The organism is Citrobacter sp. CK191 (assembly GCF_030333435.1).
In the GTDB taxonomy this organism is placed as follows: domain Bacteria; phylum Pseudomonadota; class Gammaproteobacteria; order Enterobacterales; family Enterobacteriaceae; genus Citrobacter_B; species Citrobacter_B koseri.
Map to the genome: position 1 here is coordinate 168,495 of NZ_JAOWFX010000028.1, position 56,903 is coordinate 225,397.

Consider the following 56,903-nt stretch of genomic DNA (forward strand, 5'->3'; position numbering starts at 1 on the left):
AGTGGGGCGGATGGACGTCCGCCAGAATCGGGGCCGGCATCGACCGTATTGCCCGTGATTTTAACGTCGCCATTACCAGTCAGTGGCCGGGCAGCCAGGATGGTATGCCGCAGATCAAAAATGGCGATCTGGTTGAGGTTTTTATTGGCGATGACAAAGTGATTACGGGCTGGGTTGAAGCACTGCCTTTGCGCTATGACGCCAGCAGCATCAGCCGCGGTATCGTCGGACGCAGCAAGACGGCGGATCTCATCGATTGCAGCGCAGCACCTGCGCAGCAAAGCGGGAAGAACCTGTTTCGCATTGCCAGCGCGCTGGCTCAGCCATTTGGTATCGAGGTTGTCGATGCCGGAGTACCGGCGGCAGCTGTTATCGATGCCCAGCCTGAGCACGGCGAAACCGTTGTGGACTGCCTCAATCGCCTGTTAGGGCAGGCGCAGACGCTGGCTTATGACGACGAGGAAGGGCGCCTGGTACTGGGGAAACCTGGCGGCATGAAGGCTGTTACCGCGCTGGTGCTCGGAGAAAATATCCTTTCCTGCGACACAGAACGCAGCGTGCGTGACCGTTTTTCAGATTACCTTGTCACAGGCCAACGCCCGGGCACGGATGATGATTTTGGTGAGGCGACTATCGCCGCCATCCGGCAAAGTACTACGGATGCTGGCGTAACCCGCTACCGTCCTCATACCCTTCAGCAATCCGGCACGGCCACAACTGACAGTTGCAAGTCGCGCTGTGAGTTCGAAGCGCGCCAGCGGGCTGCCAAAACTCAGGAAACAACCTACACCGTGCAGGGATGGCGGCAGGGGAACGGCGAGCTGTGGAAGCCAAATTTATCAGTGGTGGTCTACGACCCTTTGAACGGCTTCGATAATGAAACGCTGATTATCGCCGAGGTGATCTACAGCCAGGATGGCAACGGTACGACCGCTGAAATCAGGGTTGGGCCGGAAGATGCCTATCTTCCTGAGCCTACAAAACCAAAGGCGAAGAAAAAGAACAGTGGGGGGATCGATTTCTGATGAACAATTCCCTTCGGAACATCGTGGCGCGTGCTGTTATTACCGCGCTCGATACGGCGAAAAAATGCCAGGCGGCCGGGCTGAAACTCATTGCAGGCGAACCCAAGGAGGGCGTTGAGCATCTGGAGCCTTACGGTTTTACCTCTGCTGCGCAGGACGGCGCGGAAGCGGTGGTGCTGTTTCCCGGCGGTGACCGTTCCCACGGCGTTGCTGTTGTTGTCGCCGACAGACGCTACCGGCTGAAGGGGCTGAAACGCGGAGAAGTCGCTATTTATGACGATCTGAACCAGTCGGTCACCCTGACCCGTAACGGGATTGTTGTGGATGGTGGCGGTAAGACGATTGTGTTCACAAACGCCCCCAAAGCCCGCTTTGAAATGCCGATCGAATCCACCGGCGACATCAAAGATAACTGCGACGGCAGCGGTAAAACCATGGCGCAGATGCGCCTGACGTATAACGGTCACACCCATAAAGAAAATGGCGACGGTGGTGGAACGACCGACAAGCCAAACCAACCCATGAGCTGACACCATGATCCTCTATGTTAATGGAATCCGGAAGGATGCCACGGATCCGCTCGACCTTTTGACGCGCGCCGTGGTGATTTCTCTCTTCTCCTGGCGCCGCGCTGAGCGGGACGATAAAACCCCGCAGCCATACGGCTGGTGGGGAGACACCTGGCCCACTGTCCAGAATGACCGTATCGGCTCCCGTCTGTATCTGCTGAAGCGACGGAAACTCACCAACAAAACCCCGCAGGATGCCCGCGAATATATGCAGCAGGCGCTGGCGTGGATGACTGAAGACGGCGTGGCAGCGCGCATTGATGTGATCTCAGAGCGTACAGGGATAGATACCCTGGCTGCTGGTGTGACGGTTTATCAGCGTGACGGGGCAATTCACAACATTACCTTTGACGATATATGGAGCGAACTGAATGGCTGACAGTCAATTTGCACGTCCCGAACTTCCGCAGTTGATCGCCACCATTCGCAGCGATTTACTGACGCGCTTTCAGCAGGATGTTGTTTTGCGGCGTATGGATGCTGAGGTTTACGCCAGGGTACAGGCGGCAGCCGTTCATACGCTTTATGGCTACCTTGATTATCTGGCCCGGAACATGCTGCCGGATTTATGCGATGAGGACTGGCTATACCGGCATGCGAGGATTAAGCGATGCCCGAGAAAAGACGCGGTGGCTGCAAGCGGTTTTGCTCGCTGGGATGGTCTTGGCGGTACACCGACGCTGCCTGCGGGTACACAGATCCAGCGCGATGACCAGGTGACGTTCACCACCACGCAGACCGTTACGGCTTCTGATGGGCTGTTACGTGTGCCGGTTGTTGCCGACGTTGCCGGTTCTGCCGGTAATACCGATGATGGCACCGCGTTACGCCTGGGGACGCCGGTTAGCGGTATTCCATCAACCGGGTATGCAGATACGCTGAACGGCGGTGATGATGTGGAGGAGCTGGAGACGTGGCGGGCACGAGTGATGGAACGCTACTACTGGACACCCCAGGGCGGTGCGGATCCTGATTACGTCATCTGGGCCAAAGAGATTGCGGTCATTACCCGTGCGTGGACGTTCCGCCATTACCAGGGGATCGGGACGGTCGGCGTGATGGTGGCGACCAGTGACCCGGCAAACCCGGCTCCTGGTGACGATATTGTTCAGGCCGTGCGTGAGCATATTCTGCCACGGGCGCCGGTGGCGGGCAGTGGCCTGTTTGTTTTCGCGGCCGCAGAAAAAGTTATTCCGGTGACCATTGCGCTGGCGAAAGACACCCCGGAGATTCGTACTGCCGTTACCGCAGAGCTTAATTCTCTGATGCTGCGCGACGGCCAGCCATCCGGGAAGGTTTACGTATCGCGCATTAGCGAAGCCATCAGCCTTGCGACTGACGAAGTGGCCCACCAGCTGCGCGCGCCGACGGTCGATGTTGTGCTGGGGCAGACTGAGCTGCCGGTACTCGGGGATATCACCTGGGAGACCTACACGGAGGCGACTGAATAGCCATGGCGCTGAATGATGAATACACCCGGCTTCTTTATCACCTGCTCCCTCCCGGCCCCGCATGGGAAGGAAAGAACCCGTTGATTGAAGGTCTGGCCCCGTCACTGACCCGCGTACACCAGCGCGCAGGCGCACTGATGAATGAAATTGACCCGGCAAAGACGACAGAACTGATTGATCGCTATGAGGGGCTGTACGGGCTGCCAGACTCCTGCGCCCCCGATGGCGTGCAGACGTTACGCCAGCGCCAGCAGCGTCTGGATGCTAAAGCAAACGTCGCTGGGGGGATTAACGAACAGTTTTACCGTAACCAGCTTAATGCTCTCGGTTATACCACAGCCACCATTGAACAGTTTCAGAACCTCGACAGCACGCCGGATCCTGAATGGGGCGAGTTCTGGCGTTACTACTGGCGCGTGAATATTCCGGCTGACGCGAATGTTAACTGGCAGACATGCAGCAGTACCTGTGATTCAGCGATCAGGACATGGGGCGATACCGTTGCGGAATGTGTGATCGACAAACTTGCTCCGTCGCACACCGTTGTTGTTTTTGCCTATCCGGAAGGAACAGAAGATGCATCGAATTGATACAGCCACGGCTCAGGTTGATAAATTTGGGCCGGGGAAAAATGGTTTTACGAACGGAGACCCGGCAACCGGCCGCCGCGCGACGGATCTTAACAGTGACATGTGGGATGCCGTACAGGAAGAGATTTGCAGTGTCGTGGAAGGTGCTGGTGAGACCCTTGAAAAAGGGAATCATACCCAGTTATTTGAGGCGATACAGTTGCTGGTAGGGAGTGGTGTGGGTAATGCCTTGTTAAAAGCGCAAAACCTTGCAGATCTCCAGGATAAAGCAAAGGCAAGAAGTAATCTTGCATTAGGGGAACTGGCGACGCTTGGGTTAAATGATGTTTACCCCGTTGGCGCGCCAATTCCGTGGCCGTCTGACTCAAATCCATCCGGATTATATGCTCTTATGCAGGGGCAGACGTTTGATAAAACGAAGTATCCAAAATTAGCTCTGGCCTATCCCTCGGGGATTATTCCTGATATGCGCGGGCAGACGATCAAAGGCAAACCTTCCAGTGGTCGTGCCGTGTTGTCCTTCGAGCAGGACGGCATTAAGTCGCACAACCACTCAGCTTCCGCAGCAAACACTGACCTTGGGACAAAGGCGACAACATCATTCGATTACGGTACAAAACAAACAGTATCATTCGATTATGGTACTAAATCGACAGTATCATTCGATCACGGTACTAAAACGACCAATAACACTGGAGCGCATAGCCATACCACTATTTCAGCGCCACCGAGCGGGAATACATGGGGAACAGGGGCAACGCCCGGTAATGTTCAAATGGCGGGCGATCATTGGAACTACAACTCACAAGGTATGAACACATCCTCAAATGGTGCGCATGCTCATACCGTCGGTATAGGAGCCCATGCCCATAACGTTGGCATTGGTGCTCATGCCCATAATGTGGTTTTAGGGGCACATACGCATAATATGGTGTTGGGGGCTCATAATCACACTATTACTGTTGCTGCGGCAGGTAATGTAGAAAACACCGTAAAAAACATTGCGCTTAACTATATCGTGAGACTTGCATGATTAAATTAATTCTTTCTGCCCCTGTTCCTGAAATCGCGGAGGCATTTGAGCGTCTTTTTTCTGATGATGAAAATGTAGAAATTATCAGTAAGCCGTTTGAAACAATTCCAGATTTTGATTGCATGGTCAGCGCGGCTAACTCTTTTGGCTTGATGGATGGTGGTGTCGATGCCGCCATTACCGCGTTTTTTGGCACGCAACTGATGACCAGAGTTCAGCAGCGTATCGTTAATGAATATTTGGGAGAGCAGCCCGTTGGCTCGGCTTTTGTCATTGAGAGCGGAGATTCTAAACACCCTTGGCTGGTACATGCTCCGACGATGCGTGTTCCTTTGATTATCAGTGGCACTGACGCTGTTTACCTTGCTACGCGGGCAGCACTGCTTGCTGTATATCACCACAACAAGACACATCCTGAACACAGTAAAATTCGGCGCGTTGTGTTCCCTGCTATGGGGGCGGGATGCGGGCAAGTATCAGCTGGCAGCGTAGCAGCACAAATGAAACTGGCGTGGCGCAGTATTGTAACTCCGCCCTCCAGCATTAACTGGCAGTATGCTCTAGGAAGGCAGCATGTTGTTCACTCATCCTGCGATGGAGTTTTATAATGACTTTTGAAATGACAGACTCAGACCGAATTATTACGATTTATAATCTTTCCGCTGACAGTGGTGAATTTATCGGGAAAGGTGATGGTTTTATTCCAGCGCATACAGGTTTACCCGCATGGAGCACAGATATTGCCCCTCCCGATACTCCTGCTGGTCATGTTGCTGTTTTTAATAATAACGATCAGAAATGGTCTGTGGTTGAAGATCATCGTGGTAAAACTGTCTATGACATCCAGACTGGACAGGCTATTTCTATCGAATCACTGGGATCATTGCCTGATAACGTAGTTTCAGTTGCACCGGATGGCTCATATGAAAAATGGGATGGCAAAAAATGGGTGAAGGATGAAGAAGCGGAAAAAGCCGCCAACATCACCGACGCTCAAAACACTAAAGCCAGCCTGATGCAGGAGGCAAATAACACAATTGCTGTGCTTCAGGATGCTGTCGATCTCGATATGGCGACCGATGACGATGTGAAGTTGCTGACCGCCTGGAAAAAATACCGTGTGCTACTTAGTCGGGTAAAACCGGAAGATGCGCCGGACATTAACTGGCCGGAACAACCAGCCTAACAAAGTGATTTGGGCTTAGGTATCTCTAAGCCCATTAGAAAGGAACGGACAAACACAGGTCGCCACCTTCTATACTATTTAGCGCCAGCGAGTAGCCTTAACTTGTATTTGAATTTATTTACAAGGCAAAATTCACGGATAAAAAACAATCTAATACGACGGCTTGTTTTTTGTGTTCTGAAATATGGCTTGAGTGCTTTCTTTATATCATGAATTTGCGTATTGTTAAAAAAACAATAGCCATAAATTCTTTTGCTGATTTTTCTTGCAAAATTGTATGTAGTGTATACAGATGGCGATATGATTTCAATCTCATCTTTAGTTTTACCATTAGCTAACTCTTTGAAAACGCTCAAAGCATATATTATATCATCTACATCCATACTTGCCGTGGAGGTGGTTATGCTTCCCTGCCTGATGCGATAGAGCACCAGTTCATCAGTTATACGGTGGATTTCCTTTGCTGAAAGGTATATTTTTGGTAATAGTGCAACATCTTCGTAGCGCCTTCCAGCAGGAAATTTAAATTCATTAAATAAATCCTTTTTGTAAACTCTGGCCCAGGCATACCATTGACTTCTTAGAAAAGTTTCACGTAAATCACTTATTGAGTTTATTTTAAAGTGTCCATCAGATGACGTTATTAATGGGACTTTCATTTTGTTATCATATTCATAAAGCACTTTTATATTAAACTCGATTAGATCAGTTTCGCCATTCTCTATCACTGGGCGGATTTTCTCCCAGAAGGACGGCGTCCAAAGGTCATCTCCATCCAGTAGTGCTATGTATTTTCCAGATGATGCCTCTATTCCATTATTTCTTGCGATGGATATCCCCTGATTTTTTTGAGATATCACTCTGACAGTTTGAGTCGCTTTTTTGATAAAAGATTCTATTTCTTTAAGCGAGTTATCTGTTGAACCATCATTAATTACAATGATTTCGACACTATCATCAACCTGGCTGCATACAGATTGCAAGCATTCATAAATATAATCCTGGCAGTTGTAGCAAGGAATTATGACGCTTAACAAGAAAGGGGCGCTCATTGAATATGTCCTTATTTTACTGAAATTTATTGTAAATAAAGCCTCTTGCGAGGCTTATCGTTTTTCTCGTCCTATCACTTTATCAGCAGCTACGCGGGACAGGAAGCCAGAACGGCTACCGTACTCAGGGTGTGCGGCGACAAACTGGTCGATACGTCGAATCAACAAAGAGGGAAGGGTGACATTGATTTTTTCCGCTTTCCCCATCAGTCGTGTAACATCAACATCCACCAGCGCCCATACTACATCTGCGTAATCAGGATCGTCCAGCCAGTTTTCCACACTGGTAGCTTCCGGTACAGCTTCACCATCTTCCACCAGTAATTCTATATGTGCGTCGATTGCTTCACGTACGCTCTCGATTGCATCCTGATAGTTATCGCCGCCAGAAAAACAGCCAGGAATATCAGGTACGCGAACGCCGAAGGATGAATCGCCTTTATCAATAGCAACGGGGTATAACATTAAAACCTCCAGTAGGTGGGGCCTAAAGCCCCGCCTGTTTTTTGATGCTTTTCAGTGTTGGTAGCGGTATGTCCTTTTGTGGATGTTTCACCGTTACCAGCCCTTTCTTCGTTGGGTGTTTGAACTGGTGATGACTGCCTTTTACTCTCACCAGATACCACCCATCGGCTTCTATCATTGCTATTGCATTCCTGCTATCCATCCTCCGGCTCTCTGTGTTGTCTTGATGGGGTTATAGTAACCCTTGGCTAATCTGGTGTCAATACCTTTTGGGGTTATAAGGGTTATCTTTTGCGGGTGATGCGGACAGAAAAAGGGCGAAGAATAGCGAATTGCCGCAGTTGCACTCTTGCAGACGACGCAACTGCGGATTGTACGCGCTTTGTCATTCCAACCAGAATAAATTCTCTGGCTCTCGCCAGCCTACCGGCATTTCGCTTATTGTAAACCCGTTCAATGACTCCGGAATATCACTGTAATTGTAAACAGCATCAGGTCGAGTAGAGCGATCATGGGGTTCTAAGTAAGAGTAAATATGAGATTTTTTTCGTTAGCTTAACTGAAAAAAGTGGTTTTTCATTAGATAGAATAGGGAGCTCTCCTTTATCTGATTTTTTCTTTAATCGACTAACGATCAGTCTGTTGAAAATTTTTAATTTATCTTTTCTGGTATGAGATAGTAACCAGGAGCCGGAAAAGTGATGTATGGAATAATTTGTTTTATTATCAACTCTCTCGCAAAAATAATTTGATGGGAAAATTATTTCCTTTTCTCTTAGGTGAATTGTGTTGTCAGATAAAAATGGTTGAGATATATTAAATTTTTTGACAAGGAACTCAGTGATTAGCAGTGTGTTTGGTGTTAGGTCAAATGTGTTTTTAATTATGAATTTTTTATTTTTATATGTATCCAGTAAATCTTTTATAATACCATTTCCCTTAGAAGCCCCCATTACTGCTGATGTAATAGGGAGAGTTTTGCCATTAAACACTTCATGGCAACTAAAAAAATCGAGTGATAGCAGGTTATCAAATTCTTTTGTTACCTCGACATCTGTATCCAGATAGATACCACCGTGATGGTATAAGGCGTAGAGTCTTATATAGTCGGACACAAAAGCCCATCTTTCATTTTTATACGCTTCAATCGCGTAAGTATTATTAATGGAGTCCAGGCATTCATTTCCCCATTCTATAATTTCATAATCTGGGAGGAATTTTTTCCATGTAGCGATGCACTCTAAAACAAATGGGGGTTTAGGTTTATTACCTACCCAAATATAGTGAATCTTTTTTGGTATCAAGGTCAGCCTCTTCATTGCCATCAAATAATAGTTATGAAAAATATTACCATTAACCGTGCTTTAGTGCAGGTATTTTCCCACCTGCTTGGGGTTGTTGACTCACCAGCACACATTGATAGGCGTAGTGATCATCTCTGAAATCATCAGCGAAAACCTTCTCCATTCACAAGCCACATATCAGACTCCTCGAACATCTCTTCCAGCATACGATTAAGTCGTTCTTTTTCAGTCTTTGTGCAGTCACTGTTTAATGCGTTAGCTTGCATTGGCTTAACTCTCACGTCGGCGTCGGGGAAGATCCGGTGTACGCGCTTTGTCAGCTCGTTAAGAATGATGTTTCTTGCGCCCGGTAGCCCCTCTACATTGCGTTTGTCGTAAACGAGTTCCACAAACATAAAATTCTCCTTTTGCTGGTTGGATATACAGTTAAATTTAAGCTGTATAAATAAACAGTGTCAATGCTTAGGAAAGCAATTTTTGGGGCACCTTTGGGGCAAAAATGGTGCGTTTGGGGCAGTTTTGGGGCAGAAAAGAACGTATAAAATTCGGTAAAGTTCATATAGTACCGAAATGAAATTTTTGTAAGTCACTGAAAAATCATGTGCTCTTGGACGATCTTTAGTGATTTTAAAAAATATACAATCACATCTTTTCAATGATAGCGTATCGGTCTGATAATGCGTTTGAGATCGAGTGCTTAGGTAAACAAGGAGATCGGCTATGCAGTTTTCGACAACCCCGACGCTGGAAGGGCAGAACATCGTGGAATATTGCGGTGTGGTAACGGGTGAAGCCATTTTGGGCGCCAATATTTTCCGTGACTTCTTCGCGGGTATTCGCGATATCGTCGGCGGACGTTCGGGTTCCTATGAAAAAGAGTTGCGTAAAGCGCGTGAAATCGCTTTTCAGGAACTGGGCGAACAGGCGAAAGCGCTGGGTGCGGATGCGGTTGTGGGCATCGACATTGACTATGAGACCGTAGGCAAAGACAGCAGTATGCTGATGGTGAGCGTCAGCGGTACGGCGGTAAAAACGCGCCGATGAGACGTCTGCTCTGGCTGGTCGCGTTCGCGCTTCTGTTAACCGGGTGCGCGGGCGAGAAAGGGATTATTGATAAAGACGGGTATCAGCTGGATACCCGTCATCAGGCACAGGCGGCGTACCCGCGCATCAAAATCCTGGTCATCCACTACACGGCGGATGACTTTGATACCTCTCTGGCGACGTTAACGGATAAAAACGTCAGCTCGCACTATTTAATTCCTGCTGTACCGCCGCTTCATCGTGGCAAGCCGCGTATCTGGCAACTGGTGCCAGAGCACGATCTGGCGTGGCACGCGGGCATCAGCTTCTGGCGCGGTGCAACGCGCATCAACGACACGTCCGTTGGTATCGAACTGGAAAATCGCGGCTGGCAAAAGTCGGCGGGAATGAAATACTTCGCCCCGTTTGAACCTGCGCAAATTCAGGCCCTGATCCCACTGGCGAAAGAGATCATTGCCCGCTACGACATTAAGCCGCAAAACGTGGTGGCGCATGCGGATATTGCCCCGCAGCGTAAAGACGATCCTGGCCCTCTGTTCCCCTGGCGCGATCTGGCGGCGCAGGGTATTGGCGCCTGGCCTGATGAACAGCGTGTGGCGTTTTATCTGGCGGGACGCGCGCCCAATACGCCAGTCGATCCCGCATCATTGCTCGACTTGCTTTCGCGTTATGGTTACGAGGTCAAACCGGAGATGACCGCGCGTGAACAGCAGCGGGTGATCATGGCGTTCCAGATGCATTTCCGCCCGGCGTTATGGAACGGGGTGGCGGATGCGCAAACGCAAGCGATTGCTAATGCGTTACTGGAAAAATATGGCCAGAATTAATGGCGCTGGCGTCGTGATAAAAGTCAGTTAACTTGTTTATTTTCATCGAAATTCATTTTGGATAAAAATCAAATTAATCTATGGTTAATTGACTTTAAATTCCCCTCATCTATGATTGATTTTATCAGGAAGATATTTCTTATACGCTAAAAGTCGTGAAACTTAGCGCGCACAATCTTTTTTTTTGCTTAATTTTATTTTTAACCAGGTTGAATCAGTGAGTGACATTAAGCTGAGGTTATCACTCGTCGCTTGTCATTAAATTTAAATCAATATTCTTTGAAAGGCATAATATGTTAAGCATTTACGGTAAGAAAATTCGTCCGCATCATGAAATGGAACGTATTATTTCTTTAACGTCAGGTTATAAAGAAAAAACCTTAAAAAAATGGCAGAAAATCACCACCAGTGACTCGGAATATATTCATATTATCGTGAGTGGTGACGTTGAATTTCGCCGTACCTCCGATGAGTTATGTATGTTTACCCTGCAAGGGCAGTGTATCTTTGGGCTGTCTGCCATATTTTATGGTTCTCTGCATATGTATGGGCTTGCTCGTACCAATACCGTCGTGCGCTCAATCAAAAAAGATGAGTTTATGCGCCTGTTGACTGAACACAGTTTATGGCCAGATCTCACCAGGGTGCTGTCATGGTATATTTGCCTGCTTAGCAAACGTGATGATGTTTTGGTTGCCCGTAGCGCTTACTCTGTTATTCGTGAATTTTTAATCGAAATTAATGAGCTGATTATTCACCATAACCGTGACATCAATGTATACGACTATATTCAGGAGTATACGAATTTTGCCCGCAGTACGATCATCAAAATTCTCTCTGACCTTAAAAAAGGAAACTATATCGTCATTGAGAAAAGCCGATTAATGTCGATGACGACCTTGCCAGAAAAATATTAATCACATTTCCCATTGTCTCCTCTTCAGCTAATGAAGCGGAGGCCTTTGGGGAGCGCATTAAGGCGTAATGATGTTTTCTTGCGTCATCAGTCATCGGGCGGTTCCGGTATTTTTCCCTGCTGATAGTCCTCTTTTTGCTCCTGTAACGCTTGCAGGAAACGCGCTTTCAACGATGGCGTCTGTTCTTCCGCGCCGGGCAATGCCCGATCCGAGAGATCGCCTTCCGGCGCTTGCCGCCAGTCGCTGTCTTGACTTACCGGCGCTTCATCCTGCAATGGGGGTAACGCCTGGGGAGCAGGGGCCGGTTTGGGGGCTGGCTGCGGGAATGGCTTCGAAATATAAACATAGTGCATCTCAGAAAGCCGGGTATCCGGGTTTTCCACTTTTGTCGGTTTCGGCTCAGGCGTCGGATGCTGACAGTTCCAGTAAATATGGGCATACAGTCCGGCAATAATAAACGTGCAGAGGGTCAGCAGCCACATCATGGCGCGGAACAGCACTTTTTGGGGCGCCGGAAGGCTCCAGGCAAAATAGACCGCTTCTCCCGTCGTGAAACTGCGCTGTGCAGCAAGGCAAATGGTGGACATTATTTCGTGTTCCCTTGCGTTTTATGTTCCTGCTTCTGGCTTAGTGTTTGCGCCAGTACGCCCGGAACACTGTTGGTTGCGCGCATTAACTGCATCAGCGTCTCTTCGCCGGCGATGCCGTCGACATGCAGTCCTGCCTTACCCTGAAATTCACGGGTACGTTTTGCCAGTTCAGCCGTCCAGCTTCGCGAGTGGGTCAGCGGTTCATTCAACGTCTGGCTTAGCGTTTGATCCAGCCACGCCAGGTCTTTATCGCCGCTGGTCGCGCTAATCTCATCTTTCCCTTGCGGCGTTAAACGATGCAAAAGCGTGTAATTTCCGGTGGCGTGTTGATTAAACCAGTGTCTGCTTACCTGCCAGGTTCGGTTATTGATCAGAAGATCGAGCGACTGTTTATCAACGTGGGCTACGACGGCGTAATTCAGGTGATTACCCGTTTTGATCTCTCCTGCCCACGGATAACCTTCCTGTTCCAGCGCCTGTAAAGACGTATTCCCCTGACGACACATCAGGTTCACTCGCGCTGCGTTCTGGCATAGCGCATCGTTCGCGGAAGCATCATAACCCCACATAAGATAGAGCTGATGCATGGCGTCCGACTGATTAACCACCTCATTTTCAATGGTGGGCATAACAGGCGCAGTCGTCTCAGGCAGCGTCTTTTTCCAGCTGGCCGGAACCGGCACTTGTTGCGGCAGGCGAGACGCGATCGCGCCGGAAAAGTACCAGCCGCAGCAGGCGAACAGGACGGAGGCAAACAGCCCTGCGGTTGCCAGGCGTTTACCGCGCGGCGTGGGCGGCAGGAGTTCACCGGCAGCCAGGTGTAAATGGCGTGGGGAAACCTGTATCGCCCGCTCGGTCCATGCGGCAAGCAGCGCCAGATGTGCCAGTTTATTGAGTCCGGTCACGCGTCCTTTGGTCAGCGCATGCATTCTGCGCACCCGCGCGGGCGTCAGTGGCGAGGTATCGACGTTTTGTTCGTCCATCTGTGCCCCGACGTAGTCGAGATATTCACGGCAGGTCAGCGAACGTAGTGCAAGGCAGGTATGAACGCGGGGCTGTAAACCTGAATGATCCAGAAGACGGGATTTCTGATCGGGAGAGCCGGTCAGAAGAATCGTGAGCGGGAAGTTCAGCTCTTGCGCCCGCGTCAGCAACATCCCCAGAACATCCCAACAATTATCTTTCATGGCTTGTGCCGTGGAGAGGATCAGCAGTTTGCCTTTTTTATTATGCGAAGGCGTTTCCTCATGCCATTGGCGCAAAATGGCATCAATGGCATAAATTTTGTTTTTACCCTCTTTAACGGCAGGGTTCAGTTTATAGAGCAGCGTACTGGCGCTCAGTTTGGGGAAGGCGTTAATGGCCAGCGCAGGTGTGCCGCCGTTACGCAGTTTTTCCACAAAGGCATTGTCTAATTCAGGTTCGTCAGAAAACAGACCGATGATGCCGGGCACGTTGGTTTTTTCCTGCAACAGGGAAAAGATGTCCTGATGATAATGAACGAAAAACTCCCCCGTTCGCCGGGTGAGTTTGCCAAACGGCTGAGCGGAAAATTTAAAATGATGCTGATACATGGTGTCTCGCTGTACTTTCTGGCTTCTGGAAACGTTGCGCTAAAAATAATTGAGCGGGTTTATTCGGGCAAATACCGGACAGGAGAAAATTACTCTGATTATTTTCGCTAACACCAGTAAGTGAAATCGTCAATGTTTTTCTGCAATAAAGTTGCCGGGAAAGCGAGTGGTCGACTTTCTTGCCGCTCATTACTATTTGCCGCACCGATTGGCGCAGCCGGTGCTGCGAAATTTAGCTTTATTAAAGGCATTTAAATAATGAGGATGCAGCTTTTCTCCCGATTGATTGCACCCTGCATGATGTTTGTTTTACTGATATTCAGCGGACATCAAGGGTATGTCGTTTTTAAAAACTATAATAAGGTTACAAACAAGTTAAATAACAGAAAAATTAACGTGCGTAAAAATGACGAAAAAGAAAAGTCATTTGCGCTTTTTCAACCTGCCGTCTGGCAGCGAAATACGCCAGCAGCGGTTAAATCGCCGCTCTCTGCCGAGATTGAAGGCATCGTCAGCAGCGATGAAAAATGGCTATCGTTTGCCGTTATTAAAACGCCTGCGGGACAGCAAAGTTATCGCGAAGGCGAAAGCCTCGTGGGGGTGAGTAACGCCTGTATTGAGGAGATCAATAACGACAATGTGGTGGTTAATTACGAAGGTACTACGCAGGTACTGGCATTAAAGAAACCTGATTATTTCAGAGGCGGTGTTGAAAGCGGCCCGCTACAAAAACCGACAAACGATGCCGGTGCAGAGAGCCTGCATCTTAATGATGTCCTGGTGCTAAAACCGTTTATTGAAAAAGGTCGTCTGGAAGGGTACGAAATCAACCCGCGCAATGCTTCGTCTTTCTTTCAGAACAGTGGGCTGGAGAAGGGCGATGTGGTTGTGAAGGTGAACAGTACCGATATGACGAAAGAAGAACAGGCGAAAAGCATCATTGCTGGCTGGTCAAAAATGAAAGAAGCGGCGGTAGTCGTAAGACGTCACGCTCACCTGGAAAATATTCAGGTCAATGTTTTAAACAACTAACAAGTGAATTGCCATGAAGAAATTTCCGTGGGCGTGCGTGGCGCTGACAACTCTGGCGTTATATTCCAGTTCGCTCTTTGCGGCGAATTTTAGCGCCAGCTTTAAAAATACTGATATTCGTGAATTTATTGATACGGTTGGCCGTAATCTCAATAAAACGATTCTGGTCGATCCGTCGGTACAGGGAACCGTATCGGTTCGGACGTATAACGTCCTGACCGAAGATGAATACTATCAGTTTTTCCTCAGCGTGCTGGATTTGTACGGACTTTCCGTGATTCCGATGGATAACGGCATGGTGAAAGTGGTTCGTTCGTCCGTTGCGAGAACCGCGGGAACGCCGATTGCCGACAGCAAAAATCCCGGTAAAGGGGATGAAATTATTACCCGCGTCGTGCAGATGGAAAATGTACCGGTACGTGAACTGGCGCCGCTGTTGCGCCAGCTGAACGATGCGACCGGTATCGGCAACGTGGTGCACTTTGAGCCGTCGAACGTCCTGCTGCTCACCGGTAAAGCCTCGGTGGTGAACCGCCTGGTCGATCTGGTTCAGCGCGTCGATCGTTCCGGCGTACAGCGGCGCGAAATCGTTCCGCTGCATTACGCCTCTGCGAAAGAACTTTCGGATATGTTGAATAACCTCAACAACGAAGAGCAAAAAGGGCAGAACGCACCGCAACTGGCGACCAAAGTGGTGGCGGATGAGGAGACGAATAGCCTGGTCATTAGCGGCAGCGAAGAAGCGCGGGCGCGTACCCGCACGCTGATAGCGCAGCTTGATCGCGAGCAGAATAACGAGGGGAATACCCGCGTCTTCTACCTGAAATATGCCAATGCCGCCAAAGTGGTGCCGGTGTTAACGGGCATTGGGGAGCAGATGAAGGACAAGCCGGGCGCGGCGAAAAGTAAATCGCCGGTTGCCGCGACCGATCTGAATATTACTGCCGACGAGTCGACAAACTCACTGGTGATCACCGCGCAGCCGAACGTGATGAACTCGCTTGAGAAGGTGATCGACAAGCTGGACATTCGCCGTCCCCAGGTACTGGTGGAAGCCATTATCGCTGAAGTGCAGGATGGCGCCGGAACCGATCTCGGCGTGCAGTGGACGAGTAAACACGGCGGCGTACAGTTTGGCGCAACCGGTCTGCCGATCGGCCAGGTTAAGAACGGGACGATAAAAGGCGTGAATTTTACCGGTATGGCGACAGGTTTCTTTAACGGCGATTTCGGCGCGCTGATGACGGCGCTGTCGACCAACGGCAAAAACGACATTCTCTCCACGCCGAGCGTGGTGACGCTGGATAACAAAGAAGCGTCGTTTAACGTTGGTCAGGATGTGCCGGTGCTTTCTGGTTCGCAGACGACGACGGGCGACAACGTCTTTAACACCGTTGAGCGTAAGACGGTGGGGACGAAGTTGAAGATCCTGCCGCAGATTAATGACGGCGACATGATCCACATGAAGATCGAGCAGGAAGTTTCCAGCGTGGACGCCAGTTCGACGGAGGATTCGTCTTTAGGCCCCACCTTTAACACCCGCACGATCAATAACGAAGTGATGGTTCACAGCGGGCAGACGGTAGTGCTGGGAGGGCTTATCGAAAATGTCACCAAACAGAATGTGTCGAAAGTGCCGCTGCTTGGCGATATTCCTCTGGTGGGGCAACTGTTCCGCTACACCTCGCAGGATACCACCAAACGAAACCTGATGGTCTTTATCCATACCACTGTTCTGCGCGATGACGACAACTACAGCGCCGCGTCGAAAGAGAAATACGACCAGGTGCGCGCGCGCCAGCAGCTGCGTATGGAGGAGAAAAAAATGGGCATCCTGGAGCCGGGCGATAACGCCATTCTGCCCGCGTTCCCGTCGCCCGTAAAAACCAGCACTGCTGCGCCAGCCACGGCGTCGCGCAATCCGTTTAAAGAGTAAGCCGGGGGTGTCGCGTGGATGAATTAAGCAAAAATTTGTGCAGCAGCAGCTTCGCAAAAGACAACGGTGTGCTGCTTTATCACAACGACGTATATATCCGTGAGGATGCGCCCGCGTTTGCCCTGCTGGAGATGCGTCGCGTGCTGGGGCGTGCCTTTACGCCGGTAACATTAACGCCAGAAGCGTTTGAAGAGATGCTGGCTAAAATCTGGCAGCAGAATAGCGGTGTTTCGCAGCAGCTGGTTGATGATATGGATGCCAATATCGATCTGATGGCGTTAACCGAGGAGATCCCCGATAACGAGGATTTGCTGGATAACGATGAAAACTCGCCGGTTATCCGTCTGATTAACGCCATTCTTGGCGAGGCGGTGAAGGATGGCGCGTCGGATATCCATATCGAAACCTTTGAGCGCACGCTGAGTATCCGTTTTCGCGTTGACGGCGTGCTGCGTCCTGTATTGCAGCCCGCGCGTAAGCTGGCGCCGCTGCTGGTATCGAGGATTAAGGTGATGTCCAAACTGGATATCGCCGAAAAACGCCTGCCGCAGGACGGTCGCATCTCCCTGCGCATTGGGCGTAAGGCGGTGGATGTGCGTGTCTCAACCATCCCGTCGCAGTATGGCGAGCGGGTGGTCATGCGTCTGCTGGATAAAAGCAACCTGAAACCGGATATCAATAAGCTGGGGTTGATCGACGAAGAACTGGAACAGCTCAAAGGACTGATTGGCCGTCCGCACGGGATTATCCTGGTGACCGGGCCGACCGGGTCCGGTAAGAGCACGACGCTTTACGCCATCCTCTCGGCGCTAAACGGCCATGAACGCAATATTCTTACCGTTGAAGATCCGATCGAATATGAACTGGAAGGCGTGGGGCAGACGCAGGTTAACCCGCGAGTGGATATGACGTTTGCCCGAGGCCTGCGCGCGATCCTCCGTCAGGACCCGGATGTGGTGATGATCGGTGAAATTCGTGACGGCGAAACCGCGCAGATTGCGGTTCAGGCGTCGCTTACCGGCCATCTGGTCATGTCTACGCTGCATACCAACAGCGCGGCGGGAGCGATTACCCGGTTGCGCGATATGGGGCTGGAGTCGTTTTTAATTGGTTCATCGCTGCTTGGCGTCATTGCCCAGCGTCTGGTTCGTCGGCTGTGCCCTCACTGCCGTGCCGTCAGTCCGCTGGATGATAATGAAAAACCGCTGTTCAGTTTTATGGAGAGTCCCCCCGATGTGATTTATCGCGCCGTGGGGTGTGAACAGTGCCGCCAGAGCGGTTACCAGGGACGCGCCGGTATTCATGAGTTTCTGCTGGTGGACAGCGCGATGCGCCGCGCTATTCATGAAGATAAAGACGAAATGTCGATTGAAACTCAGCTGTTTAAGCAGGCCTACAGCCTGCGGGAAAATGGTTTGTTGAAGGTGATCTCCGGCGTCACCTCGCTGGAGGAAGTGATGCGTGTTACCGCCGAGCGCGGAGGTGACGAATAATGGCCTGGTTCGCATGGACGGCTACGGATGCCGTCGGGAAAACCCGGTGCGGCGTCTTGCAGGCTGAAGGCCCAAAGCAGGTACGCCAGACGCTACGCGAACAGAAGCTAATGCCGATCAGCATTACGCTCACCCGCGAGCGCGCCGCCGGAAAGGGGGCTCAGAAAGGTGCAAAACTTTCGACACCGGTGCTCTCAATGTTTACCCGCCAGCTGTCGACGTTGGTTAATGCCGCACTGCCGCTGGAGAGTGCGCTGAAGGCGATTTCTAAGCAGACGGAAGACAAAAAGCTGGCGGTGATGGTCGGTGAGATCCGCGATAAAGTGGTAGAAGGGCACACGCTTTTCGACGCTTTCAGCCAGTTTCCACGTACTTTCGACAAGCTCTATTGCACGCTGGTGATGGCAGGGGAAAAGACCGGGCATCTCGGCGGCGTGCTGGAAAAGCTGGCTGAATACAACGAACAGCGACAGAAAATGAAAAGCAAGCTGTCGCAGGCGATGGTCTATCCCATCACCCTGACGGTGGTGGCGATTGCGGTTATCTCCATTCTGCTGGTGGCGGTGGTGCCGCAGGTCATCGAACAGTTTGTGCATATGAAGCAGCAGTTGCCCGTCACCACCCGTACCCTGATTGCGGTCAGCGATTTTTTGCAGGCTTACGGAATGGTTATCGGCGGCGGCCTTGTCGGATCGTTTATCGCTTTTAACGCCTGGCTTAAAAAAGAGCGTCATCGTTTTGCATATCACCGCTGGCTGGTGAACCGTTCGCCGCTGAAAAAACTGGTCTGTGCAATAAACAGCGCCCGTTACATCCGCACCCTGAGCATTTTACAAGCCAGTAGCGTGCCGTTGCTGGAAGGTATGTATATCGCGATGGACGGTATTGAGAATCTGTATGCGCGTCAGGTGCTGGAACAGGCGGCGGATACCGTGCGTCAGGGCGCGTCATTATATAACGCACTGGAGCAGGCCAGATTATTTCCGCCAACCATGCTTTATATGATTGCTTCTGGCGAAGAGAGTGGCGAACTCGGTTCATTAATGGATCGCGCCGCCGAAAACCAGGAGTCGGCATTACAACATCGCATTACATTAACGCTGTCGGTATTTGAACCGGCGCTGGTGGTGACGATGGCGACGGTGGTTTTATTTATCGTACTGTCAATATTACAACCGCTTCTTCAGCTCAATAATATGGTGGGTTAATTATGTCTGTGAAAAAAAATAGCCTGAAAGGTCAGGCCGGGTTTACTTTGCTCGAATTAATGGTGGTCATCGTTATTCTTGGCGTTCTGGCCAGCATGGTGGTGCCGAATCTGATGGGGAATAAAGAGAAAGCGGATGCGCAAAAAGCGACCAGCGATATTGTCGCCCTGGAAGGCTCGCTGGATATGTATAAGCTCGATAACCATCGCTACCCAACCACCGAACAGGGGTTGCAGGCGTTGGTGACGAAGCCGGAGATCGCGCCGATTCCCAACGGCTATCGTGCTGACGGTTATATTCGCCGTCTGCCGCAGGACCCGTGGGGGAATGATTACATTCTGGTTAGCCCTGGCGAACATGGCGCGGTAGATGTTTTCTCCTCCGGCCCGGATGGTGAAGCGAATACCGCCGATGATATAACGAACTGGTCTTTAGATAAAAAAGATAAGTAATGAATAAGCAACGTGGATTTACATTGCTGGAAATTATTCTGGCGCTGGTTATTTTTGCCAGTTGCGCCATGATGGTGGTTTCGACAATACCCTCACGCAGCGGCGCAGATATATTAGGCCAGCAATTACAATCCCTCGTTGAATATGGTTCTGATCGGGCAGTGATGGACGGAAATATAGTCGGGCTGGTGATGACGCCAACGGAATATCAGCTGGTGAGGTGGGCCGGGGAAAACGGCGGGCGTCATTGGGCGCCGCTGACAGCCGGGCGTATTTTCACCCACGGACAGTTTCCTGAAGAGACGCACGTTTCGCTCGCTCCCCAGCGTCTGGCGGCCACGCCTGATGCCGACCCGCAGGTGCTCTTTTTACCGGATGGGGAAATTAGCCGATTCACGCTGACGTTGCAGAGCTATGACAAACAGCACCATTTCCGCGTGGTGTCGCAGGGCGCTTCGCCCGTTTTGGTAGAGAACAATGACTAAACCGGAAGCGAAAGAACAGGGCATGACGCTGTTGGAAGTCATGGTGGCGCTGGTGATCTTTTCTACCGCAGCGCTGGCGTTGATGAATTCCGTCTCGCTGAATGTGCGTTTTACGCACGGTCTTGCCGATACGCTACAGGCCAGTTGGATTGCGGAAAACCAGCTCGCGCAAGCGCAGCTTGCAAAAAGCGTTTTTCCCGATGTCGCTGAAGAAGGCAGTGAAACGATGGGCGGACGCAGCTGGAACTGGCGCAAACAGCGGGTGAAAACCGATGACAAGGCGTTTGCCGATGAAGTCCAGGTGTATGCCGAAGGCGAAGAGAGCCAGCCGATCATCACGCTGCGGGTTGTCCCGCCGAAGGAGCGCAAATGAATACGCCACTCCGTCGCCAGCAAGGTTTTACGCTGCTGGAGATCATGATTGCGCTGACGATTTTTGCCGTGATCAGCACCCTTGCCTGGCAAATCCTTGACGGCGCGATGCGCACCACCACGGCAACGGATGCTGCTGCGACGACGCTTAATCAGCTTCAGCGAGCCTGTAACCTGCTGGAGCGCGATTTCTCTCAGCTCCAGCCGCGCGCGCCGCGCAATGAAACGGATGTGTTCCGTCTGGATCAACATGCCGTTGAGCTGACGACGGTAAGCGGCGTCAGTGGGCAAATTCAGCTGGAACGCGTGCGCTGGCGGCTGGAGGCGCATCGCCTGTGGCGTGATGTCTGGCCTGACATTGATAGCCCGGCTGACGTGAGTCCAGAAGAAGTACCGATTTTAAGCAACGTTAAAGCGATGAAGTGGCGATTCTGGCGACAGGGCTGGCAGACGACATGGGTTGAAACTGCCCATCAGCCGGAAGGCGCCGAACTGACGCTGACGATGGAAAACGGGGATACCTGGCGCTGGGTGTTTATGACGCCGGGAGACATGCCGGAAATCCAGGGAGCAAAGAAAGACGAAAGCGCTGAGGCTGCACAACCCACGCCTGCTGACGTTACGGCATCGGTTCCGCCAGCACGCGGTGGAGAACAGCAATGAACACGCAATCGGCGCAAAAACAGCGCGGCGTCGCGCTGCTGGTGGTGTTGATTTTGCTGGTGATGATGTCAGCGCTGGCGGCAAAGATCGGTCAGCAGTTTTGCCGAAATTTGCAGAAAACCCGCTATCAGGTCAGTCAGCAGCAGCTGCGCTGGGCGATGCAAGGCCAGGCTGCGGCGATAAAAGATCGTCTGCAAACCGACGCCAGCGGTGAGAGCAATGGATTATCGCCAGAAGGCGCGTGGCACGAACCGCTGGAAACTCAGGGTGAGAACTATACCGTCGTGAGCCAGATTGAGGACGCCCAGACCTGCTTTAACGTGAACAGTCTGCTGGCCATTGACCCTGCGCCTCCTGCGGATAGCGCCGCCGCGCCGCCGACAAAGCCGGTGAAAGAGCAGATCGTTGAACAGTTGCTGATCGACAGCGGCATCAGTACGGCAGCGGCGGAAGAGGTTTATCAACAACTGGTGGATTATCTGGACGCTGACAACACAACCGCAAAAGAGGCTCTGGAAAGCGATGTCTGGGCGGGTGTGACGCCGCAGCGCCTTCCTGCGAATCAGATGATGCGCACCATCAGCGAGATAAAACGGTTGCCGGGTTTTCCGGTGGCGGCATATCCCCGCGTCAGCAAGGTGCTGTGCGCGCTGCCTGATACGGAGAGCAAAGTGGATGTGAATACCCTGAAGCCCGGGCAGGCGCCGCTGTTGTCTGCGCTGTCTGCGGGGACGTTAAGTGAGGATGACGCAGCACGGCTGATTGCTTCGCGCCCGGAAGAAGGGTGGGCGTCGGTTGACGCGTTCAGTAAAACGCTCGAAACAAACTATCCGCAGAGCAAAGCGATCCTCGCGCAGATGCAGGCGTTTGTTGCGGTGAACAGTCACTATTTCCGGGTCGAGAGTACCGGTAATACTGATGATTTAACGCTGCGCGTTGTCAGCCAGATTCATGTCGATCGTGACTCTGGCGAGGTGAGAACCTGGCAACGCCGTTACCGAATGATTGAATAAGAAAAGTCATAGTCTATGAAACAGGTACTTTTTATTCGTCCCGATGCAAACGTGGACGGGAAAATCGAATGGTGCGTCTCCGGTAGCCAGCAGGTGGCAACGCTGGAAAGTCGGGATGCGCTGAGAACGCTTGCCGTACATCCCCTGGCGACACGCGTTTGTTTGCTGTTGCCCGCCAGTGAGATGGTGTTCCGTCATTTTACCCTGCCCAAAAAAGGGTTATCGACGGCCTCCACACCGTTTTCATGGCTGGCGGAAGAGACGCTGATCGGCGATGTGGACTCGCTGCACTGGACGGTATTGCGGAAACAAGGGCGGGAAGTGGATGCCGTGGCCATTGACGCCACCTGCTTTGAGCGCTGGCTTGCGCTGTGCGAAGAGGCGGGACTGAAGGTGATTCAGGTATTGCCGGACGCCATTCTGCTGCCGGTAAACGAAGGTGGCAGTACGCTGGTTTCCTGTGACGAAAGCTGGTGGCTGCGTTTCCCGCCGTTCGGCGCCTGCGAAGCGGATGCTACGCTGCTGCCGCTGTTGCTGGCGCAAGGCGGCGATGGCGAAGTGTGCTGCTACGGCGAAGCGCCTGCGGGTATTGATGTCGTTGAGCAACTGCCGTGGCAGCATCCGCTGGTATTGATTCAGCCGCAATGGAAAGCGTGTCGCGCCAATATGCTGCATGGCGCATTTGCCGCCTGCGGCAAAGAGGTGGGGCGATTTCGTCATCTGAGGACAGCAATGGCGGTGTCTGCGCTGCTGTCGATGGGGTTGCTGATTGGCCCACGCGTGGCAATGGCATGGATGTTGGTTCAGCAGGAAAATCAGGTACAGGCCGAGATTGCCCAGGTCGCTCAACACTATTTCCCGAGTCTGCGGCAGAAAACCAATATCAAATACCATTTTGGTCAGAATATTAAAAAACAGAATAAAGGTATTTTTCTGCAACTTGAGGCGCTGGAACAGGTTAAACAGTCTGTGCCTGCTATTGAGATAAATGAAGTGGAATATGACAACGCGCAGAATGTGTTGACGCTGAACGCGGCCTCGCCGAACGCGCAGGCGCTACAGGATTTCGTTACGCAGGCCAGCCCCCATTTTGACTTTGCGTTACAACCGGTTTCGAACCAGTCACCCTATACGGCGATCGTGACGGGGAAATATAAATGAAAGAGCGAATTGCACAATTAAAAGCGCGCTATCAAAACTACAGCGATCGCGAGCGTGGTCTTATTACGCTATGTGCGGCGGCGATATGCTGCGCGGTAATTTATTACGGCGGCATTATTCCGCTGGATCATATGATTCAAAACAGCCAGTCCACGTTAATGCGGCAAAAAGAGACGCTGCGCTGGATGCGGGACGAAATCGATAAAAATCATTTACAGGCGAAAGTCTTAAAAACGAACAACCCGCGAACGGTTATTGAAGAGAGCGCGAAAGAGATCCATCTCGCGTTGTCTGATATTCGTCAGGATGAACGCTCACTCTCTTTTGTTGTTGAACAGGTCAATATTTATGAACTGAAAAACTGGCTACGTGAAGTGAATGTTACGTCCGGCGTTCAGTTGCAAAAAATGGATTTGCAGCCGGTCGATCGTCAAAGCGACGTGAAAGCCAATATTACGCTGAGCTGGAATAAAAACGCATGAATACGATCATGTTGTTTCGGGAAAGCTGGCCGATTGGGTTTTGCATAATGAGCGCCTGCCTGGGCGGAATCCTCGGCAGTTTTCTTGGCGTAGTCAGCGAGCGCGTTCCCGCAATGGTGATGGAAAAGGAAGGGGCGGGGAATTTACTTTTTCCTGCCTCGCACTGCGCGGACTGCGGGCATCAACTGGCCTGGTGGGAAAATATTCCGTTACTGAGCTGGTGCTGCCTGCGCGGTCGCTGCCGCCATTGCCAGTCTGTGATTCCCCTGCGCTTGCTGTTGGTGGAGTTAGCCAGTGCGCTTTTTTTTGCGGCAACGGCGGCGGTGCTCCCTTCCTCTGTCACGCTGATCGCGCTGTGGGTTTTATGGTGCGGTCTGCTGCCGCTCACGATGATTGATGCGAAATATATGCTGTTGCCGGATTGTCTCACGCAGCCGCTGCTGTGGGCTGGGCTGCTGCTGCATTGCGTTTTCCACACGATGCCGTTGGCGAGCGCGTTATATGGCGCCGTTGCAGGGTATCTCATTCTGTGGCTGGTGTACTGGAGTTTTCGCCTGCTGACGGGGCGGGAAGGGCTTGGACAGGGCGATTTTAAGCTACTGGCGGCGCTGGGGGCGTGGTGCGGCTGGCAGGCGTTACCGTTATTAATTCTGGTTGCGGCATTAAGCGGTATTGTGCTGTATGGCCTTTTTTACTCTGGCGTAAATAAAGCGGGGCAAATTCCTTTTGGTCCCTGTCTGGCCTTTTCGGGAATGGCGATGTTTATCTTCCAGACATTGCAATTCACATTCTGACGCGGCTGGTCAAGTGTTTTTTTAAATTCTTTCGCCGAGGGAATAAAGGGAACTTATTTATTTTCCAGATTATCATTGTCGCATAAGTTAATAGAATTAATGCTTATGCCATTTTAGGGAGGAGCGTAAAGCGAAATAGATTATTTCATTTTTATAATGGGTTGGTTTCCGTTGTCTTAAATAAATTACTGTTTGCAATTCGTCCATGCTCTAAGGAATGCATGGCTGTTAAATATTCACGAATAAAATTATCAGGAATTAATAATGAAATTTATGAAGCCTAAATATCTGGCACTTTTTGTGGCAGCAGCGACAAGTCCGGTTTTTGCCGCTGCGCCGGGTACGCCGTCTATTACCAGCGGCAATGATAAATTCGCCATTGTGGAAGTGGATCAGGCTGCGCAGGATTATAACAACCTGGTGAAAGTTCATAACGATGGCGTGGACGTCAAGGTGGAATGGAACGTCTGGAGCGGCGATGCGCCGACCTCCGCGAAAGTGCTGTTGGATGGTAAGACCGTATGGTCTGGCGCAGGTAGCGCTGCCGGTTCTGCGACCTTCAAAGTCAAAAAAGGCGGTCGTTATCAGGAACAGGTTGAGTTATGTAATACCAGCGGGTGTACGAAAAGCGCCAGCAAGCTGATTATTGTGGCGGATACCGACGGTAGCCATCTGCTGCCGCTGAATACCACCATGAAGGAAAACAATAAAACGTTTGCTCAGCATACCGATAAAGTGGTGGGCGCGTACTTCCCGGAATGGGGCGTGTATGGCCGTAATTTCCCGGTGGATAAAATCCCGGCGGCTAACCTGAACCATATCCTGTACGGCTTTATTCCCATTTGCGGCGGCGACGGCATCAATGACAGCCTGAAATCCATCGAAGGTGGCAACAGTTTTGAAGCGCTGAAACGCGCCTGTAATGGCCGACAGGACTATACCGTGGCGATCCACGATCCGTGGGCGGCGCTGCAAAAACCGCAGGCTGGCGTCTCTAACTGGGATGACCCGTATAAAGGCAACTTCGGTCAATTGATGGCGCTGAAAAAAGCGCACCCGGATCTGAAAATCCTGCCATCGGTTGGGGGATGGACGCTTTCCGATCCGTTCTTCCAGATGCATGACAGCGCGATTCGCGCGCGGTTTGTTGCTTCCGTTAAGGATTTCCTGAAGACATGGAAATTCTTCGACGGCGTAGATATTGACTGGGAATTCCCGGGCGGCGGCGGTCAGAATGAAACGCTGGGCAACCCGCAGCAGGATAAAGCGACCTACACGGCACTGATGCACGATCTGCGCACCATGCTTAACGAACTGTCTGCCGAAACCGGTCGGACTTACGAGTTGACCTCCGCTATCGGTTCCGGTCAGGACAAAATCGAAGACGTGGACTACGCCCAGGCGCAGCAGTATATGGATCACATCTTCCTGATGAGCTACGACTTCTACGGCGGCTGGAGCAACACCGATCTGGGGCACCAGGCGGCGCTGCACGGCGCAGAGTGGAAACCGGACACCAAATACACCACGGAAAATGGCGTCAATGCGTTGCTGGCGCAGGGCGTGCAGCCAGGCAAGATCGTGGTGGGCGCGGGGATGTATGGCCGTGGCTGGACTGGCGTGCATGGCTATACCGGCGACAATCCGTTTACCGGTACGGCTACCGGCCCGGTGAAAGGCACCTGGGAGCCGGGCGTGGTTGATTATCGTCAGATTGTTAATGAATACAAAGGCAAACCAGGCTGGGAATACCGTTACGACGCTGCGGCGGAAGCGCCGTATATTTTCAATAAATCCACCGGCGACCTGATTACCTATGAAGACGCCCGCTCTGCGGCGGCGAAAGGTAAATACGTCCTGGCTAACAACCTCGGCGGCCTGTTCTCCTGGTCTATTGACTCTGATAACGGCGACATTCTGAACGCGATGAACGAAAGCTTGCTGGGTGGGGGTTCTACGCCGGTTGAGCCGGTTGTAACCAACCATGCGCCAGTCGCGACCGCAGTTGACCAGGTCGTCACCGGCCCGGCGACGGTCACGCTGGACGGTTCTGCCTCTACCGACCCGGATGGCGATGCGATCACCTATAAGTGGACGCAGATCTCCGGTCCGTCCGTAACGCTGAACAAGAGCACCAGCGCGAAAGCGAGCTTTAACGTCGCCGCCGTCTCCAGCAATCAGAATCTGGCGTTCCGTCTGACCGTTACCGATGCGAAAGGTCTGAGTAACGCCATTGACGTTCAGGTTGTGAACAAAGCGCCAAAAGCGAACCAGGCTCCGGTTGTGAATCCGCTGGAAACGGTGTCGCTTGAAGCAGGCGCAACCTACACGCTGAATGCGCAGGCTGCCGATCCTGATGGCGACGCGTTGACCTACGCCTGGAGCGTGCCGGGCGACATGAACGCGACGGGGACGGACACCTCCAGCGTGACCATCACCGCGCCGGAAGTGAGCTCCGCCTCGACTTACACCGTCAGCGTCGTGGTCAGCGATGGTAAAACCAGCGTGCAGTCCAACGTGCAGATTAACGTTACGCCAAAAGCGGCGCCGGTGCCGTCCGACGAAGGGACGACACCGTCTGATGAAGGCACCACGCCAGCCGATGAGGGGACGACGCCGTCTGATGAAGGCGCGGCAACCGGCGGTTGCGACAGCCCGGTTGATGCCAATGCCAGCCACTACGCGGCATGGGACGCCAGCAAAATCTACAACAATGGCGATACCGTCAGTTTTGATCACCTGGTGTGGAAAGCGAAGTACTGGACGCAGGGCAATCAGCCAGGCTTTGGCGTGGACGCGTGGGAACTGGTCAGCCAGGTGAAATTCAACTGGCGTTCCGATGTGGTTTACAACGGCGGTGAGACTACCACCTATCAGGGGTCTGTATACCGCGCTAAATGGTGGACGCAGGGTGATAAACCCGGCAACAGCGACGTGTGGGTGAAAGAAGGCGCCGCCGCAGACTGTCAATAATCCTCTTACCTTAATAATGCGGATACGTTATCTATCCGCGAAGGGTAGCCGCCCCTGTCTGGGGGCGGCCATCTCTAAAAAATAATGTGCATAACGAACAAGGAGCAGATCACCCCGACAACCGGATGAAAATATGAAACGTTTAATTTTGTTGTTATTGATGTTAAGTCAAAGCGCGTTTGCCAACTGCTGGGACAGAGCCGCAAATTATTATCATGTTGACCCTTATTTATTATTTGCCATTGCGCAAGTTGAGTCTGGCATGAATCCCTATGCGGTAGGACGAAATCACGACGGAACGAGAGATGTCGGGTTGATGCAAATAAATAGCTCGCATTTTTCAGCGCTGAAACGCCGTGGCATTGATGAGTACCGACTGATGCTGGAACCCTGTACATCTATTATGGTCGGTGCGTCGATCTTATCCGATATGATCAAAGTATATGGTTATAACTGGGAGGCGGTAGGCGCATATAACGCCGGGGTTAAAAAAGAGAATTACCCGCAGCGCATGATTTACGCGCATAAAGTCTGGGAAACATACCAGCGTATAAAAATGACCACGCAATATAAATAAATCCAGCCGCTTTTATTTTTTGAAGAATTCCTGCTGGTGTTCTTCGAAAAGTAAAACCCCAGGTTCTGACGTTTGTTTATTCGTGTTGTTAATTGACAACGCAGAATTTGAATTAATCACTATTGTACATAAAGGAAAAATTGAAATGAGCAAAAGGACATTATTGAGTGTACTCATTGCGGGTGCCTGTGCGGTGCCGTTTATGGCGCAAGCAAATACATTGCAGGCCAGCAGCAGTGAGCCTTACACCATAAAAGCCAGCGATCTGGCGAAAAAGGAGCAGGAGCTGACAAATTTCCCGTTGATGGCTTCGGTGAAAGAGACGATCCAGACGCTGGATAATGCCCAGGTAGAACTCATTGAACCCGGTCGCGCCGCCAACCCGGAAAACGTCAAACGCGTTGAGGGAATCATCAAAGCCAGCGACTGGGAATATCTTTTCCCGCTGCGTGCTAAAGAATATACCTACAGCAATTTCCTGAAAGCAGTCGGCAAATTTCCGGCGCTGTGTAAGACCTATAACGATGGTCGCGACAGTGATGCGATTTGCCGCAAAGAGCTGGCTACGATGTTCGCCCACTTTGCGCAGGAAACCGGCGGCCATGAGAGCTGGCGTCCAGAGGCCGAATGGCGCCAGGCGCTGGTGTATGTGCGTGAAATGGGCTGGAGCGAAGGGCAGAAAGGCGGCTATAACGGCGAATGTAACCCGAGCGTCTGGCAGGGGCAAACCTGGCCGTGCGGCAAAGACAAAGATGGTGAATTCCTGAGTTACTTTGGCCGCGGTGCGAAACAGTTGTCCTATAACTACAACTACGGGCCGTTCTCCGAAGCGATGTATGGCGACGTTCGCACGCTACTGGATAAACCGGAGCTGGTTGCCGATACCTGGCTGAACCTGGCGAGCGCTATTTTCTTCTTCGCCTACCCGCAGCCGCCGAAACCTAGCATGTTGCAGGTCATCGATGGCACCTGGCAGCCGAACGCGCATGATAAGGCTAACGGTCTGGTGCCCGGCTTTGGCGTCACCACCCAGATTATCAACGGCGGCGTTGAATGCGGCGGCCCGACGGAAATCGCGCAGTCGCAGAACCGTATCAAATACTACAAAGAGTTCGCTAACTACCTGAAAGTACCGGTTCCGGCAGATGAAGTGCTGGGCTGCGCCAACATGAAGCAGTTCGATGAAGGCGGCGCGGGCGCATTGAAGATCTACTGGGAACAAGATTGGGGATGGAGTTCGGATACGCCGGACGGCAAAACCTATGCCTGCCAACTGGTGGGTTATCAGACGCCATTCAGCGCGTTTAAAGAGGGGGATTACACGAAATGTGTACAGCATTTCTACAATGTGAACATCATTAATGATGACGGTTCTTCGACTAAACCGGATGAAGAGCCCGTAACGCCAACACCGGCTGATGATACGCCTGCACCTGCGCCAGTGCCGGATGAAACGCCAGCAGAGCCGACCACCGTTAACCATGCGCCGGTAGCCCATATCGCAGGGCCGATTGGCGCGGTAGATGCGGGGGCGCAGGTCTCTTTGAGCGCGGAGGGGTCGACTGACGAAGACGGCAACAAACTGACCTACACCTGGCGTGCTCAGGATGGTCAGACCGTGTCTGGCGAAGACAAAGCGGTCGTAACCTTCGCAGCGCCGGAAGCGGCGACCGCTCAGCAGTACGAGGTGAGCCTGACCGTCAGTGATGGTGAATTGAGCAGCACCACCTCTTATCTGCTCAACGTGAAAGCGAAAGCGGCAACGCCATCTCAGGACGATGGCGATTCGGGTTCGTATCCGGCATGGAGCGCGAACAGCAAGTACAATGCGGGCGATATCGTGAATAACCACGGTAAGCTGTTCCAGTGCAAACCATTCCCGTATAGCGGCTGGTGTAATACGGCGCCGGCCTATTATGAACCCGGCGCGGGTCTGGCATGGTCTGACGCGTGGAGCGCGCTGTAATGACAATATAAAACGACAACGCCTGAAATGCCCGATGGCGAAGGCTTATCGGGCCTGCGGCGGGTGAGTAGTATCTATTGTGCCATCCGGTACAACAACAATCTGACGGCAACCTGATGGTTGCCGTTTTTTGTGTTCACTGTGCGCCGGTCAGCGCGGTAGCTTGCCGTGATCGCGCAGCCAGGCGGCGGTACGCTCAATGCCTTCATCCAGCGTGACGATGGGCTGATAGCCCAGTTCTTCCTGGGCGCGCGTGGTGTCCAGCGTAAAATCGAAATTCAGCTTGGAAACGCCGTAGTGCGTCAGCGTCGGCTCTTTCGCCGATTTATTGCCGAAACGCTCCATGCTGCGGGCGATCATATCCAGCATCGGATACGGAACCGAACGGATTCGGCAATCAATGTTTAATTCATCAATCAGCTTTTGCACAATGCTGCGCAGCGTCCGGTGTTCACCGTTTGTGATGTTATAGACCCGACCAGAAGGCAGCTTGTCACTGCTTTCCTGGCTTGCCAGCCACATCGCATGGACGGCATTTTCATAATAAGTCATATCCACCAACGCGCTGCCGCCGTGCGGCAACAGAACGCTGCCGTAGTGGTGCATCATATGCGCCAGACGCGGAATAAAGACTTTATCGTGTGGGCCAAACAGACTTTGCGGGCGCAGGACGGTAAAACGCGTCTGCGGGTTGGCCTGCGCCAGCAGGTTAATCACCTCTTCACCGGCCGCTTTGCTGCGTGCAAATTCGTTGGCGAAGCGGTGCGGACGAAAATCCTCTTTGATATCGCGATGGTGGTGATAATCAAAATAGAGTGACGGAGAGGAGATATGAATAAAGTTACGTACGCCCCAGGCGACGGCCCATTCGCCGAGGCGTCGGGTGGCGCGGACGTTCGCCAGATCGAAGGCTTCCTGGGTTCCCCACGGCGAGGTGAAACTGGAGCAGTGCCACAGCGTATCAATGCCTGCGAGCATCACTTTTGCCTGCGAAGAGACCAGCTCGGTCAAATCCGCATGGACAAATTCCGCTCCCATTTTTTGCAGCAGCTTGCCCATCGCTTCATTGCGACCGGTAGCTCTGACGCTGATGCCTTTATTGCGCAAAAACTCAACCGCGTTTCGACCTAAGCCGCTGGTGGCGCCGGTAACCAGTACCTTCATATCAATCCACTGTGGTTAATAGAACTTCGTGCGCATTCTTCCGTGAATTACGTCGGTATGCAATGGGAAACATGAAAGAATACAGTATGTTTTTATGATTAATCTGTGATTTGTTCTGCAAGCCGGGCAATTCGCTTTGCCATGCCCTGGAAAATAAAGAGATGCGCCGGGATCATCAGCAGCCAGTAGAAAAGGCCGGGCATCCCGTGCGGGTGCCACCAGGCGCGCACGTCAATTTGCCGGTGATCGCCTTTATCTTCAAGGGTAAAACTCAGACGGCCAAGGCCCGGTGCTTTCATGCCAAACAGTAAAGTCAGCTGTTTTTCCGGCTCGACAATGATGACTTTCCAGCTGTCCACCGTGTCGCCGGTCTGAAGAAGCGCGTGTTCAGGTCGGCCTTTTGCCAGTCGATGCCCCACCAGCAGATCCATTGCCGCACGCGTTTTCCAGAGAATATTGCCAAAGAAATAGCCTTCTTTGCCGCCGAGACGGTTGATCACCTGCCACAGGGCTTTCCGGCTGGCGGAGGTTTTAACCGTGAATCCGGCCTGTTTGGCAAAATAGCCATACTCTGGTCGCCAGCGGGCAAACGCCTGGGCGTCGTATCCCCAGTCGCTGGAGTTGACCAGTTTTTCTTCCTCCTTCAGCGTGCGACGCACGGCATCGTCAAAGGAGATGAGCGTCTGGGGGACCAACGCCCGCAGTTCGGTATCATCGGCCAGCAGGTCATGTTTCAGCCCCTGGATCAGCGCTTTTGCCGTGGTCGGCGGAACGGACGTAATGACATTTAAAAACCAGACTGAAATCCAGCGGGTCGGAAAAGGGATGGGGATCAGCAGGCGATGTTTGCCGCTGACGGCCATAAAGTGCTTGAACTGCTCCTGATAGCTTAAGACCTGCGGCCCGGCGGCTTCGAGAACCCGGTGCTCGCAGGCAGGGTGATCCAGCAACGCCACCAGATAGTGCAGCAAATTTTCCAGCGCGATGGGCGTGGTTCGGGAGCGCACCCAGCGAGGCGGCGTCAGCACTGGCAGGTTGTAGACCATATCGCGCATCACTTCGAAGGCGGCTGAACCTGCGCCGACGATAATGCCAGCGCGCAGTTCGGTCACCGGCACGCCGGATTCGCGCAGCGTCTCCGCAGTTAACTGCCGGGCGCGCAAATGGTCAGACTGCTCATGTTTCGGCGCCTGCAACGAACTGAGGAATATGAGCTGTTTGACCGGTACTTCACGCAGCGCATCGCGCACGTTCATCGCAACCTGGCGCTCATGGGCAATAAAATCGCCGCCTTCGCCCATGCCATGCACCAGATAATAGACGGTGTCGACCTCGCGGAGCAGCGCGGGCAGATTATCCGGCCAGTTGAGATCGACTTTATGACAACTGACGTTAGCCAGTTGCTGTTTTTCCAGCCGTTCAATGCGACGTGCCGCCGCCAGAATCTGATGCCCTTGCGCGCTGAGCGCCCGCACCAGATGTTGACCAATGTAACCACTGGCGCCAAGAACCAAAATACGTTGCGGCACGTCCGTCTCCTTAGCGGGTTAAAAAGGCGCGCCAGTGGGCGGCGACTTCAGCAAGCTGTTCACGCGATACGTCCAGATGCGTCACCAGACGCACGATTGGCGACGCGTTGATCAGCACGTCACGCGCCTTCATGTATTCGCCCATCGCCGCCGCGTTCTCTTCACCAACGCGGACAAACAGCATATTGGTGTCGTGACGCATAACATCCGCACCAGCTTCACGCAGTTGCTCCGCCATCCAGGCCGCGTTGTCGTGATCGTCCTGTAAACGTGCGACGTTATTCTTCAACGCGTACAGCCCGGCAGCAGCCAGAATACCCGCCTGACGCATACCGCCGCCGGTCATTTTGCGCCAGCGGATGGCGCGCTTAATGTAGTCCTGGTTGCCGACTAACAGTGAGCCTACCGGCGTCCCCAGACCTTTTGACAGGCAAATGGTGAATGAATCGCAGTATTGAGTAATGTCTTTCAGTTCGCAGCCGTAGGCGACGACCGCGTTAAAAATACGCGCGCCGTCAACGTGTAACGCCAGACCGCGCTCGCGGGTAAATTCCCACGCCTGTTTTAAATATTCGCGCGGCAGCACTTTACCGTTGTGGGTGTTTTCCAGACTGAGTAAGCGAGTGCGGGCAAAATGGATATCATCCGCCTTGATCTTCGCGGCGACCTTATCCAGCGGCAACGTACCGTCTGCGGCGGCATCAATGGGCTGCGGTTGAATGCTGCCCAGCACCGCCGCGCCGCCTGCCTCGTACAGATAGTTATGCGCGCCCTGACCGGCGATATACTCTTCGCCGCGTTCACAGTGGCTGAGCAGAGCGACCAGGTTAGCCTGAGTGCCGGTGGGTAAAAAAATCGCCGCGTCTTTGCCAGAAAGCTCAGCGGCGTATTGCTGGAGGGCGTTGACGGTTGGGTCATCTCCGTACACGTCGTCCCCGACCGGGGCGGCCATCATCTCTTCGAGCATGGCACGACTCGGCCGGGTAACGGTATCACTACGTAAATCGATCATTGCACATCCCTATAGTTTAAAAGGCGATGTGCATTGTTTTACCTTAGCCAGTTGGTTTTCGCCAGTTCGATCACTTCATCACCGCGCCCGCTGATGATCGCGCGCAGCATATACAGGCTAAACCCTTTGGCCTGCTCCAGTTTGATTTGCGGCGGAATGGCCAGTTCTTCTTTCGCCACGACCACATCGACCAGTACCGGACCGTCGATAGACAGCGCGCGTTGCAGCGCCTCGTCGACGTCGGCGGCTTTTTCAACGCGGAGCCCTGTAATGCCGCAGGCTTCAGCAATGCGGGCGAAGTTCGTGTCGTGCAGCTCGGTGCCGTCGGTGAGGTAGCCGCCCGCTTTCATCTCCATTGCCACAAAGCCCAGCACGCTGTTGTTGAAAACAACAATTTTTACCGGCAGCTTCATCTGTACGACAGAGAGGAAATCGCCCATTAGCATACTGAATCCCCCGTCGCCGCACATGGCGATCACCTGACGGCCCGGTTCGGTGGCCTGGGCGCCTAACGCCTGCGGCATGGCATTGGCCATTGAACCGTGGTTAAACGATCCCAGCAGACGGCGCTTACCGTTCATTTTCAGATAACGCGCCGCCCATACGGTCGGCGTGCCGACGTCGCAGGTAAAGATGGCGTCATCTGCGGCGAAACGGCTGATCTGCTGCGCCAGATATTGCGGGTGAATCGCTTTCTCGCTCGGTTTGGCTAAATCATCCAGCCCTTTGCGCGCGTCGCGATAGTGCTCCAGCGCTTTATCAAGGAATTTACGATCGGTTTTTTCTTCCAGCATCGGCAATAACGCGGCGAGCGTGGAGCGAATATCGCCGACCAGCGCCATATCGACTTTACTGTGCGCGCCAATGCTTGCCGGGTTGATATCGATTTGAATGATTTTGGCGTCGGTCGGGTAAAAGGCGCGATAGGGAAACTGGGTGCCGAGCAGGATCAGGGTGTCAGCATTCATCATCGTATGGAAACCGGATGAGAAGCCGATCAATCCCGTCATGCCCACATCGTAAGGGTTGTCGTACTCCACATGTTCTTTGCCGCGCAGCGCATGAACAATTGGCGCTTTAATTTTGGCGGCGAATTCCACCAGTTCTTTATGCGCGCCCGCGCAGCCGCTGCCGCACATCAGGGCGATATTGCTGGAGTAACGTAATAGCTGTGCCAGTTTTTTCAGCTCTTCTTCGGCCGGGGTTACGACCGGCAGCGGGGCATGATACCAGTGGGTGCTGGCGCTTTCCGGCGCCGGTTTCAGCGCGACGTCGCCCGGCAGCACCACGACGGAGACGCCACGGTTAAGCACCGCTTTACGCATGGCGATCGCCAGTACCTGCGGGATCTGCTCCGGGGTGGAAACCAGCTCGCAATAGTGGCTGCATTCGCGAAACAGCTCTTGTGGGTGGGTCTCCTGAAAGTAGCCGCTGCCGATTTCGCTGGAAGGAATGTGGGCGGCGATAGCCAGAACCGGGACGTGATTACGGTGGCAATCGAACAGACCGTTAATCAAATGCAGGTTGCCAGGCCCGCATGAACCCGCGCACACCGCCAGTTCACCGGTGAGTTGTGCTTCCGCGCCAGCGGCAAAGGCGGCGACCTCTTCATGGCGCGTCGACATCCAGTCAATCGTCCCCATCCGGTTCAGGCTGTCGCTCAGGCCGTTCAGGGAGTCGCCCGTCACGCCCCAGATACGTTTCACGCCAGCCTGTTCAAGTGTTTTTGCAATGTAAGCGGCAACGGTTTGTTTCATGGTTTTCCATCTCCTGTAATGTGATACCGGTTACAAGTTTAGATGAAGATAATCGTTACGCTTTGTCATCACCCCTTATTTTCAGCAGCTATATTTCAACCGACAGAACGCGTAATTTAATGGCAAACCAGCCGGAACCAGGAGTCAATTCAGATGGTTACAACGTTATTAAATGCAGTGAACCGTATGCTGACGCATGAAGATTTTGGCAAGTTTCTGTTACGCCTCGCAGTAGGGGGGCTGATGCTGTTTCACGGCCTGCATAAACTGTTCGATGGTATTGATGGCATTAGCAATATGCTGATTGCAAAAGGATTGCCCGGGTTTATCGCCTATGGCGTGCTGGTGGGCGAGGTGATTGCGCCTTGCCTGATTGTGCTGGGTATTCTTACGCGTCCTGCCGCGCTGGTGCTGGCATTGACGATGGTGGTGGCGTGGTTAATGGTCGGCACCGGGAAAACCTGGCAACTGGATGCCGTCGGCGCATGGGCGATAGAAAGTTTAGTTTATTTCTTTATTGGCGCGCTGGCGGTGGCGTTTCTGGGGGCGGGGCGGTTCTCTGTTGCGGGAAATTCGGCCTGGCGGTAAAGAATTGCCGGATGGCGGCGTAAATGCCTTACCCGGCCTGCCGAAAAATGGCAGGCCGGATAAGCGAAGCGTCATCCGGCAATGAGAGCTTATGCCAGAACTAAATCGCCCTGCGGATGGCAGGAGCAGGCCAGTACATAACCGTCGGCGATTTCCGCATCGGTCAGCGTCATGGTGCTGCTGACCGTATATTCACCGGAAACCACTTTGGTTTTGCAGCAGCCGCACACGCCAGCACGACATGCCACAGTCACCGGAACTTTATTGCTTTCCAGCGCGTCCAGCAGCGTGGTGCCGACAGGCGCGTAAAACTCCTGCGCCGGTTGCAGTTTGGTGAACTTCAGACCCTCCGTTGCCGCTTCGGCAACCGGTGTAAAGAACTTCTCTTTAAAGAAGCGCGTTACGCCGAGCGCTTTCACTTCCTGCTCAACCATGTCCATATACGGCGCAGGGCCGCAGGTCATGACGGTGCGCGATGCCAGGTCCGGCACGTTTTTCAGTAATTCAGTGGTCAGGCGACCCGCCACGAAACCGTGGGTCGCATTGTTCTCCGCCACCAGCGTGACCGGGTACTGACGCCATTCCTCAGCGAAAATCACATCCTGCGGCGAACGCACGTTGAAGATCACCTGCACATCTGCCTGCGGGCGGTATTTTGCCAGCCAGCGACGCATCGACATAATTGGCGTGACGCCGCAACCGGCCGCCAGCATCAGGAACTTGTCTTCGGCTTTGTCTTCACAGATAAAGTCGCCCATCGCATCGGACAGCCAGATATAATCGCCGCGTTTCACCTCGCGGGTTAACCACTGTGAACCTGCGCCTTCATCAATGCGACGGATCGTCAGCGTAATGTACTCGCTCACGCCCGGCGTGGACGAAATGGTGTAGGCCCGCAGCGTATCCGCAGAGTTGCGAACGCTGACCAGCGCATACTGACCGGCACGGTACGGATAGTGATCGTGACACAGTAATGAGAGAGTCCACACATCCGGGGTTTCCTGATGGATGTGATGTACCTGCATCCGCCACGGACACTGAGTGGTTGGCATCGTCATTCTAAAACTCCTTACGCGCTCAACAGTTGCTGCATATCTTCTTCAACGGTGGTGACCTGACGCAGGCCAAATTTCTCGTTGAGGACAGCCAGCAGATCCGGGGTGAAGAAACCTGGCGCAGTCGGCCCGGTTACGATGTTTTTCACGCCCAGAGACAACAGCGTCAGCAGGATGACGATCGCTTTCTGTTCGAACCAGGAGAGTACCAGAGACAGCGGCAGGTCGTTCACGCCACAGCCCAGTTTTTCTGCCAGCGTGACGGCCAGAATGATGGCGGAGTAAGCGTCGTTACACTGACCGGCGTCAACCAGACGCGGCAGACCTTCGATGTCGCCGAATTCCAGTTTGTTGAAGCGGTATTTACCACAGGCCAGCGTCAGAATCAGGCAGTCATCCGGTACGCTGGTCGCGAAATCGGTGAAGTAGTTACGTTCGCCACGCGCGCCGTCACAGCCGCCCACCAGGAAGATGTGACGCAGTTTTTCGCGGCTGACCAGGTCGATCAGGCTGTCTGCTGCGCCCAGCAGCGTCTGGCGACCGAAACCAACGGTGATCAGATGCGGGATTTCGCTGTACGGGAAGCCTGCCATCTGCTGCGCCTGGGCGATAACCGGAGAGAAATCTTCACCTTCCAGGTGGTTTACGCCCGGCCAACCGACGATGCTGCGCGTCCAGATACGGTCGTCATACGCGCCAACGGTCGGGTCGATGATGCAGTTAGAGGTCATCACGATAGGGCCAGGGAAGCGGGCGAATTCAACCTGCTGGTTCTGCCAGCCGCTGCCGTAGTTACCGACCAGGTGTTTGAATTTACGCAGTTCCGGGTAACCGTGCGCGGGCAGCATTTCACCGTGGGTATAGACGTTCACGCCAGTCCCTTCGGTCTGCTCCAGCAGGTTGTACAGATCTTTCAGGTCGTGACCGGAGATCAGGATGCACTTACCTTCAACCGCTTTCACGTTAACCTGAGTCGGGGTCGGGTGGCCGTATTTGGTGGTTTCACCGGCATCCAGGATGCTCATCACTTTGAAGTTCATCTGGCCGATTTCCATAGAACATTCCAGCAGAGCGTTCATATCGGAAGGCCAGGTGCCCAGCCACGCCATGATTTTGTGGTACTGCGCGTAGATGTCGTTGTCATACTGACCCAGAACGTGGGCGTGCTCCATATACGCTGCCGCACCTTTCAGGCCGTACAGGCAAAGCAGACGCAGGCCGAGGATGTTCTCGCCAATAGCGGCTTTGTCTTTGTTCGGGGTGAACTCGGCGGCCTGACGTTGCAAATCGCCCAGATCGTCGCTGACCAGTTGCAGGTCGGCCATCGGGTTGTTTACCGTGGCGCTTGCATCGATGTTCTGGCACTGCGCTTTCAGTGATTCGCGCAGGGCGATCGCTTCACGGGCATAGCCGACGATACGCGGAGAATCGAAGTTAACGTTGGTCAGAGTGGAGAAAAATGCACGCGGGGCAAAGTTGTCAACGTCATGATCGATGATGCCATATTCACGGGCTTTAGCAGCCCATGCAGACAGACCTTGCAGGGACGCAATCAGCAGATCCTGGAGATCGGACGTTTCCGCTGTTTTACCGCACATACCCTGCGCGTAGGAGCAGCCGTTTCCCGCCGGAGTACGGATGGTTTGTTCACATTGCACACAAAACATGGTCACACCTTTTTTAAAGTTATATTTAATATACATGTTTAAGGTTATGCCTGCGCGCAAAGGGATAAAAGTGATTTCTTACATAATTTACAGGGAGATTGATTTAGCGCAATTTTGGCGGCAGAGTTCTACCGCCAGGGAGGTATCAGGCTGAGAAAAAGGCCATCAGGATCGGCACCAGCAGGCTGAGGATAAAACCGTGAACGATGGCGGCAGGCACCATCTCCAGACCGCCTGTACGCTGAAGTACCGGCAACGTGAAGTCCATCGACGTAGCGCCGCATAACCCTAACGCGGTGGAGCGACTGCGACGAACCAGGCCGGGGATCAGCATAATCGCTATCAGCTCGCGCGCCAGATCGTTAAAGAAAGCGGCGCTGCCAATTACCGGGCCGAACGATTCGGTCAATAAAATGCCGGACAGGGAATACCAGCCGAAACCCGATGCCATTGCCAGCGCGGTTTTGATCGGCAGGCCGAGAATGAGCGCATTGATGACTCCGCCGAGCATAGAGCTGGCGACCACCACCACGGCGACAATCATCCCCCGGCGATTCAGCACAATCTGTTTTAAGGTCATGCCATTGTTTCGCAACTGGATGCCGATCAGGAATAATAAGAAGATCAGCGTATATTCGCTGGCTTCCGTAGCGTGTTTGAGAAATGCCAGCCCGCTGAGGCCAAGCAGAAAACCCAGCACCACGACGCCGCATAATTTAAGTGACTCAAGTGCCATCGCGATACGTGAAGGTAATTTCTCCTGCTGGTGGTTGTGTCGCCACGGTAGCGAACGTTCCAGCCAGAATAATGCCGCGATGTTGCACAGCAAAATAACGGTAATACTGACAGCGGAATAATGAAAAATAGCGAGCAAATTACTGGCGAGATTATCCAGGAACGCCAGGCTGATCCCCATAAAAAAGAGAATGACGTAGACAATCCAGCTTAACAGCCGGTTGATCAGTTTTAATGCGGCCTGATGCTGAAGTGGAATGAGGTAGCCCACAATCAGTGGAACCAAAATGATTAAAAGTCCTGAAAACATGAACAACCGGGTCCTTTATATGCGAGACAGCGCAATGACACTACCCAATAAAGGCGGTCAGGTAAAGGAGCAAAAAAAAGCCGGGTGGCGCTAATGCTTACCCGGCATGCTTATTGTACTGTACCGCAGGTCGGGTAAGGCGTAGTCGCCACCCGACACCACGGGCTTCACTCAATTAGTCGCGTTTTTCAAGCAGCGTGCGGTACAGCACGCCACCCAGAATACCGCCGATAATCGGCATCACCCAGAACAGCCACAGTTGTTGTAATGCCCAACCGCCCTGGAAGATCGCAACCGCGGTGCTGCGCGCCGGGTTCACAGAGGTGTTGGTGACCGGAATACTGATCAGGTGAATCAGGGTTAACGCCAGACCAATAGCGATCGGGGCAAAACCCGCCGGGGCGTGTTTGTCCGTCGCGCCATGAATGACCAGCAGGAAACCGGCGGTCAGCACGATTTCAATGACGATGGCGGAAAGCATGGAATAACCGCCAGGGGAATGTTCGCCGTAACCGTTAGAGGCAAAACCGCTGGCAGCGGCATCAAAGCCTGCTTTACCGCTGGCAATCAGATACAGCACCGCCGCGGCAATAATACCGCCGACAACCTGAGCGATAATATAGCCAATGACCTCTTTTGCCGGAAAACGACCGCCAGCCCATAAACCTAATGTCACTGCCGGGTTAAAATGTCCGCCGGAAATATGACCTACGGCAAATGCCATTGTCAGTACGGTCAGACCAAAAGCCAGCGCGACACCCGCAAAACCAATTCCCAGTTCAGGGAATGCCGCAGCCAGAACGGCGCTTCCGCAGCCACCGAAAACGAGCCAGAATGTACCGAAACATTCGGCTGCTAATTTTCTAAACATAACCACCTCAAATAATAAAATTAACCACATTGAATATGCGGCTGTTTTTTTATCGTCATAAAAGGGTGACGACATAATGCAGGAAACTGTATTTTAAGAACGAACGTCACCCAATCACCAGTTAAAAAAATTCAGTTAGTTTGATTTAGGGCAATGTGGTGTGAATCCTTGTTCTGATTTGTCTTAATAAAGAGTGTAGTGCACGGACTTAATGCTGCAATTATCACGCCATGCAACGGATTTTGTCGTTATACTGCGGAAAGGATAAGTTGTTCATTTCTGGAGGATACATGATTCTCGAACGCGTTGAGATTGTGGGTTTTCGCGGGATCAATCGATTATCGTTGATGCTGGAGCAAAACAACGTGCTGATTGGGGAGAACGCGTGGGGGAAATCCAGCCTGCTGGATGCCTTAACTCTGCTGCTGTCGCCAGAATCGGAACTGTATCATTTCATCCGCGAGGATTTCTGGTTTCCCCCCGGAGATCTTCAGGGACGTGAACATCATCTGCATATTATCCTCACTTTCCGTGAATCTCAGCCGGGCCGCCATCGGGTGCGTCGATACCGCCCGCTGGAGGCATGCTGGTCTCCCTGTCAGGATGGTTTTCACCGTATTTTCTACCGTCTGGAGGGGGAGAGCGCGGCAGATGGCAGCGTGATGACGCTGCGCAGCTTCCTTGATGGCGACGGCCACCCGCTGCCGGTCGATGATATTAATCGCCAGGCACACCATCTCATTCGTTTGATGCCGGTACTGCGCCTGCGCGATGCGCGCTTTATGCGACGCATCCGTAACGGTACGGTGCCCGATGTTCCCGATGTTGAAGTTACCGCCTGCCAGCTGGACTTTCTGGCGCGAGAGCTGGCGACCCGTCCGCAGAATTTAACGGACGGGCAGATCCGCCAGGGGCTTTCGGCGATGGTACAGCTGCTGGAGCATTACTTTTCCGAGCAAGGCGCGGGGCAATCCCGTCATCGGTTGATGCGTCGCCGTTCGAACAACGAACAGCGTAGCTGGCGCTATCTGGACATTATTAACCGGATGATCGACAAACCCGGCGGCCGCACGCATCGCGTGATCCTGCTGGGGCTGTTTTCCACGCTGTTACAGGCGAAAGGGACGCTGCGGCTGGATAAAGATGCCCGACCATTATTATTGGTTGAAGACCCGGAAACGCGTCTGCATCCGATTATGCTGTCGGTGGCATGGCAGTTGTTGAATCTTTTACCGCTGCAACGTGTGGCAACGACCAATTCCGGCGAGCTGCTGTCGCTGACGCCTGTGGAGCACGTTGTCCGTCTGGTGCGTGAATCTTCACGGGTCGCGGCCTGGCGATTGGGGCCTGGCGGGCTGAGCGCGGAAGATGGTCGCCGCATCGCCTTTCATATTCGTTTTAACCGGGCCTCGTCGCTGTTTTCCCGCTGCTGGCTGCTGGTGGAGGGCGAAACGGAAACCTGGGTTATCAACGAACTGGCGCGCCAGTGTGGGCACCACTTTGATGCCGAAGGGATTAAAGTGATCGAATTCGCCCAGTCTGGCCTGAGACCGCTGGTAAAATTCGCCCGCCGGATGGGAATTGAGTGGCATGTGCTGGTGGATGGTGACGAAGCCGGGAAAAAATATGCCGCAACGGTGCGCGGTTTGCTGAATAACGACCGGGAAGAAGAGCGTGAGCACCTGACGGCATTGCCTGCTCTGGATATGGAACATTTTATGTATCGGTCAGGATTTGCTGATGTCTTTCATCGGGTGGCGCAAATACCGGAAAACGTCCCGATGAATATGCGGAAAATTATCTCGAAGGCGATCCACCGCTCGTCAAAGCCTGACTTAGCCATTGAAGTGGCGATGGAGGCAGGGCGACGTGGCGTTGACGCGGTGCCGACGCTGTTCAAAAAAATGTTCTCCCGCGTACTCTGGCTGGCGCGCGGGAGAGCGGATTAACGGCGAAACAGCCGCGACATCTGTGGCGGAATGCAGTCCAGCAATGGATAGCGACGGCGATATTCGGCGCGTTTTTCAGTGTTTGTTTATTTACCGTTAAGGTTTATCTTCCCACTCTGGTGGATATCTCGGGGAATGTTGGATCGTTATGAAGCTCAAGGGAAAAATGAAAAAGCGCTATCTTCTCATCGCCCTCATTATCATCGTGGCGATGTTTACGCTCTGGCGAACGTTAAATGCGCCGCTACCCCACTATCAAACGCTGATTGTCCGTCCGGGCGACCTCCAGCAGAGCGTGCTGGCGACGGGGAAACTGGATGCGCTGCGCAAAGTGGATGTCGGGGCGCAGGTCAGCGGCCAGCTTAAAACGCTGTCGGTCGCAATTGGCGACAAGGTGAAAAAAGATCAGCTGCTTGGCGTTATCGATCCTGAACAAGCGGAAAACCAGATCAAAGAGGTGGAAGCCACGCTGATGGAATTACGCGCTCAGCGCCGACAGGCTGAAGCCGAGTGGAAACTGGCGCGCGTCACCCTGTCACGCCAGCAACAGCTGGCGAAAACCCAGGCGATTTCGCGACAGGAACTGGATACGGCCGCGACGGAAATGGCCGTCAAACAGGCGCAGATCGGCACGATTGACGCGCAGATTAAACGTAATCAGGCTTCTCTTGATACGGCAAAAACCAACCTGGATTACACCCGCATTGTCGCCCCGATGGCAGGCGAGGTGACGCAAATCACCACCTTGCAGGGACAGACGGTGATTGCCGCTCAACAGGCGCCAAATATCCTGACGCTGGCGGATATGAGCACCATGCTGGTGAAGGCGCAGGTTTCCGAAGCGGACGTTATTCACCTGCGTCCCGGACAAAAAGCCTGGTTTACCGTGCTGGGCGACCCCCAGACCCGCTATGAAGGCGCGCTGAAAGATGTCCTGCCCACGCCTGAAAAAGTGAACGACGCTATTTTCTATTACGCGCGTTTTGAAGTTCCTAACCCGAAAGGGATTTTGCGCCTGGACATGACCGCACAGGTGCATATTCAGCTCACGGACATTAAAAACGTGTTGACGATTCCGCTGGCGGCGCTTGGCGACCCGGTCGGCAACAACCGCTACAAAGTCACGCTGTTGCGTAACGGCGAAACCCGTGAACGCGAGGTGTCGATTGGCGCGCGTAACGATACCGACGTGGAGATCGTCAAGGGACTGGAAGAGGGCGATGAGGTGGTGATCAGCGAGAGCAAACCTGGAGCCGCGCAATGACGGCATTGCTTGAGCTGAGCAATATTCGCCGTAGTTATCCGTCAGGTGAAGAACAGGTCGAGGTGCTGAAGGGCATCTCCCTGCAAATTCATGCCGGAGAGATGGTAGCGATTGTCGGCGCGTCCGGTTCCGGTAAATCGACCCTGATGAATATCCTCGGCTGTCTGGATAAACCTACCAGCGGCACCTATCGGATTGCGGGGCGGGATGTCTCCACGCTCGACAGCGACGCGCTGGCGCAACTTCGCCGCGAACATTTTGGTTTTATCTTCCAGCGTTATCATTTGCTCTCACATCTGACGGCGGCGCAAAACGTTGAGGTGCCCGCCGTTTATGCCGGTACGGAGCGCAAACGACGGCTGGAGCGGGCCGAAGAGTTGCTGCAACGGCTGGGGCTGGGCGATCGGGTGGATTATCAGCCTTCGCAGCTCTCCGGCGGGCAACAGCAGCGGGTGAGTATTGCGCGCGCGCTGATGAACGGCGGGCAGGTGATCCTCGCGGATGAGCCGACGGGGGCGCTCGACAGCCATTCCGGCGATGAAGTGATGGCGATTCTGCATCAACTGCGCGATCGGGGGCATACGGTCATTATCGTGACCCACGACCCGCAGGTTGCCGCTCAGGCCGAACGGGTGATTGAAATCCACGATGGCGAGATCGTGCGTAATCCGCCATCGCAGAAAACGCAAGCGGGGCAAGGTATCGCGGAGCCCGTCGTCAAAACGGCCTCCGGCTGGAGCCAGTTTGTCAGCGGATTTCGTGAGGCGCTCACGATGGCGTGGCTGGCGATGGCCGCCAATAAAATGCGCACCTTGCTCACCATGCTGGGGATTATTATCGGGATTGCGTCGGTGGTGTCGATCGTGGTGGTCGGCGATGCGGCAAAACAGATGGTGCTGGCGGACATTCGCGCCATTGGCACCAATACTATCGATATTTATCCCGGTAAAGACTTCGGCGACGACGATCCGCAATATCAGCAGGCGCTGAAATATGACGATCTGAACGCGATTCAGAAGCAGCCGTGGGTAACGTCCGCGACGCCTGCCGTATCGCAAAATCTGCGGCTTCGCTACGGCAACATCGACGTGGCCGCCAGCGCCAATGGCGTCAGCGGCGACTATTTTAACGTCTACGGCATGACCTTTAGCGAGGGGAACACGTTCAACAGAGAGCAGTTGAATGGCCGGGCACAGGTGGTGGTGCTCGACAGCAACACGCGGCGTCAACTTTTCCCCAATAAAGCGAAAGTGGTGGGCGAAGTGATCCTGGTCGGTAATATGCCTGCAACGGTGATCGGCGTGGCTGAAGAGAAACAGTCTATGTTCGGCAGCAGTAAGATCCTCCGCGTCTGGCTGCCGTACAGCACGATGTCCGGGCGGGTGATGGGGCAGTCATGGCTGAACTCCATCACCGTTCGGGTGAAAGAGGGATTTGACAGCGCGCAGGCTGAGCAGCAGCTTACCCGCCTGCTGACGCTGCGCCACGGGAAGAAGGATTTCTTTACCTGGAATATGGACGGCGTCTTGAAAACCGCCGAAAAGACCACACGTACTCTTCAACTGTTCCTGACGCTGGTTGCGGTTATCTCACTGGTGGTAGGGGGGATTGGCGTAATGAACATTATGCTGGTTTCCGTCACTGAACGAACCCGGGAGATTGGCATCCGTATGGCGGTAGGCGCGCGCGCCAGCGATGTGCTGCAACAGTTCTTAATTGAAGCGGTGCTGGTGTGTCTGGTCGGCGGCGCGTTGGGGATCGGGCTGTCGATGCTGATCGCCTTTACGCTACAGATGTTTTTACCCGGCTGGGAAATCGGCTTCTCGCCCGTCGCGCTCCTGACGGCGTTCTTGTGCTCGACGTTTACCGGGATACTGTTTGGCTGGTTGCCCGCACGTAATGCGGCACGACTCGATCCGGTAGATGCGCTGGCGCGGGAGTGAATCTTGCCGGATGTTTGTCCGCCGGGTAAAGCGCGTCAGCGTCGCCATCCGGCAAAAAGCAATGGCGCAGAAATAAAAATGCCAGCCGATCGGGCTGGCATTTTGACTGCGGGATGTACACAATGAGACAGAAGAGCTATGCAACGGCTTCTGCTTCGATGGGCACGATGACACTGGCATGATTGCCTTTTGGCCCCTGGTGGACATCAAACCGGACAGACTGCCCGGCTTTAAGCGTTCTGTAACCATCCATTTGAATGGTGGAGTAATGGGCGAAAATATCTTCGCCGCCGCCTTCAGGGCAGATGAAACCAAACCCTTTGGCATTGTTGAACCACTTTACAGTACCCGTTTCCATGCTTCGACATCCTTCGTAAATCTTATATAAGTAAGATGGAATGAACCGGTGGCGGAGTGGGGGCTGTTCAAAACCTCGCCAACTCTCGAAACTACAATTTAGAGAAATCAGGCGGGGCGTCAAGCGCCAGGCGGGGTGGATGGGGTAAAAATGAATCAAAAATTTGAAGCAGTTAACGCTATTGCCGGTAATGTGACAGATGTCGCGGATGACAGAGATAGATGATAGTTATCTATTAATTGGGGTAGATTGATTGCGTGCATAGGCTCTTGTCAGCGGCAGTACGTTCTGCCGGTAACCGTAACCGAAGATGACGACTGACAATGGGTAAGACGAACGATTGGCTGGATTTTGACCAGCTGGCGGAAGATAAGGTGCGCGACGCGCTAAAACCGCCATCTATGTATAAAGTGATATTAGTCAATGATGATTACACTCCAATGGAGTTTGTTATTGACGTGTTACAAAAATTCTTTTCTTATGATGTAGAACGTGCAACGCAACTGATGCTTGCGGTTCACTATCAAGGTAAAGCTATCTGCGGCGTATTTACCGCCGAGGTCGCGGAGACCAAAGTAGCGATGGTGAACAAGTATGCGAGGGAGAACGAGCATCCGTTGCTGTGTACGCTGGAAAAAGCCTGAATGCAGGCGTAAAAATTGGGGGAGGTGCCTATGCTCAATCAAGAACTGGAACTCAGTTTAAACATGGCTTTCGCCAGAGCGCGCGAGCACCGACATGAGTTTATGACCGTCGAGCACTTGTTACTGGCGTTGCTCAGTAACCCATCGGCCCGCGAAGCGCTGGAAGCGTGCTCCGTGGATTTGGTGGCGCTCCGTCAGGAACTTGAAGCCTTCATTGAACAAACCACACCCGTACTGCCTGCCAGCGAAGAAGAGCGCGACACACAGCCGACGTTGAGTTTTCAGCGCGTGCTGCAACGTGCGGTCTTTCACGTTCAGTCCTCCGGGCGCAGTGAGGTAACTGGCGCGAATGTGCTGGTGGCTATCTTCAGCGAACAGGAATCCCAGGCGGCCTATCTGCTGCGTAAGCATGAAGTCAGCCGCCTCGACGTGGTGAACTTTATTTCTCATGGGACGCGAAAGGACGAGCCGAGTCAGTCTTCTGACCCCGGCAATCAGCCAAATAGCGAAGAACAAGTTGGCGGGGAGGAACGTATGGAGAACTTCACGACTAACCTTAACCAGCTTGCTCGCGTGGGCGGAATCGATCCGCTGATTGGTCGTGAAAAAGAGCTGGAGCGTGCCATTCAGGTGCTGTGTCGCCGCCGGAAAAATAACCCGCTGCTGGTGGGTGAGTCCGGCGTCGGTAAGACGGCGATTGCCGAAGGTCTGGCCTGGCGTATTGTCCAGGGCGATGTGCCGGAAGTGATGGCGGATTGCACCCTCTACTCGCTGGATATCGGCTCGCTGCTGGCAGGTACCAAGTATCGCGGCGATTTCGAAAAACGTTTTAAAGCGCTGCTCAAACAGCTGGAACAGGACACCAACAGCATCCTGTTTATTGATGAGATCCACACCATTATCGGTGCGGGTGCGGCGTCGGGCGGCCAGGTGGATGCCGCAAACCTGATTAAACCGCTGCTCTCCAGCGGTAAGATCCGCGTGATTGGTTCCACGACGTATCAGGAATTCAGCAACATTTTCGAGAAAGACCGCGCGTTAGCGCGTCGCTTCCAGAAAATTGATATCACTGAGCCGTCCGTGGATGAGACTGTGCAGATCATCAACGGCCTGAAACCGAAGTACGAAGCGCACCACGATGTTCGCTACACGGCGAAAGCGGTGCGTGCGGCGGTAGAGCTGGCGGTGAAATACATCAACGACCGTCATCTGCCGGATAAGGCGATTGACGTTATCGACGAAGCCGGTGCGCGTGCTCGTCTGATGCCGGTCAGCAAGCGCAAGAAAACTGTCAACGTGGCGGATATTGAGTCCGTTGTGGCGCGCATCGCGCGTATTCCTGAGAAGAGCGTCTCGCAGAGCGATCGCGATACGCTGAAAAACCTCGGCGACCGCCTGAAAATGCTGGTCTTCGGGCAGGATAAGGCAATTGAAGCGCTGACCGAAGCGATCAAAATGAGCCGTGCGGGTCTCGGTCATGAACATAAACCTGTCGGTTCGTTCCTGTTCGCGGGGCCTACCGGGGTAGGGAAAACCGAGGTAACGGTACAGCTCTCCAAAGCACTGGGTATTGAGCTGCTGCGGTTTGATATGTCCGAGTATATGGAACGCCACACCGTAAGCCGCCTGATCGGCGCGCCTCCGGGATATGTCGGTTTCGACCAGGGCGGTCTGCTGACCGATGCGGTTATCAAACATCCACATGCAGTTCTGCTGCTGGATGAAATTGAGAAGGCGCATCCAGATGTCTTTAACCTGCTGTTGCAGGTGATGGACAACGGCACGCTGACGGACAACAACGGGCGTAAAGCGGATTTCCGCAACGTGGTGCTGGTGATGACCACCAACGCCGGTGTGCGTGAAACTGAGCGTAAATCGATTGGCCTCATCCATCAGGACAACAGTACGGACGCGATGGGTGAAATCAAGAAAGTGTTTACGCCGGAGTTCCGTAACCGTCTCGACAACATTATCTGGTTCGATCACCTGTCTACTGAAGTGATCCATCAGGTTGTCGATAAGTTTATCGTCGAGTTGCAGGTTCAACTGGATCAGAAAGGCGTCTCCCTGGAAGTGAGTCAGGAAGCGCGTGACTGGCTGGCAGAGAAAGGCTATGACCGCGCGATGGGCGCACGTCCAATGACGCGCGTCGTCCAGGACAACCTGAAAAAACCGCTGGCAAACGAGCTGCTGTTCGGTTCGCTGGTTGGCGGCGGCCAGGTGACCGTTGCGCTGGATAAAGAGAAAAATGAGCTGACGTATGGCTTCCAGAGTGCGCAAAAGCACAAACCGGAAGCCGCGCATTAATCTCGTAACCGGTAAAATCTGAACGCCAGTCGCGTTCAGATAAACTCGCTAAAATCCGTAATCTCTTTTGAGGTTACGGATTTTTTTTGCCGCCATACCCCGGATACCTGAAAACCCTTTTTTTGAGTGTTTTTTTAACGCTATGATTTTTATGTGTTTATATTTTCCTTTATTAGCACCATGATAGCGACGAACAGCTTCAGTTCACTGCCGTACAGATAGCTTAGAAAAGCGTTACAGGAACTTGAGGCCGGTTCATGGCGCAAGGGGCTGAATGATTATTGCCAGTGTATGGCGATAACGCCTGTTCCGGCTGTAAAAGGCTGGCGCACGGTGAGTCGGGTGCAGGTGAAAAGCAGTCCACAACGGTTATTGCGGCGTTCCGTCAGGAAGGGATGGTTGACGGAAGAGCAGGCGCAGCAGCGCCTGGTGGAGTCAACCGAACAGCATAGCGATTTGCCTTACCTGAACGTTAAAAGCTTGTCGAATCAGCAACAATTTTGGGTGTTTATTCGTCACGGCGAACTGCGTTCTGAACCTGTTAGCGGGACATTCACAAGCTATGGATTAAGTTCTACGGCGACCATTCCCTGGTTCTGAGAAGCCTGATGGCGCTTCGCTTATCAGGCCTACAGAGCGCCACTCGTAGGCCGGATAAGGCGCGAGCGCCGCCATCCGGCGATGGGCAACATGCGAAAAAAAGCCCGTACTTTCGTACGAGCTCTTTTTCCGAATATGGCGGTGAGGGGGGGATTGACTCGCTTCGCTCGCCCTGCGGGCAGCCCGCTCTCTGCGTTCGCGGTCTGTCCAACTGGCTGCCGCCAGTTGTCGAACCCCGGTCGTGGGTTCTCATCCCCCCACAGTACGTGCAATAGGTGAAAAAAAAGCCCGTACTTTCGTACGAGCTCTTTTTCTGAATATGGCGGTGAGGGGGGGATTCGAACCCCCGATACGTTGCCGTATACACACTTTCCAGGCGTGCTCCTTCAGCCACTCGGACACCTCACCATATTGTATTGCTGCCTGACCGCTTGGGGGCAACGGGGCGCTACTATAGGGAGTTGCGCTAAAACGGTCAAGCAGAATTTACGCTTTAATTATCGTTTGGTTACGCAATGAACATATTCCCTGCCCTGGGGGAGCAGGGAATACGATTAGCGCTGTGAATCCAGTATCTCACCGTTTTTCACCACTTCCTGCGCTTTGCTGTAACTCTCGATCAACAACTGATACGCCGGGAACACTTTGGTGTAGACCTCAGCCCACTCTGCTGCGTCTTCACGGTTCCAGGTGCCCTGCAACTCGGAAGCCACTGCGGCGGTATCCATCGGTACGACGCCCGCCTGAACAACGCGTGCCAGCGTGATTTCCTGGGCCATTTTGCTGTAGGTGCCGGAAGCATCAATAACAGCAAACACTTTATAACCTTCCGCGACTGCGCTAATCGCCGGGAATGCCATGCAAACGCTGGTAATCGTACCGGCGATAATCAGCGTCTTACGGCCGGTCGCTTTTACCGCCTGGACGAAATCAGCGTTATCCCAGGCGTTGATCTCGCCTTTACGGGCAATATACTGCGCGTGCGGTGCATTGGCGTGGATCTCCGGGATCAGCGGGCCGTTCGGTCCCTGCGGTACAGATGCCGTCGTAATGACCGGCATCTTCGACAAGGTTGCCATTTTGGCCAGCGCGGCCGCACGGGCGCGCAATTCAGGCATCGGCATATCGCCAACGGTCTGGAAAAGCCCGCTCTGGTGGTCGATTAACAGCATAACGGAATCGTTAACGTCAATTACCGGGCGCAAACCATTAAAATTAGCAGGACTGGACATATTGTGTACTCCTCAATGTTTTCAGATTTGGCCAAAACGGCCGGAGTTGAAATCGCGTACGGCTTCTGCGATTTCTTGTTTTGTGTTCATGACAAATGGGCCGTAACCGACAATGGGTTCATTCAGCGGCTCGCCCGACAACAGCAGAACGCTGGCATCGCTACTGGCTTCGAGATACAGGTTTTCACCTTCCTGGCTTAACACCACCAGTTGCGCTTCATTTACCGGTGTTGTGCCATTCACCGTAATACTTCCTTTCAGGACGACCAGCGCGGTGCTCCACCCTTCAGCGACGGGCAGCGTAAGATGACGATCGCGTTGCAGGCGCATATCCCAGACATTCAACGGCGAGAAGGTATGCGCCGGGCCTTTCACATCCTGATAGCGGCCCGCAATAATGCGCGCGGTTCCGGCTTCGCCAGGCAGCGTTACGGCAGGGATGAGATCGCTGCTGATGCCCTGATAACCCGGCACCGCCATTTTGTCTTTCGCGGGCAGGTTCACCCACAGCTGCACCATTTCCAGCTCGCCTCCCTGTTGGGTAAAGGCTGAAGAATGAAACTCTTCATGCAAAATGCCTGCGCCTGCGGTCATCCACTGCACATCGCCAGGGCCGATGACGCCGCCGCGGCCTGTTGAATCGCGGTGCTCAACTTCGCCGCTGTAAACAATCGTGACGGTTTCAAAGCCGCGATGCGGGTGTTCTCCCACTCCACGTTTTTCGTTTTCGGCGCCAGGGGCAAAGGTATGCGGCCCGGCATAGTCCAGCAGCAGGAACGGACTTAACTGCTCTGCATGGGACTGATAAGAGAATAGCGAACGAACCGGAAATCCATCGCCAACCCAATGCGGGCGAGGTGCGGTATAGACGCCTGTAATCTGTTTCATGGTGGTCTCCTCGGTGGCGTTGTCTTGATGTAAATAAGCTTATATCTATGACAATGATCTGAGTAGTCGCTAAAATAGACCTTACCGTTCTATAAACAGGACAATGTAATGACAAAACCGGATCTCAATGATTTTGCGTGGTTTGTTCATGTCGTCGAGGAGGGGGGATTTGCGGCGGCAGGGCGAGCGCTGGATGAACCAAAGTCAAAGCTTAGCCGACGTATTGCGCAACTGGAGGAACGGCTGGGCGTTCGCCTTATTCAACGAACCACGCGGCAATTTAATGTCACTGAAGTCGGGCAGACCTTTTATGAACATTGTAAGGCAATGCTGGTGGAAGCACAGGCGGCGCAGGATGCGATAGCCGCCTTACAGGTCGAGCCGCGCGGCATTGTAAAACTGACATGTCCAGTGACGTTGCTACATGTACATATCGGCCCAATGCTGGCGAAGTTTATGGCGCGTTATCCCGATGTATCGTTACAACTTGAAGCAACCAACCGCCGTGTTGACGTGGTTGGTGAGGGCATTGACGTTGCAATTCGCGTCCGGCCGCGTCCTTTTGAAGACAGCGATCTGGTGATGCGCGTGCTGGCGGACAGGGGGCACCGTTTGTTTGCCAGCCCGGCGCTGGTACAGCGTATGGGAAATCCTTCTTCGCCAGCAGAACTGCATCACTGGCCCGGACTGAGCCTGGCTTCAGGTAAACATATCCACCGCTGGGAACTCTTTGGTCCACAGGGCGCGCGCGCTGAAGTTCACTTTACACCGCGTTTGATCACCACAGACATGCTGGCGCTGCGTGAAGCGGCCGTTGCGGGCGTCGGCCTCGTTCAGTTACCTGTTTTAATGGTGAAAGACCAACTGGCTGCGGGGGAGCTGGTTGCCTTGCTGGAAGGATGGGAACCCAGAAGAGAGGTGATCCATGCGGTATTCCCGTCCCGCCGTGGATTGTTGCCGTCCGTACGCGCGCTGGTGGATTTTTTGACAGAAGAGTATGCGCGGATGGTGGAGGATTAAAACAGAGCGCAATATACCCTTTTTTATTTTATGTCACTAACTTATTGATTTTATTGTATATATAACTTGGGTGAAAAAGGGTCCGACAGGAAGACGTTGCGTTTTTCTTCAATAAATCAACGTGATTGTCTGATATTATTCCTGTTCACTGCCGTACAGGCAGCTTAGAAAAGAGCCATAAACGCGGTACTGAACTTCCCAGCGCTCACTGCCGTACAGGCAGCTTAGAAAAGTCAAATGCGCGTTGTTTGGCGTTATCTGTTGTTCACTGCCGTACAGGCAGTTCAGTATTGAATGTAGAAGGAAGGGACGCAGCGGGGAATAAAAATAACGTTAATTCGCATCAACGGTATTCATGCAGGAAAGGGACAACAAAAAGGCCGGATAAACCGACCTTTTTTTATCTTTACGCCACCCGGGCGTGAAAACAATCAGCGACTACGGAAGACAATGCGGCCTTTGCTCAGGTCGTACGGGGTCAGTTCAACAGTCACTTTGTCGCCCGTCAGGATGCGGATGTAGTTTTTACGCATTTTACCGGAGATGTGTGCAGTAACCACGTGACCGTTTTCTAATTCTACGCGGAACATGGTATTAGGTAACGTTTCGAGAACGGTACCCTGCATTTCAATATTGTCTTCTTTGGCCATCTAATCCTCTGGGGTATCACTACCGTAATTTGAACCGGCAAGATAATGCCGAAGTTCTTTAAATAAGTAAAGATTTGCGCGTTTAAAACGCAGCAAATCAGGTTTGGCGCATTACTCCGAAAAACACGGCAAAGCCGCACTTGAAGCGCAACGTATAAGGGAGCGATGAGATAAACGATGGGCGTTACCTGACGCGAACGGTTCCTTAACGGCGGCGGGGTAATGGGCATAACCTGCTCTGCGGCACAATTATAACACCCTGACAAAAAATGTGCCGAAAACATTCACGCCTGAGGCGAAAATAACGTGCGCGGCACCCAGAAATGACCCGGTAATCGCTGTTGCCGTAATGATCCCAGATGCTCAAGGTATTGCCTGCGGGGAATTTCGACAGCGCCAAGCGATGCCGTGTGGCTATTCAGCACCTGGCAGTCGATTAATTTTCCACCCTGACGAATAAATTCAGCGCAAAAAACAAGCAGCGCGGTTTTGGAGGCGTTCTCCTGGCGACTGAACATCGATTCGCCGCAAAACAGGGTGCCTTGCGAAACGCCATACATGCCGCCGACGAGCGCGTTGTGTCGCCATACTTCGATGGAATGCGCATGCCCCAGCTCATGTAAGCGGTGATACGCTTCCACCACATCGCGCGTGATCCAGGTTCCTTCGTCACGATCGTTGGCGCAGCCTTCAATAACCTGACCAAACGCATAATTAAGCGTGACGCGATAGGGCGATCGTTTGTGAAAACGCTTCATGCTGCGGCTGATGTGTAATGTTTCAGGCTGCAAAATAGCGCGAGGATCGGGTGACCACCAAAGAATCGGGTCGCCCGGTGAAAACCACGGGAAAATACCCCGCTGATAGGCCATCAATAAGCGGGCAGGGCTGAGATCGCCACCAAGCGCCAATAAACCATTGGGTTCCCGTAACGCGCCTTCCGGCGAGGGGAAGGCGATTGAGTGGCGAGAAAGCTGAACCAGGCGCATGACCGCAGAACTCCAGTACGCAAGTCGGATCGTTCAATAATAGCTTACAGACGTTGCTTAAACTGGTAATAACGACCCTGCCTGGCTAACAGATCTGCGTGATTACCTTGCTCAATAATTTGTCCGCTGTCCATCACTATTATTTGATCAAAACGTGACAGCCCGCGCAGACGGTGCGTGACCATTAAAACGGTTTTCCCGCGCATAACCTCTGCCAGCAATTCAAGCATCTGGCTTTCGGTTGTCGCGTCCAGCCCCTCAGTGGGTTCATCGAGCAGCATGAGCGGCGCATCGTGCAGCAGGGCACGGGCGATAGCCAGACGACGAAGCTCGCCGCCTGACAGCTGACGTCCGCCTTCGCCTAGCCAGCTGTTAAGTCCGCCATCCTCCAGCAGCTTTTCCAGCCCGACACGGCGCAGCATCTCTGAGAGCGTATCGTCGTTTGCGTCTGGCGCTGCCAGCAGCAGGTTGTCACGCAATGTGGCGCTGAACAGGTGTACTCGCTGCGGCACCACGCTAATGGTGCGACGCAGGGCCGCTTCATCCAGCGTTGAAATCGGTTGATCGTTAAGCAGAATATCGCCACTCTGCGGGTCCCAGGCGCGGGTGAGCAGTTGCAGCAATGTCGATTTCCCGCAGCCGGTACGTCCGAGAATAGCGATATGTTCTCCAGGCGCGACTTGCAGAGAAAGGGCATCCAGCGCCTTTTGCGGCTGCTCCGGGTAACTGAATGAAACGTCACGCAGCGTCAGCGTTACCTGCCGGGGAGCCGCTGCTTCGCCATCCGGGAAGGTCACTTCAGGCTGCTGCTCGGTCAGTTCGGTAATACGCAGCGCAGAGGCGATGACCTGGCCAAGATGTTGAAACGCGCCGGTAACGGGGGCAAGCGCTTCAAATGCCGCCAGTGCGCAAAAAACAAACAGCGCTATCAGCGCGCCAGGCTGGCTGTTATCGCCGACGCCGCCGGAAGCCATCCATAACATCAGCATTACCGCCAGTGCGCCAATCAGCAGCATTAAGGCCTGGGATAGCGCCGTTAATTCAGACTGGCGTCGCTGGGCTTCATGCCACTGTAATTCCGTGGCTTCCATTTGCGCCCGATAGCGCGAGCTGGCGCCAAATATTGTCAATTCCGCCTGACCCTGTAGCCAGGCGGTTAACTGCTGGCGATACTGACCGCGTAAATGGGTTAAGTTCTGCCCGGTGCTTTTTCCGGCGCGATAGAAGAGCGGCGGCATAATAAACAGCGTCAGCAGCATAATGCCGCCCAGCGTAATCGCCAGGGTGAAATCGAGAACACTCAGCCCCAGCGTGACCACCATAATCACCACAAACGCGCCAACCAGCGGAGAAATAACGCGCAGGTAGAGGTGATCCAGCGTATCGACATCAGCGACGACGCGGTTCAGCAGTTCGCCCTGACGATAGCGGGCAAGACCGGCGGGGGAGAGCGGCAGCAGCTTGCTGAACGTATGAATACGCAAATGTTGCAATACGCGGAAGGTGGCGTCATGGCTGACCAGACGCTCGAAATACCGGCCCGCAGTACGGGTGATCGCCGCACCGCGCACGCCAGCAGCCGGCAGCATGTAGTTAAAGCTATAGATACCCGCCACACCGACTACGGCTGAAGCGGAGAGGAACCAGCCAGAGAGCGTCAGCAAACCGATACTGGCCAGTAGCGTGACGATGGCCAGAATAATACCGAGCGTTAACATCCACTTATGACGTTTATACAGCGTCAGATACGGTAGCAAGGCACGCATTTAAATGTCCTCCTGACGATGAGCCAATAGTGTCGCAAACGCGCCGTTGGCGCTGCTGAGTTGGGCATAATCACCTTGCTCGATGATTTGCCCGTCCTGCATAACCCAGATCACGTCCCAGTCGGCAAGATCTTCTAACTGATGCGTTACCATCAGCGTGGTCTGGCGTTTTGATGCGGCATTCAGCGCCTGCATTACACGCTGTTCGCTGTGGGCATCCAGACTGGCGGCGGGTTCATCCAGCAACAACAATTTGCAGGGATTCAGCAGGGCGCGGGCAACCGCAACCCGCTGCGCCTGACCGACGGAAAGGCGACCCGCGTGATCGCCAGTCGGCGTGTCTACGCCTTGCGGCAACAGAGGTAAAAACT

General features: G+C 53.3%; 55 protein-coding genes, 1 tRNA gene, 1 other RNA gene and 2 pseudogenes (2 of these 59 cut by a window edge). 35 read left to right on the plus strand and 24 right to left on the minus strand.

The genetic code is table 11. The features are described from left to right. From OGV82_RS08150 to OGV82_RS08185, 8 genes and pseudogenes are all read left to right on the plus strand, one after another. On the plus strand, positions 1–1,025 hold the 3' portion of the coding sequence (locus OGV82_RS08150; protein ID WP_286462667.1) for a phage baseplate assembly protein. Its footprint begins 37 nt before the window's first position; only the last 1,025 of its 1,062 coding nucleotides appear in the window; its start codon lies beyond the left edge, outside the window; the stop codon is at positions 1,023–1,025. Beyond that, the gene (locus OGV82_RS08155; RefSeq protein ID WP_286462668.1) at positions 1,025–1,555 is read left to right on the plus strand and encodes a phage baseplate assembly protein V; all 531 of its coding nucleotides are present in this window, start codon (positions 1,025–1,027) and stop codon (positions 1,553–1,555) included. The genes OGV82_RS08150 and OGV82_RS08155 overlap by 1 nt, the downstream gene beginning before the upstream one ends. Before the next feature lie 4 nt (positions 1,556–1,559). Beyond that, positions 1,560–1,973 carry a phage GP46 family protein gene (locus OGV82_RS08160; protein ID WP_200077416.1) on the plus strand — a complete coding sequence of 138 codons (414 nt, stop codon included), beginning with the start codon at positions 1,560–1,562 and terminating at the stop codon, positions 1,971–1,973. After that, complete coding sequence (locus OGV82_RS08165) at positions 1,966–3,045, plus strand: baseplate J/gp47 family protein (RefSeq protein ID WP_286449791.1); 1,080 nt, start codon at positions 1,966–1,968, stop codon at positions 3,043–3,045. Before OGV82_RS08160 ends, OGV82_RS08165 begins: the two co-directional genes overlap by 8 nt. 2 nt (positions 3,046–3,047) lie before the next feature. Further along, positions 3,048–3,635, plus strand: coding sequence for a YmfQ family protein (locus tag OGV82_RS08170; RefSeq protein ID WP_200090025.1), 588 nt, complete (start codon positions 3,048–3,050; stop codon positions 3,633–3,635). Beyond that, entirely contained in the window at positions 3,622–4,668 is a 1,047-nt protein-coding gene (locus tag OGV82_RS08175; RefSeq protein WP_286449793.1) for a phage tail protein, read from the plus strand. Before OGV82_RS08170 ends, OGV82_RS08175 begins: the two co-directional genes overlap by 14 nt. Beyond that, positions 4,665–5,258, plus strand: a pseudogene (locus tag OGV82_RS08180) (macro domain-containing protein); the annotation flags it as partial. The gene OGV82_RS08175 and the pseudogene OGV82_RS08180, both read left to right, overlap by 4 nt. A gap of 17 nt (positions 5,259–5,275) precedes the next feature. Continuing rightward, complete coding sequence (locus tag OGV82_RS08185; RefSeq protein WP_286449794.1) at positions 5,276–5,854, plus strand: tail fiber assembly protein; 579 nt, start codon at positions 5,276–5,278, stop codon at positions 5,852–5,854. A gap of 74 nt (positions 5,855–5,928) precedes the next feature. On the opposite strand, the gene OGV82_RS08190 is transcribed toward OGV82_RS08185, so the two are convergent. The 5 genes from OGV82_RS08190 to OGV82_RS08210 all read right to left on the minus strand — a co-directional run bounded on the left by OGV82_RS08190 (position 5,929) and on the right by OGV82_RS08210 (position 9,070). Further along, on the minus strand, positions 5,929–6,906 hold the full coding sequence (locus OGV82_RS08190; protein ID WP_286449795.1) for a glycosyltransferase family 2 protein: 978 nt from the start codon (positions 6,904–6,906) through the stop codon (positions 5,929–5,931). A 54-nt stretch (positions 6,907–6,960) separates the two neighbouring features. Continuing rightward, on the minus strand, positions 6,961–7,371 hold the full coding sequence (locus tag OGV82_RS08195; protein ID WP_190286983.1) for a type II toxin-antitoxin system HicB family antitoxin: 411 nt from the start codon (positions 7,369–7,371) through the stop codon (positions 6,961–6,963). A 22-nt stretch (positions 7,372–7,393) separates the two neighbouring features. Beyond that, positions 7,394–7,573, minus strand: a complete 180-nt coding sequence (locus OGV82_RS08200; protein ID WP_012906750.1) for a type II toxin-antitoxin system HicA family toxin — start codon at positions 7,571–7,573, stop codon at positions 7,394–7,396. Between the two features lie 307 nt (positions 7,574–7,880). Further along, positions 7,881–8,696 (minus strand): glycosyltransferase family 32 protein, encoded by an 816-nt coding sequence (locus OGV82_RS08205; RefSeq protein WP_286462673.1) that lies wholly within the window; start codon positions 8,694–8,696, stop codon positions 7,881–7,883. Positions 8,697–8,818: 122 nt separating this feature from the next. Further along, the gene (locus tag OGV82_RS08210; RefSeq protein WP_286462675.1) at positions 8,819–9,070 is read right to left on the minus strand and encodes a DinI family protein; all 252 of its coding nucleotides are present in this window, start codon (positions 9,068–9,070) and stop codon (positions 8,819–8,821) included. Between the two features lie 325 nt (positions 9,071–9,395). Here OGV82_RS08210 and OGV82_RS08215 point away from each other — a divergent pair, with 325 nt between their 5' ends. The 3 genes from OGV82_RS08215 to OGV82_RS08225 all read left to right on the plus strand — a co-directional run bounded on the left by OGV82_RS08215 (position 9,396) and on the right by OGV82_RS08225 (position 11,463). Continuing rightward, entirely contained in the window at positions 9,396–9,719 is a 324-nt protein-coding gene (locus OGV82_RS08215) for a heavy metal-binding domain-containing protein (RefSeq protein ID WP_012133087.1), read from the plus strand. Further along, on the plus strand, positions 9,716–10,546 hold the full coding sequence (locus tag OGV82_RS08220; RefSeq protein ID WP_047457875.1) for an N-acetylmuramoyl-L-alanine amidase: 831 nt from the start codon (positions 9,716–9,718) through the stop codon (positions 10,544–10,546). The genes OGV82_RS08215 and OGV82_RS08220 overlap by 4 nt, the downstream gene beginning before the upstream one ends. 293 nt (positions 10,547–10,839) lie before the next feature. Further along, positions 10,840–11,463, plus strand: coding sequence for a helix-turn-helix domain-containing protein (locus tag OGV82_RS08225; RefSeq protein WP_012133085.1), 624 nt, complete (start codon positions 10,840–10,842; stop codon positions 11,461–11,463). Between the two features lie 86 nt (positions 11,464–11,549). Here the strand turns inward: OGV82_RS08225 and OGV82_RS08230 are convergent, their stop codons facing one another. Together OGV82_RS08230 and OGV82_RS08235 are read right to left on the minus strand one after the other, a co-directional pair. Beyond that, positions 11,550–12,050, minus strand: coding sequence for a type II secretion system protein GspB, cryptic system variant (locus OGV82_RS08230; protein WP_047457872.1), 501 nt, complete (start codon positions 12,048–12,050; stop codon positions 11,550–11,552). After that, complete coding sequence (locus OGV82_RS08235; protein WP_101744306.1) at positions 12,050–13,627, minus strand: ExeA family protein; 1,578 nt, start codon at positions 13,625–13,627, stop codon at positions 12,050–12,052. The genes OGV82_RS08230 and OGV82_RS08235 overlap by 1 nt, the downstream gene beginning before the upstream one ends. A 300-nt stretch (positions 13,628–13,927) precedes the next feature. Between OGV82_RS08235 and gspC the strand changes: the two genes are divergently transcribed. The 15 genes from gspC to OGV82_RS08310 all read left to right on the plus strand — a co-directional run bounded on the left by gspC (position 13,928) and on the right by OGV82_RS08310 (position 30,234). Further along, on the plus strand, positions 13,928–14,659 hold the full coding sequence (gspC, locus tag OGV82_RS08240; RefSeq protein WP_047463719.1) for a type II secretion system protein GspC: 732 nt from the start codon (positions 13,928–13,930) through the stop codon (positions 14,657–14,659). A 13-nt stretch (positions 14,660–14,672) separates the two neighbouring features. Continuing rightward, positions 14,673–16,595 (plus strand): type II secretion system secretin GspD, encoded by a 1,923-nt coding sequence (gene gspD, locus OGV82_RS08245; RefSeq protein WP_101744307.1) that lies wholly within the window; start codon positions 14,673–14,675, stop codon positions 16,593–16,595. Positions 16,596–16,609: 14 nt separating this feature from the next. Continuing rightward, positions 16,610–18,088: a type II secretion system ATPase GspE gene (gspE, locus tag OGV82_RS08250; RefSeq protein WP_012133077.1), complete on the plus strand. Its 1,479-nt coding sequence runs from the start codon at positions 16,610–16,612 to the stop codon at positions 18,086–18,088. Next, positions 18,088–19,296: a type II secretion system inner membrane protein GspF gene (gene gspF, locus OGV82_RS08255; RefSeq protein ID WP_047457864.1), complete on the plus strand. Its 1,209-nt coding sequence runs from the start codon at positions 18,088–18,090 to the stop codon at positions 19,294–19,296. Before gspE ends, gspF begins: the two co-directional genes overlap by 1 nt. A gap of 2 nt (positions 19,297–19,298) precedes the next feature. Continuing rightward, a complete protein-coding gene (gspG, locus tag OGV82_RS08260; RefSeq protein ID WP_012133075.1) occupies positions 19,299–19,748 on the plus strand; it encodes a type II secretion system major pseudopilin GspG in 450 nt (149 codons plus the stop codon). After that, on the plus strand, positions 19,748–20,233 hold the full coding sequence (gene gspH / locus OGV82_RS08265; protein WP_047457861.1) for a type II secretion system minor pseudopilin GspH: 486 nt from the start codon (positions 19,748–19,750) through the stop codon (positions 20,231–20,233). The genes gspG and gspH overlap by 1 nt, the downstream gene beginning before the upstream one ends. Beyond that, positions 20,226–20,606, plus strand: a complete 381-nt coding sequence (gene gspI / locus OGV82_RS08270; RefSeq protein WP_047457858.1) for a type II secretion system minor pseudopilin GspI — start codon at positions 20,226–20,228, stop codon at positions 20,604–20,606. Before gspH ends, gspI begins: the two co-directional genes overlap by 8 nt. Next, positions 20,603–21,268, plus strand: coding sequence for a type II secretion system minor pseudopilin GspJ (gspJ, locus tag OGV82_RS08275; protein ID WP_047457854.1), 666 nt, complete (start codon positions 20,603–20,605; stop codon positions 21,266–21,268). The genes gspI and gspJ overlap by 4 nt, the downstream gene beginning before the upstream one ends. Further along, positions 21,265–22,281 (plus strand): type II secretion system minor pseudopilin GspK, encoded by a 1,017-nt coding sequence (gspK, locus tag OGV82_RS08280; RefSeq protein ID WP_047457852.1) that lies wholly within the window; start codon positions 21,265–21,267, stop codon positions 22,279–22,281. Before gspJ ends, gspK begins: the two co-directional genes overlap by 4 nt. Before the next feature lie 15 nt (positions 22,282–22,296). Continuing rightward, entirely contained in the window at positions 22,297–23,442 is a 1,146-nt protein-coding gene (gene gspL, locus OGV82_RS08285; protein ID WP_047457850.1) for a type II secretion system protein GspL, read from the plus strand. Next, complete coding sequence (locus OGV82_RS08290) at positions 23,439–23,924, plus strand: type II secretion system protein M (protein WP_047457848.1); 486 nt, start codon at positions 23,439–23,441, stop codon at positions 23,922–23,924. Before gspL ends, OGV82_RS08290 begins: the two co-directional genes overlap by 4 nt. Next, on the plus strand, positions 23,921–24,718 hold the full coding sequence (locus OGV82_RS08295; protein WP_101744309.1) for a prepilin peptidase: 798 nt from the start codon (positions 23,921–23,923) through the stop codon (positions 24,716–24,718). Before OGV82_RS08290 ends, OGV82_RS08295 begins: the two co-directional genes overlap by 4 nt. 264 nt (positions 24,719–24,982) lie before the next feature. Beyond that, on the plus strand, positions 24,983–27,691 hold the full coding sequence (locus OGV82_RS08300) for a glycosyl hydrolase family 18 protein (RefSeq protein WP_012133067.1): 2,709 nt from the start codon (positions 24,983–24,985) through the stop codon (positions 27,689–27,691). A 133-nt stretch (positions 27,692–27,824) separates the two neighbouring features. Continuing rightward, a complete protein-coding gene (gene iagB, locus OGV82_RS08305) occupies positions 27,825–28,268 on the plus strand; it encodes a type III secretion system invasion protein IagB (protein ID WP_047457844.1) in 444 nt (147 codons plus the stop codon). A 145-nt stretch (positions 28,269–28,413) separates the two neighbouring features. Continuing rightward, positions 28,414–30,234, plus strand: a complete 1,821-nt coding sequence (locus tag OGV82_RS08310; RefSeq protein WP_047457843.1) for a glycoside hydrolase family 19 protein — start codon at positions 28,414–28,416, stop codon at positions 30,232–30,234. A 150-nt stretch (positions 30,235–30,384) separates the two neighbouring features. Here the strand turns inward: OGV82_RS08310 and OGV82_RS08315 are convergent, their stop codons facing one another. The 4 genes from OGV82_RS08315 to poxB all read right to left on the minus strand — a co-directional run bounded on the left by OGV82_RS08315 (position 30,385) and on the right by poxB (position 35,696). Then, the gene (locus OGV82_RS08315) at positions 30,385–31,398 is read right to left on the minus strand and encodes a 3-beta-hydroxysteroid dehydrogenase (protein WP_012133064.1); all 1,014 of its coding nucleotides are present in this window, start codon (positions 31,396–31,398) and stop codon (positions 30,385–30,387) included. A 98-nt stretch (positions 31,399–31,496) separates the two neighbouring features. Beyond that, positions 31,497–32,927, minus strand: coding sequence for an SDR family oxidoreductase (locus tag OGV82_RS08320; RefSeq protein WP_047457840.1), 1,431 nt, complete (start codon positions 32,925–32,927; stop codon positions 31,497–31,499). A gap of 10 nt (positions 32,928–32,937) precedes the next feature. Beyond that, entirely contained in the window at positions 32,938–33,939 is a 1,002-nt protein-coding gene (ltaE, locus tag OGV82_RS08325; RefSeq protein WP_047457837.1) for a low-specificity L-threonine aldolase, read from the minus strand. A 38-nt stretch (positions 33,940–33,977) separates the two neighbouring features. Next, positions 33,978–35,696 (minus strand): ubiquinone-dependent pyruvate dehydrogenase, encoded by a 1,719-nt coding sequence (poxB, locus tag OGV82_RS08330; protein WP_047457834.1) that lies wholly within the window; start codon positions 35,694–35,696, stop codon positions 33,978–33,980. Positions 35,697–35,849: 153 nt separating this feature from the next. On the opposite strand from poxB, the gene OGV82_RS08335 reads away from it, so the two are divergent. Further along, positions 35,850–36,284, plus strand: coding sequence for a DoxX family protein (locus OGV82_RS08335; protein WP_024130489.1), 435 nt, complete (start codon positions 35,850–35,852; stop codon positions 36,282–36,284). A gap of 89 nt (positions 36,285–36,373) precedes the next feature. Here OGV82_RS08335 and hcr read toward each other — a convergent pair whose 3' ends face one another. From hcr to aqpZ, 4 genes are all read right to left on the minus strand, one after another. Next, positions 36,374–37,342 carry an NADH oxidoreductase gene (gene hcr / locus OGV82_RS08340; RefSeq protein ID WP_024130488.1) on the minus strand — a complete coding sequence of 323 codons (969 nt, stop codon included), beginning with the start codon at positions 37,340–37,342 and terminating at the stop codon, positions 36,374–36,376. Positions 37,343–37,353: 11 nt separating this feature from the next. After that, positions 37,354–39,006 carry a hydroxylamine reductase gene (hcp, locus tag OGV82_RS08345; protein ID WP_024130487.1) on the minus strand — a complete coding sequence of 551 codons (1,653 nt, stop codon included), beginning with the start codon at positions 39,004–39,006 and terminating at the stop codon, positions 37,354–37,356. Positions 39,007–39,151: 145 nt separating this feature from the next. Continuing rightward, positions 39,152–40,051 carry a LysO family transporter gene (locus OGV82_RS08350; protein WP_012133055.1) on the minus strand — a complete coding sequence of 300 codons (900 nt, stop codon included), beginning with the start codon at positions 40,049–40,051 and terminating at the stop codon, positions 39,152–39,154. Between the two features lie 175 nt (positions 40,052–40,226). Continuing rightward, complete coding sequence (gene aqpZ / locus OGV82_RS08355; RefSeq protein WP_024130486.1) at positions 40,227–40,922, minus strand: aquaporin Z; 696 nt, start codon at positions 40,920–40,922, stop codon at positions 40,227–40,229. A gap of 290 nt (positions 40,923–41,212) precedes the next feature. Here aqpZ and OGV82_RS08360 point away from each other — a divergent pair, with 290 nt between their 5' ends. The 3 genes from OGV82_RS08360 (at position 41,213) to macB (ending at position 46,078) form a co-directional block, all read left to right on the plus strand. Beyond that, positions 41,213–42,871, plus strand: coding sequence for an ATP-dependent endonuclease (locus OGV82_RS08360; RefSeq protein ID WP_024130485.1), 1,659 nt, complete (start codon positions 41,213–41,215; stop codon positions 42,869–42,871). 166 nt (positions 42,872–43,037) lie between these two features. After that, positions 43,038–44,135, plus strand: a complete 1,098-nt coding sequence (gene macA, locus OGV82_RS08365) for a macrolide transporter subunit MacA (RefSeq protein WP_371417097.1) — start codon at positions 43,038–43,040, stop codon at positions 44,133–44,135. Then, on the plus strand, positions 44,132–46,078 hold the full coding sequence (gene macB, locus OGV82_RS08370; protein WP_047457825.1) for a macrolide ABC transporter ATP-binding protein/permease MacB: 1,947 nt from the start codon (positions 44,132–44,134) through the stop codon (positions 46,076–46,078). The genes macA and macB overlap by 4 nt, the downstream gene beginning before the upstream one ends. A 136-nt stretch (positions 46,079–46,214) precedes the next feature. Here the strand turns inward: macB and cspD are convergent, their stop codons facing one another. After that, positions 46,215–46,436, minus strand: coding sequence for a cold shock-like protein CspD (gene cspD, locus OGV82_RS08375; protein ID WP_000447499.1), 222 nt, complete (start codon positions 46,434–46,436; stop codon positions 46,215–46,217). A gap of 150 nt (positions 46,437–46,586) precedes the next feature. On the opposite strand from cspD, the gene OGV82_RS08380 reads away from it, so the two are divergent. The 4 genes and pseudogenes from OGV82_RS08380 to cas6f all read left to right on the plus strand — a co-directional run. Beyond that, positions 46,587–46,661 (plus strand): hypothetical protein, encoded by a 75-nt coding sequence (locus OGV82_RS08380; protein WP_213164981.1) that lies wholly within the window; start codon positions 46,587–46,589, stop codon positions 46,659–46,661. A gap of 98 nt (positions 46,662–46,759) precedes the next feature. Continuing rightward, positions 46,760–47,080, plus strand: coding sequence for an ATP-dependent Clp protease adapter ClpS (gene clpS / locus OGV82_RS08385; RefSeq protein WP_012133050.1), 321 nt, complete (start codon positions 46,760–46,762; stop codon positions 47,078–47,080). A 30-nt stretch (positions 47,081–47,110) separates the two neighbouring features. Next, positions 47,111–49,387 (plus strand): ATP-dependent Clp protease ATP-binding subunit ClpA, encoded by a 2,277-nt coding sequence (clpA, locus tag OGV82_RS08390; protein WP_012133049.1) that lies wholly within the window; start codon positions 47,111–47,113, stop codon positions 49,385–49,387. A gap of 231 nt (positions 49,388–49,618) precedes the next feature. Then, positions 49,619–49,987 (plus strand): annotated as a pseudogene (cas6f, locus tag OGV82_RS08395) (type I-F CRISPR-associated endoribonuclease Cas6/Csy4); the annotation flags it as partial. Positions 49,988–50,123: 136 nt separating this feature from the next. Here the strand turns inward: cas6f and OGV82_RS22940 are convergent. The 4 genes from OGV82_RS22940 to OGV82_RS08410 form a co-directional block, all read right to left on the minus strand. Next, a non-coding RNA gene (locus OGV82_RS22940) (RtT sRNA) lies at positions 50,124–50,262 on the minus strand. 45 nt (positions 50,263–50,307) lie between these two features. Next, positions 50,308–50,395: transfer RNA gene (locus tag OGV82_RS08400), tRNA-Ser, on the minus strand. A 146-nt stretch (positions 50,396–50,541) separates the two neighbouring features. Further along, complete coding sequence (locus OGV82_RS08405; protein WP_012133047.1) at positions 50,542–51,219, minus strand: isochorismatase family protein; 678 nt, start codon at positions 51,217–51,219, stop codon at positions 50,542–50,544. 21 nt (positions 51,220–51,240) lie between these two features. Further along, positions 51,241–52,107, minus strand: a complete 867-nt coding sequence (locus OGV82_RS08410) for a pirin family protein (RefSeq protein ID WP_047457819.1) — start codon at positions 52,105–52,107, stop codon at positions 51,241–51,243. Positions 52,108–52,215: 108 nt separating this feature from the next. Between OGV82_RS08410 and OGV82_RS08415 the strand changes: the two genes are divergently transcribed. Beyond that, positions 52,216–53,127: a LysR family transcriptional regulator gene (locus OGV82_RS08415; RefSeq protein WP_012133045.1), complete on the plus strand. Its 912-nt coding sequence runs from the start codon at positions 52,216–52,218 to the stop codon at positions 53,125–53,127. A 431-nt stretch (positions 53,128–53,558) separates the two neighbouring features. Here OGV82_RS08415 and infA read toward each other — a convergent pair whose 3' ends face one another. The 4 genes from infA to cydD all read right to left on the minus strand — a co-directional run. Beyond that, positions 53,559–53,777, minus strand: coding sequence for a translation initiation factor IF-1 (gene infA / locus OGV82_RS08420; RefSeq protein ID WP_001040187.1), 219 nt, complete (start codon positions 53,775–53,777; stop codon positions 53,559–53,561). Between the two features lie 284 nt (positions 53,778–54,061). Further along, a complete protein-coding gene (gene aat, locus OGV82_RS08430; RefSeq protein WP_012133041.1) occupies positions 54,062–54,766 on the minus strand; it encodes a leucyl/phenylalanyl-tRNA--protein transferase in 705 nt (234 codons plus the stop codon). Between the two features lie 44 nt (positions 54,767–54,810). Next, entirely contained in the window at positions 54,811–56,532 is a 1,722-nt protein-coding gene (gene cydC, locus OGV82_RS08435; protein WP_047457805.1) for a heme ABC transporter ATP-binding protein/permease CydC, read from the minus strand. After that, positions 56,533–56,903 carry the end of a heme ABC transporter permease/ATP-binding protein CydD gene (gene cydD, locus OGV82_RS08440; RefSeq protein WP_047457802.1) on the minus strand. The gene runs 1,396 nt beyond the window's last position, so 371 of the gene's 1,767 nt are visible here — the last part of the coding sequence; its start codon lies beyond the right edge, outside the window; the stop codon is at positions 56,533–56,535. It lies immediately after the preceding gene.

Excerpts from the sequence above, each read along its gene's own strand:
- OGV82_RS08155 (WP_286462668.1), top strand. The coding sequence starts at position 1,025 with ATGAACAATTCCCTTCGGAACATCGTGGCGCGTGCTGTTATTACCGCG.
- OGV82_RS08160 (WP_200077416.1), top strand. The coding sequence starts at position 1,560 with ATGATCCTCTATGTTAATGGAATCCGGAAGGATGCCACGGATCCGCTC.
- OGV82_RS08165 (WP_286449791.1), top strand. The coding sequence starts at position 1,966 with ATGGCTGACAGTCAATTTGCACGTCCCGAACTTCCGCAGTTGATCGCC.
- OGV82_RS08170 (WP_200090025.1), top strand. The coding sequence starts at position 3,048 with ATGGCGCTGAATGATGAATACACCCGGCTTCTTTATCACCTGCTCCCT.
- OGV82_RS08175 (WP_286449793.1), top strand. The coding sequence starts at position 3,622 with ATGCATCGAATTGATACAGCCACGGCTCAGGTTGATAAATTTGGGCCG.
- OGV82_RS08185 (WP_286449794.1), top strand. The coding sequence starts at position 5,276 with ATGACTTTTGAAATGACAGACTCAGACCGAATTATTACGATTTATAAT.
- OGV82_RS08190 (WP_286449795.1), bottom strand. The coding sequence starts at position 6,906 with ATGAGCGCCCCTTTCTTGTTAAGCGTCATAATTCCTTGCTACAACTGC.
- OGV82_RS08195 (WP_190286983.1), bottom strand. The coding sequence starts at position 7,371 with ATGTTATACCCCGTTGCTATTGATAAAGGCGATTCATCCTTCGGCGTT.
- OGV82_RS08200 (WP_012906750.1), bottom strand. The coding sequence starts at position 7,573 with ATGGATAGCAGGAATGCAATAGCAATGATAGAAGCCGATGGGTGGTAT.
- OGV82_RS08205 (WP_286462673.1), bottom strand. The coding sequence starts at position 8,696 with ATGGCAATGAAGAGGCTGACCTTGATACCAAAAAAGATTCACTATATT.
- OGV82_RS08210 (WP_286462675.1), bottom strand. The coding sequence starts at position 9,070 with ATGTTTGTGGAACTCGTTTACGACAAACGCAATGTAGAGGGGCTACCG.
- OGV82_RS08215 (WP_012133087.1), top strand. The coding sequence starts at position 9,396 with ATGCAGTTTTCGACAACCCCGACGCTGGAAGGGCAGAACATCGTGGAA.
- OGV82_RS08220 (WP_047457875.1), top strand. The coding sequence starts at position 9,716 with ATGAGACGTCTGCTCTGGCTGGTCGCGTTCGCGCTTCTGTTAACCGGG.
- OGV82_RS08225 (WP_012133085.1), top strand. The coding sequence starts at position 10,840 with ATGTTAAGCATTTACGGTAAGAAAATTCGTCCGCATCATGAAATGGAA.
- OGV82_RS08230 (WP_047457872.1), bottom strand. The coding sequence starts at position 12,050 with ATGTCCACCATTTGCCTTGCTGCACAGCGCAGTTTCACGACGGGAGAA.
- OGV82_RS08235 (WP_101744306.1), bottom strand. The coding sequence starts at position 13,627 with ATGTATCAGCATCATTTTAAATTTTCCGCTCAGCCGTTTGGCAAACTC.
- gspC (WP_047463719.1), top strand. The coding sequence starts at position 13,928 with ATGTTTGTTTTACTGATATTCAGCGGACATCAAGGGTATGTCGTTTTT.
- gspD (WP_101744307.1), top strand. The coding sequence starts at position 14,673 with ATGAAGAAATTTCCGTGGGCGTGCGTGGCGCTGACAACTCTGGCGTTA.
- gspF (WP_047457864.1), top strand. The coding sequence starts at position 18,088 with ATGGCCTGGTTCGCATGGACGGCTACGGATGCCGTCGGGAAAACCCGG.
- gspG (WP_012133075.1), top strand. The coding sequence starts at position 19,299 with ATGTCTGTGAAAAAAAATAGCCTGAAAGGTCAGGCCGGGTTTACTTTG.
- gspH (WP_047457861.1), top strand. The coding sequence starts at position 19,748 with ATGAATAAGCAACGTGGATTTACATTGCTGGAAATTATTCTGGCGCTG.
- gspI (WP_047457858.1), top strand. The coding sequence starts at position 20,226 with ATGACTAAACCGGAAGCGAAAGAACAGGGCATGACGCTGTTGGAAGTC.
- gspJ (WP_047457854.1), top strand. The coding sequence starts at position 20,603 with ATGAATACGCCACTCCGTCGCCAGCAAGGTTTTACGCTGCTGGAGATC.
- gspK (WP_047457852.1), top strand. The coding sequence starts at position 21,265 with ATGAACACGCAATCGGCGCAAAAACAGCGCGGCGTCGCGCTGCTGGTG.
- gspL (WP_047457850.1), top strand. The coding sequence starts at position 22,297 with ATGAAACAGGTACTTTTTATTCGTCCCGATGCAAACGTGGACGGGAAA.
- OGV82_RS08290 (WP_047457848.1), top strand. The coding sequence starts at position 23,439 with ATGAAAGAGCGAATTGCACAATTAAAAGCGCGCTATCAAAACTACAGC.
- OGV82_RS08295 (WP_101744309.1), top strand. The coding sequence starts at position 23,921 with ATGAATACGATCATGTTGTTTCGGGAAAGCTGGCCGATTGGGTTTTGC.
- OGV82_RS08300 (WP_012133067.1), top strand. The coding sequence starts at position 24,983 with ATGAAATTTATGAAGCCTAAATATCTGGCACTTTTTGTGGCAGCAGCG.
- iagB (WP_047457844.1), top strand. The coding sequence starts at position 27,825 with ATGAAACGTTTAATTTTGTTGTTATTGATGTTAAGTCAAAGCGCGTTT.
- OGV82_RS08310 (WP_047457843.1), top strand. The coding sequence starts at position 28,414 with ATGAGCAAAAGGACATTATTGAGTGTACTCATTGCGGGTGCCTGTGCG.
- OGV82_RS08315 (WP_012133064.1), bottom strand. The coding sequence starts at position 31,398 with ATGAAGGTACTGGTTACCGGCGCCACCAGCGGCTTAGGTCGAAACGCG.
- ltaE (WP_047457837.1), bottom strand. The coding sequence starts at position 33,939 with ATGATCGATTTACGTAGTGATACCGTTACCCGGCCGAGTCGTGCCATG.
- poxB (WP_047457834.1), bottom strand. The coding sequence starts at position 35,696 with ATGAAACAAACCGTTGCCGCTTACATTGCAAAAACACTTGAACAGGCT.
- OGV82_RS08335 (WP_024130489.1), top strand. The coding sequence starts at position 35,850 with ATGGTTACAACGTTATTAAATGCAGTGAACCGTATGCTGACGCATGAA.
- hcr (WP_024130488.1), bottom strand. The coding sequence starts at position 37,342 with ATGACGATGCCAACCACTCAGTGTCCGTGGCGGATGCAGGTACATCAC.
- hcp (WP_024130487.1), bottom strand. The coding sequence starts at position 39,006 with ATGTTTTGTGTGCAATGTGAACAAACCATCCGTACTCCGGCGGGAAAC.
- OGV82_RS08350 (WP_012133055.1), bottom strand. The coding sequence starts at position 40,051 with ATGTTTTCAGGACTTTTAATCATTTTGGTTCCACTGATTGTGGGCTAC.
- aqpZ (WP_024130486.1), bottom strand. The coding sequence starts at position 40,922 with ATGTTTAGAAAATTAGCAGCCGAATGTTTCGGTACATTCTGGCTCGTT.
- OGV82_RS08360 (WP_024130485.1), top strand. The coding sequence starts at position 41,213 with ATGATTCTCGAACGCGTTGAGATTGTGGGTTTTCGCGGGATCAATCGA.
- macA (WP_371417097.1), top strand. The coding sequence starts at position 43,038 with ATGAAAAAGCGCTATCTTCTCATCGCCCTCATTATCATCGTGGCGATG.
- macB (WP_047457825.1), top strand. The coding sequence starts at position 44,132 with ATGACGGCATTGCTTGAGCTGAGCAATATTCGCCGTAGTTATCCGTCA.
- cspD (WP_000447499.1), bottom strand. The coding sequence starts at position 46,436 with ATGGAAACGGGTACTGTAAAGTGGTTCAACAATGCCAAAGGGTTTGGT.
- clpS (WP_012133050.1), top strand. The coding sequence starts at position 46,760 with ATGGGTAAGACGAACGATTGGCTGGATTTTGACCAGCTGGCGGAAGAT.
- clpA (WP_012133049.1), top strand. The coding sequence starts at position 47,111 with ATGCTCAATCAAGAACTGGAACTCAGTTTAAACATGGCTTTCGCCAGA.
- OGV82_RS08405 (WP_012133047.1), bottom strand. The coding sequence starts at position 51,219 with ATGTCCAGTCCTGCTAATTTTAATGGTTTGCGCCCGGTAATTGACGTT.
- OGV82_RS08410 (WP_047457819.1), bottom strand. The coding sequence starts at position 52,107 with ATGAAACAGATTACAGGCGTCTATACCGCACCTCGCCCGCATTGGGTT.
- OGV82_RS08415 (WP_012133045.1), top strand. The coding sequence starts at position 52,216 with ATGACAAAACCGGATCTCAATGATTTTGCGTGGTTTGTTCATGTCGTC.
- infA (WP_001040187.1), bottom strand. The coding sequence starts at position 53,777 with ATGGCCAAAGAAGACAATATTGAAATGCAGGGTACCGTTCTCGAAACG.
- aat (WP_012133041.1), bottom strand. The coding sequence starts at position 54,766 with ATGCGCCTGGTTCAGCTTTCTCGCCACTCAATCGCCTTCCCCTCGCCG.
- cydC (WP_047457805.1), bottom strand. The coding sequence starts at position 56,532 with ATGCGTGCCTTGCTACCGTATCTGACGCTGTATAAACGTCATAAGTGG.